The sequence below is a fragment of the Geothrix fermentans DSM 14018 genome, assembly GCF_000428885.1.
GTDB lineage: Bacteria > Acidobacteriota > Holophagae > Holophagales > Holophagaceae > Geothrix > Geothrix fermentans.
The window spans coordinates 56,926-110,876 of sequence record NZ_AUAU01000007.1; the positions used below are offsets into that span (position 1 = coordinate 56,926).

55 protein-coding genes, 1 pseudogene and 1 riboswitch (2 of these 57 only partly in view) are annotated in these 53,951 nt (G+C 71.3%); of the genes and pseudogenes, 28 read left to right on the top strand and 28 right to left on the bottom strand.

The genetic code is table 11. The annotated features are described in order from the left end of the window. The 8 genes from G398_RS15555 to G398_RS20100 all read right to left on the bottom strand — a co-directional run. Window positions 1–64: the start of a bifunctional folylpolyglutamate synthase/dihydrofolate synthase gene (locus G398_RS15555; RefSeq protein ID WP_052571172.1), read on the bottom strand. Its footprint begins 1,166 nt before the window's first position; only the first 64 of its 1,230 coding nucleotides appear in the window; its start codon is at window positions 62–64; its stop codon lies off the left edge, out of view. Continuing rightward, window positions 64–918: an acetyl-CoA carboxylase, carboxyltransferase subunit beta gene (accD, locus tag G398_RS0102110; protein WP_026852368.1), complete on the bottom strand. Its 855-nt coding sequence runs from the start codon at window positions 916–918 to the stop codon at window positions 64–66. The genes G398_RS15555 and accD overlap by 1 nt, the downstream gene beginning before the upstream one ends. An 8-nt stretch (window positions 919–926) precedes the next feature. Continuing rightward, the gene (locus tag G398_RS0102115) at window positions 927–1,796 is read right to left on the bottom strand and encodes a ParB/RepB/Spo0J family partition protein (RefSeq protein ID WP_043483133.1); all 870 of its coding nucleotides are present in this window, start codon (window positions 1,794–1,796) and stop codon (window positions 927–929) included. Then, window positions 1,796–2,575, bottom strand: coding sequence for a ParA family protein (locus G398_RS0102120; RefSeq protein ID WP_026852370.1), 780 nt, complete (start codon window positions 2,573–2,575; stop codon window positions 1,796–1,798). Before G398_RS0102120 ends, G398_RS0102115 begins: the two co-directional genes overlap by 1 nt. Window positions 2,576–2,689: 114 nt before the next feature. Next, the gene (locus G398_RS20095; protein ID WP_169720601.1) at window positions 2,690–3,352 is read right to left on the bottom strand and encodes a diaminopimelate epimerase; all 663 of its coding nucleotides are present in this window, start codon (window positions 3,350–3,352) and stop codon (window positions 2,690–2,692) included. Between the two features lie 142 nt (window positions 3,353–3,494). Further along, window positions 3,495–3,797 carry an FtsB family cell division protein gene (locus G398_RS0102130; RefSeq protein ID WP_026852372.1) on the bottom strand — a complete coding sequence of 101 codons (303 nt, stop codon included), beginning with the start codon at window positions 3,795–3,797 and terminating at the stop codon, window positions 3,495–3,497. 19 nt (window positions 3,798–3,816) lie between these two features. Beyond that, complete coding sequence (gene eno / locus G398_RS0102135) at window positions 3,817–5,097, bottom strand: phosphopyruvate hydratase (protein ID WP_026852373.1); 1,281 nt, start codon at window positions 5,095–5,097, stop codon at window positions 3,817–3,819. An 82-nt stretch (window positions 5,098–5,179) separates the two neighbouring features. After that, a complete protein-coding gene (locus G398_RS20100; protein WP_084511844.1) occupies window positions 5,180–6,619 on the bottom strand; it encodes an indole-3-glycerol-phosphate synthase in 1,440 nt (479 codons plus the stop codon). 489 nt (window positions 6,620–7,108) lie between these two features. On the opposite strand from G398_RS20100, the gene upp reads away from it, so the two are divergent. Beyond that, window positions 7,109–7,735, top strand: a complete 627-nt coding sequence (upp, locus tag G398_RS0102145; protein WP_026852374.1) for a uracil phosphoribosyltransferase — start codon at window positions 7,109–7,111, stop codon at window positions 7,733–7,735. 11 nt (window positions 7,736–7,746) lie between these two features. Here upp and G398_RS0102150 read toward each other — a convergent pair whose 3' ends face one another. Next, a complete protein-coding gene (locus G398_RS0102150; RefSeq protein ID WP_026852375.1) occupies window positions 7,747–9,201 on the bottom strand; it encodes a tetratricopeptide repeat protein in 1,455 nt (484 codons plus the stop codon). Between the two features lie 157 nt (window positions 9,202–9,358). Between G398_RS0102150 and G398_RS19145 the strand changes: the two genes are divergently transcribed. The 10 genes from G398_RS19145 to queA are packed head-to-tail and all read left to right on the top strand — an operon-like array spanning window position 9,359 to window position 20,361. Further along, window positions 9,359–11,029, top strand: coding sequence for a serine/threonine-protein kinase (locus tag G398_RS19145; protein WP_052571173.1), 1,671 nt, complete (start codon window positions 9,359–9,361; stop codon window positions 11,027–11,029). A 2-nt stretch (window positions 11,030–11,031) separates the two neighbouring features. Continuing rightward, window positions 11,032–11,739, top strand: coding sequence for a ribonuclease III (rnc, locus tag G398_RS0102160; RefSeq protein WP_026852376.1), 708 nt, complete (start codon window positions 11,032–11,034; stop codon window positions 11,737–11,739). Between the two features lie 43 nt (window positions 11,740–11,782). Next, window positions 11,783–12,499 carry a HisA/HisF-related TIM barrel protein gene (locus G398_RS0102165; protein ID WP_026852377.1) on the top strand — a complete coding sequence of 239 codons (717 nt, stop codon included), beginning with the start codon at window positions 11,783–11,785 and terminating at the stop codon, window positions 12,497–12,499. 11 nt (window positions 12,500–12,510) lie between these two features. Continuing rightward, window positions 12,511–14,301, top strand: a complete 1,791-nt coding sequence (locus G398_RS0102170; RefSeq protein ID WP_026852378.1) for a hypothetical protein — start codon at window positions 12,511–12,513, stop codon at window positions 14,299–14,301. A 42-nt stretch (window positions 14,302–14,343) separates the two neighbouring features. After that, on the top strand, window positions 14,344–15,363 hold the full coding sequence (locus G398_RS0102175) for a hypothetical protein (RefSeq protein ID WP_026852379.1): 1,020 nt from the start codon (window positions 14,344–14,346) through the stop codon (window positions 15,361–15,363). Then, a complete protein-coding gene (locus G398_RS0102180) occupies window positions 15,360–15,950 on the top strand; it encodes an RNA polymerase sigma factor (protein WP_026852380.1) in 591 nt (196 codons plus the stop codon). The genes G398_RS0102175 and G398_RS0102180 overlap by 4 nt, the downstream gene beginning before the upstream one ends. Continuing rightward, window positions 15,947–16,633, top strand: a complete 687-nt coding sequence (locus G398_RS0102185) for a hypothetical protein (RefSeq protein ID WP_026852381.1) — start codon at window positions 15,947–15,949, stop codon at window positions 16,631–16,633. Before G398_RS0102180 ends, G398_RS0102185 begins: the two co-directional genes overlap by 4 nt. Next, a complete protein-coding gene (locus tag G398_RS0102190) occupies window positions 16,630–17,460 on the top strand; it encodes a tetratricopeptide repeat protein (RefSeq protein ID WP_026852382.1) in 831 nt (276 codons plus the stop codon). Before G398_RS0102185 ends, G398_RS0102190 begins: the two co-directional genes overlap by 4 nt. 28 nt (window positions 17,461–17,488) lie before the next feature. Beyond that, window positions 17,489–19,294 (top strand): ABC transporter ATP-binding protein, encoded by a 1,806-nt coding sequence (locus tag G398_RS15570; protein WP_084511850.1) that lies wholly within the window; start codon window positions 17,489–17,491, stop codon window positions 19,292–19,294. After that, complete coding sequence (gene queA / locus G398_RS0102200) at window positions 19,294–20,361, top strand: tRNA preQ1(34) S-adenosylmethionine ribosyltransferase-isomerase QueA (protein WP_026852383.1); 1,068 nt, start codon at window positions 19,294–19,296, stop codon at window positions 20,359–20,361. Before G398_RS15570 ends, queA begins: the two co-directional genes overlap by 1 nt. Window positions 20,362–20,428: 67 nt before the next feature. Here queA and G398_RS0102205 read toward each other — a convergent pair whose 3' ends face one another. From G398_RS0102205 to G398_RS15575, 3 genes are read right to left on the bottom strand one after another with little or no spacing between them, the layout of a single operon-like run. Further along, window positions 20,429–20,776: a hypothetical protein gene (locus G398_RS0102205; protein WP_026852384.1), complete on the bottom strand. Its 348-nt coding sequence runs from the start codon at window positions 20,774–20,776 to the stop codon at window positions 20,429–20,431. A 36-nt stretch (window positions 20,777–20,812) separates the two neighbouring features. After that, on the bottom strand, window positions 20,813–21,601 hold the full coding sequence (locus G398_RS20960; protein ID WP_026852385.1) for a sulfite exporter TauE/SafE family protein: 789 nt from the start codon (window positions 21,599–21,601) through the stop codon (window positions 20,813–20,815). Further along, window positions 21,598–22,440, bottom strand: coding sequence for a CE1 family esterase (locus tag G398_RS15575; protein WP_052571175.1), 843 nt, complete (start codon window positions 22,438–22,440; stop codon window positions 21,598–21,600). The genes G398_RS20960 and G398_RS15575 overlap by 4 nt, the downstream gene beginning before the upstream one ends. A 60-nt stretch (window positions 22,441–22,500) precedes the next feature. Between G398_RS15575 and G398_RS20965 the strand changes: the two genes are divergently transcribed. Then, window positions 22,501–23,271, top strand: a complete 771-nt coding sequence (locus tag G398_RS20965) for a metallophosphoesterase family protein (protein ID WP_169720602.1) — start codon at window positions 22,501–22,503, stop codon at window positions 23,269–23,271. A gap of 2 nt (window positions 23,272–23,273) precedes the next feature. Here the strand turns inward: G398_RS20965 and G398_RS20585 are convergent, their stop codons facing one another. Next, window positions 23,274–23,756 carry a DUF192 domain-containing protein gene (locus G398_RS20585; protein ID WP_052571180.1) on the bottom strand — a complete coding sequence of 161 codons (483 nt, stop codon included), beginning with the start codon at window positions 23,754–23,756 and terminating at the stop codon, window positions 23,274–23,276. A gap of 132 nt (window positions 23,757–23,888) precedes the next feature. Here G398_RS20585 and G398_RS20590 point away from each other — a divergent pair, with 132 nt between their 5' ends. Next, window positions 23,889–26,327 carry a DUF5916 domain-containing protein gene (locus G398_RS20590; protein ID WP_026852387.1) on the top strand — a complete coding sequence of 813 codons (2,439 nt, stop codon included), beginning with the start codon at window positions 23,889–23,891 and terminating at the stop codon, window positions 26,325–26,327. Here the strand turns inward: G398_RS20590 and G398_RS0102235 are convergent. Beyond that, on the bottom strand, window positions 26,308–27,522 hold the full coding sequence (locus G398_RS0102235) for an aminotransferase class V-fold PLP-dependent enzyme (protein ID WP_026852388.1): 1,215 nt from the start codon (window positions 27,520–27,522) through the stop codon (window positions 26,308–26,310). The two genes, G398_RS20590 and G398_RS0102235, sit on opposite strands and share 20 nt — an antisense overlap. After that, entirely contained in the window at window positions 27,519–28,199 is a 681-nt protein-coding gene (gene thyX, locus G398_RS0102240; protein ID WP_026852389.1) for an FAD-dependent thymidylate synthase, read from the bottom strand. Before thyX ends, G398_RS0102235 begins: the two co-directional genes overlap by 4 nt. A gap of 166 nt (window positions 28,200–28,365) precedes the next feature. On the opposite strand from thyX, the gene fsa reads away from it, so the two are divergent. The 6 genes from fsa (at window position 28,366) to G398_RS15590 (ending at window position 35,361) form a co-directional block, all read left to right on the top strand. Further along, entirely contained in the window at window positions 28,366–29,013 is a 648-nt protein-coding gene (gene fsa, locus G398_RS0102245) for a fructose-6-phosphate aldolase (protein WP_026852390.1), read from the top strand. A gap of 102 nt (window positions 29,014–29,115) precedes the next feature. Further along, window positions 29,116–30,975 (top strand): aspartate ammonia-lyase, encoded by a 1,860-nt coding sequence (locus G398_RS15585; RefSeq protein WP_084511857.1) that lies wholly within the window; start codon window positions 29,116–29,118, stop codon window positions 30,973–30,975. Between the two features lie 52 nt (window positions 30,976–31,027). Then, window positions 31,028–31,726 (top strand): DUF4410 domain-containing protein, encoded by a 699-nt coding sequence (locus G398_RS0102255; protein ID WP_026852391.1) that lies wholly within the window; start codon window positions 31,028–31,030, stop codon window positions 31,724–31,726. Window positions 31,727–31,825: 99 nt separating this feature from the next. After that, a complete protein-coding gene (locus G398_RS0102260) occupies window positions 31,826–33,364 on the top strand; it encodes an acyl-CoA carboxylase subunit beta (protein WP_026852392.1) in 1,539 nt (512 codons plus the stop codon). Between the two features lie 8 nt (window positions 33,365–33,372). Further along, window positions 33,373–34,473 (top strand): hypothetical protein, encoded by a 1,101-nt coding sequence (locus tag G398_RS0102265; protein ID WP_026852393.1) that lies wholly within the window; start codon window positions 33,373–33,375, stop codon window positions 34,471–34,473. A gap of 18 nt (window positions 34,474–34,491) precedes the next feature. Further along, window positions 34,492–35,361, top strand: coding sequence for a CPBP family intramembrane glutamic endopeptidase (locus G398_RS15590; protein ID WP_052571183.1), 870 nt, complete (start codon window positions 34,492–34,494; stop codon window positions 35,359–35,361). Here the strand turns inward: G398_RS15590 and G398_RS15595 are convergent. Then, a complete protein-coding gene (locus tag G398_RS15595; RefSeq protein WP_052571185.1) occupies window positions 35,324–35,827 on the bottom strand; it encodes a GNAT family N-acetyltransferase in 504 nt (167 codons plus the stop codon). The genes G398_RS15590 and G398_RS15595 overlap by 38 nt on opposite strands. Window positions 35,828–35,855: 28 nt before the next feature. On the opposite strand from G398_RS15595, the gene G398_RS15600 reads away from it, so the two are divergent. The 4 genes from G398_RS15600 to G398_RS21830 are packed head-to-tail and all read left to right on the top strand — an operon-like array spanning window position 35,856 to window position 39,916. Next, complete coding sequence (locus tag G398_RS15600) at window positions 35,856–36,632, top strand: MBL fold metallo-hydrolase (protein ID WP_043483136.1); 777 nt, start codon at window positions 35,856–35,858, stop codon at window positions 36,630–36,632. Window positions 36,633–36,647: 15 nt separating this feature from the next. Next, a complete protein-coding gene (locus G398_RS0102285) occupies window positions 36,648–37,337 on the top strand; it encodes a LolA family protein (RefSeq protein WP_026852394.1) in 690 nt (229 codons plus the stop codon). A gap of 34 nt (window positions 37,338–37,371) precedes the next feature. Further along, window positions 37,372–37,989, top strand: coding sequence for an FHA domain-containing protein (locus G398_RS15605; RefSeq protein WP_043483138.1), 618 nt, complete (start codon window positions 37,372–37,374; stop codon window positions 37,987–37,989). 40 nt (window positions 37,990–38,029) lie between these two features. Continuing rightward, the gene (locus tag G398_RS21830) at window positions 38,030–39,916 is read left to right on the top strand and encodes a tetratricopeptide repeat protein (RefSeq protein WP_026852395.1); all 1,887 of its coding nucleotides are present in this window, start codon (window positions 38,030–38,032) and stop codon (window positions 39,914–39,916) included. Between the two features lie 12 nt (window positions 39,917–39,928). On the opposite strand, the gene G398_RS15610 is transcribed toward G398_RS21830, so the two are convergent. The 11 genes and pseudogenes from G398_RS15610 to G398_RS0102340 all read right to left on the bottom strand — a co-directional run bounded on the left by G398_RS15610 (window position 39,929) and on the right by G398_RS0102340 (window position 49,548). Next, window positions 39,929–41,077: a type III PLP-dependent enzyme domain-containing protein gene (locus tag G398_RS15610; protein ID WP_052571187.1), complete on the bottom strand. Its 1,149-nt coding sequence runs from the start codon at window positions 41,075–41,077 to the stop codon at window positions 39,929–39,931. Window positions 41,078–41,106: 29 nt separating this feature from the next. Next, window positions 41,107–42,222 (bottom strand): pyridoxal phosphate-dependent aminotransferase, encoded by a 1,116-nt coding sequence (locus tag G398_RS0102305; RefSeq protein ID WP_026852396.1) that lies wholly within the window; start codon window positions 42,220–42,222, stop codon window positions 41,107–41,109. A gap of 114 nt (window positions 42,223–42,336) precedes the next feature. Continuing rightward, window positions 42,337–43,158 carry a 2,3,4,5-tetrahydropyridine-2,6-dicarboxylate N-succinyltransferase gene (locus G398_RS0102310; protein WP_052571189.1) on the bottom strand — a complete coding sequence of 274 codons (822 nt, stop codon included), beginning with the start codon at window positions 43,156–43,158 and terminating at the stop codon, window positions 42,337–42,339. Next, window positions 43,158–44,060 (bottom strand): 4-hydroxy-tetrahydrodipicolinate synthase, encoded by a 903-nt coding sequence (dapA, locus tag G398_RS0102315; RefSeq protein WP_026852398.1) that lies wholly within the window; start codon window positions 44,058–44,060, stop codon window positions 43,158–43,160. The genes G398_RS0102310 and dapA overlap by 1 nt, the downstream gene beginning before the upstream one ends. Continuing rightward, entirely contained in the window at window positions 44,057–44,902 is an 846-nt protein-coding gene (locus G398_RS15615) for a 4-hydroxy-tetrahydrodipicolinate reductase (RefSeq protein WP_084511861.1), read from the bottom strand. Before G398_RS15615 ends, dapA begins: the two co-directional genes overlap by 4 nt. Next, on the bottom strand, window positions 44,899–46,239 hold the full coding sequence (gene lysC, locus G398_RS0102325) for a lysine-sensitive aspartokinase 3 (protein ID WP_026852399.1): 1,341 nt from the start codon (window positions 46,237–46,239) through the stop codon (window positions 44,899–44,901). Before lysC ends, G398_RS15615 begins: the two co-directional genes overlap by 4 nt. Next, window positions 46,236–47,291 (bottom strand): aspartate-semialdehyde dehydrogenase, encoded by a 1,056-nt coding sequence (gene asd, locus G398_RS0102330; RefSeq protein WP_026852400.1) that lies wholly within the window; start codon window positions 47,289–47,291, stop codon window positions 46,236–46,238. The genes lysC and asd overlap by 4 nt, the downstream gene beginning before the upstream one ends. A gap of 3 nt (window positions 47,292–47,294) precedes the next feature. After that, the gene (locus G398_RS15620; protein WP_052571194.1) at window positions 47,295–48,329 is read right to left on the bottom strand and encodes a M20/M25/M40 family metallo-hydrolase; all 1,035 of its coding nucleotides are present in this window, start codon (window positions 48,327–48,329) and stop codon (window positions 47,295–47,297) included. 57 nt (window positions 48,330–48,386) lie between these two features. Continuing rightward, window positions 48,387–48,566, bottom strand: a riboswitch (Lysine riboswitch). Between the two features lie 37 nt (window positions 48,567–48,603). Beyond that, entirely contained in the window at window positions 48,604–48,693 is a 90-nt protein-coding gene (locus G398_RS22085; protein ID WP_342669688.1) for an alpha/beta hydrolase, read from the bottom strand. Window positions 48,694–48,805: 112 nt separating this feature from the next. Further along, window positions 48,806–48,946, bottom strand: a pseudogene (locus tag G398_RS22090) (hypothetical protein); the annotation flags it as partial. Further along, window positions 48,943–49,548 (bottom strand): TetR/AcrR family transcriptional regulator, encoded by a 606-nt coding sequence (locus G398_RS0102340; RefSeq protein ID WP_026852401.1) that lies wholly within the window; start codon window positions 49,546–49,548, stop codon window positions 48,943–48,945. The pseudogene G398_RS22090 and the gene G398_RS0102340, both read right to left, overlap by 4 nt. 84 nt (window positions 49,549–49,632) lie before the next feature. Here G398_RS0102340 and rhlP (G398_RS15625) point away from each other — a divergent pair, with 84 nt between their 5' ends. Genes rhlP (G398_RS15625) through G398_RS0102360 form a run of 4 tightly spaced genes read left to right on the top strand, consistent with a single transcriptional unit; the run spans window position 49,633 to window position 52,633 of the window. Continuing rightward, on the top strand, window positions 49,633–50,445 hold the full coding sequence (gene rhlP, locus G398_RS15625) for a rhombotarget lipoprotein (RefSeq protein ID WP_052571199.1): 813 nt from the start codon (window positions 49,633–49,635) through the stop codon (window positions 50,443–50,445). 19 nt (window positions 50,446–50,464) lie between these two features. Then, entirely contained in the window at window positions 50,465–51,322 is an 858-nt protein-coding gene (gene rhlP / locus G398_RS0102350; protein ID WP_026852402.1) for a rhombotarget lipoprotein, read from the top strand. Then, a complete protein-coding gene (locus G398_RS19155; protein ID WP_052571201.1) occupies window positions 51,322–51,879 on the top strand; it encodes a rhomboid family intramembrane serine protease in 558 nt (185 codons plus the stop codon). The genes rhlP (G398_RS0102350) and G398_RS19155 overlap by 1 nt, the downstream gene beginning before the upstream one ends. After that, window positions 51,857–52,633, top strand: a complete 777-nt coding sequence (locus tag G398_RS0102360; RefSeq protein WP_026852403.1) for a thiazole synthase — start codon at window positions 51,857–51,859, stop codon at window positions 52,631–52,633. Before G398_RS19155 ends, G398_RS0102360 begins: the two co-directional genes overlap by 23 nt. Here the strand turns inward: G398_RS0102360 and G398_RS15635 are convergent. Continuing rightward, complete coding sequence (locus tag G398_RS15635) at window positions 52,630–53,565, bottom strand: LysR substrate-binding domain-containing protein (protein WP_211229030.1); 936 nt, start codon at window positions 53,563–53,565, stop codon at window positions 52,630–52,632. The two genes, G398_RS0102360 and G398_RS15635, sit on opposite strands and share 4 nt — an antisense overlap. Before the next feature lie 107 nt (window positions 53,566–53,672). Between G398_RS15635 and G398_RS0102370 the strand changes: the two genes are divergently transcribed. After that, a protein-coding gene (locus tag G398_RS0102370) for a rubrerythrin family protein (protein ID WP_026852404.1) crosses the window boundary here: on the top strand, window positions 53,673–53,951 show its 5' portion. Its footprint extends 141 nt past the window's final position; only the first 279 of its 420 coding nucleotides appear in the window; its start codon is at window positions 53,673–53,675; its stop codon lies off the right edge, out of view.

Genomic DNA, 53,951 nt, shown 5'->3' on the forward strand with positions numbered 1-53,951 from the left:
TGATCCCCATGTGGCCGCGCCCCTGGAGGCGCGGGATGTGGACGAGCTCGAGCCCCCCGCTCATCAGTCCCGGGGCGAGGGCGTCATCCAGGCCAGGCAGGCGGCGATGAAGTCCTTGAGGTGGTCGCGGGTGACGACCTTGTCCACCATGCCGTGGGTCTGGAGGAACTCCGAGCGCTGGAAGCCCTCGGGCAGGCTCTGCTTGATGGTCTGCTCGATGACGCGCGGGCCCGCGAAGCCGATGAGGGCCTTGGGCTCGGCGATGTTGAGGTCGCCCAGCATGGCGTAGCTGGCGCTCACGCCGCCGGTGGTGGGGTCCGTGAGGATGCTGAGGTAGGGCAGACCCGCCTTGTCCAGCTTGGCCAGGGCGGCGCTGACCTTGGCCATCTGCATCAGCGACAAGGTGCCCTCCTGCATGCGGGCGCCGCCGCTGCAGCTGACGATGAGGTAGGCACACTGCTTCTCCAGGGCCCGCTCGGCGCCCAGGCGCAGCTTCTCGCCCACCACGCTGCCCATGCTCGCGGCCAGGAAGTCGAAGTTCATGATGGCCGCCACCACCGGCTGGCCGGAGAGCGTGCCCTCCACCACCACGACGGCATCCTCGGTCTCGCCGGCCTGCTCCAGCTTCTTCAGCTGGTCCTTGTAGCTCTTGGTCGAGACGAAGCCGAGCGGATCGCCACTCCGCAGGTCGCTGAAGAGCGTGGTCCAGCCCTCGTCCAGCAGGTTCTCCAGCCGCTCGCCCACGCCGATGCGGAAGTGGTATCCGCACTTGGGGCAGACGTTGTGGGTGTTGACCAGCTCCTTGCGGTAGATCAGCTCCTTGCAGGCCTCGCACTTGATCCAGAGGCCCTCGGGCACCCGGACGGTCTTTTCTTCGACAGCGGTCTTCTGTTGACGCTTCTTCACGAACCAGGACATGACGACTCCTACCGGCCCTTGGCCGGACCGTGCTTGAGGGCCTCGAAGAGCCGGTCCAGCTCCGCTTCGCTGCCGTAGTGCATGACCAGGGCGCCCGCCTTGCCCTTGGCCTTGATCTCGATGCGGGTGCCCCAGGACTGGGTCAGCTCCTCTGCCGCGGCCTTGATGAACAGCTCCTGGGGATGCCGCTTCTTCCCGCCCTTGGCCTTGGCCTGCTTCTGGAGCTGCTGGATGCGGGCCTCCAGGGCCCGCACGCTGAGCTGCTGCGCCACCACCTCGTGGGCCAGCTGCTCCTGCAGGCGGGGATCGGGCACGCCCAGCAGCACCTTGGCGTGGCCGGTGCTCAGACGCCCGTGGGCGACATCCGCCTTGATCTCGGCGGGAAGACGCAGCAGCCGCAGGGTGTTGGCCACCTGGGGCCGGGACTTGCCCACGCGGTCCGCCACCTGCTCCTGGGTGAGGCGCAGGTGCTCGCCCAGCTGCCAGTAGGCCGTGGCCTCCTCGATGGGGTTCAGCTCCTGGCGCTGGATGTTCTCCACCAGGGCGAACTCCAGCAGACGGTCATCGGGCACTTCCTTGATGACCACGGGAACCATGGCGATCCCGGCCAGGCGGGCGGCCCGCCAGCGGCGCTCGCCGGCGATGATCTCGAACTGCTGGCCCACCTTGCGCACGACGATGGGCTGGACCATGCCGTGCTGCTTGAGGCTCTCCGCCAGCTCCGCCAGGGCGGCCTCGTCGAAGTGCGTGCGGGGCTGGGCCCGGTTGGGCACCAGGCTGCCCAGGGGCAGCTCCCGCTGGTTGGCGTCCTCGGGCGCCATCTGGCTCATGAGCGAAGTGAGTCCCCGGCCGAGGGCCGGACGCTTCAACTGGGTCATCAGGCTTCCCTCCTCGCGGGCAGCTCCAGTCCCAGCCATTCCTTCGCGAGGCTGAGGTAGGCCTGGGCGCCCTTGGAGCGCAGGTCATAGAAGGCCACGGGCTTGCCGTGGCTGGGCGCCTCGGCGAGCCGGATGTTGCGGGGGATCATGGTCTGGAAGACCTTGCCGGGGAAGGCGTGGCGCACCTCATTGGCCACGGCGGCGCCGAGGTTGGTGCGCTCCTCCGCCATGGTCAGGAGGATGCCGCCCAGCTGCAGGTTCGGATTGGGGCCGGCCTGGATGCGACGCAGGGTCTCGGTGAGCTCCGCCAGGCCATCGAGGGCGAAGAACTCGCAGGGCATGGGGACGATGACCTCGTCCGCGGCGCTGAGGGCGTTCAGGGTGATCATGCCGAGGCTGGGCGGCGGATCGATGAGGATGTAGTCGAAGCGATCCATGAGCGGGGCCAGCCCCTGCTTCAGCACCTGGAGCTGGGGCAGCTCGAAGAGCTCGAACTCCAACTGGGCGAGGTCCTTGCCCGCGGGGATCACCTGCATCATGGGGACCTCGGTGCTCAGCACCAGGGCCTCGGCCGGGGCGCCCTTCATCAGCGCGTAGGCGCCGGCCCGGTGGTCCGGCTTGGGAAAGCCCAGGCCCGTGGTGCTGTGGCCCTGGGGATCGAAGTCCACCAGCAGCACCATCTTCTCCATCATCGCGAGGGACGCGGCGAGGTTGATGGCCGTGGTGGTCTTGCCCACCCCGCCCTTCTGGTTCGCCAGAGCCACCACCCGGGCGCGCATCAGGCGGCCCTCATCATCGCGCAGGCGCTGGTCAAACCACGCATCTCGGCATCCCCTCGGGTGTGGAACACGCCAGTCTAGCAGGTCGGGTTCCACGGCGAAGAGGCCGCGTGGTCAGGGCCTGGGCGAGGGCCTGAGTGAGGGATCAGGCTGTGCGACGCCCAGCCGGCGCACCGGGCCGGAAAGCCACAAGTCGTGCCACCCGCCGCCGGCTTCCGGAACGAGGGTGACGGAAACGTCCTCGCCTCCCGCCGTGTGCAGGCGCCACTCGGAAGGCCCCTCCGTCCGGGCCAGCCAGGCGGCGGCCACGGCGCAGCCCGTTCCGCAGCAGAGGGTCTCCCCTTCGACGCCGCGCTCCCAGGAGCGGATGCCCGCCTCGCCGGGCGCGACCACTTCGACCACGTTCACGTTCGTGCCGCCGGGGATCGCAGGGTGATGCCTGAGCGGCGGTGCGAAGGCCGGAAGGTCCACGGCCGCCACCGAGGGCACGCGCAGCACCAGCTGCGGATTCCCGATCCACCCGAAGGCCGCGGGCAGGTCCGTGGACATGGGAACGGGCCGCAGTCCGAAGGTCTCCCCCTCGGGCAGGCGGATCCCCACGCCTCGATGGTCGCGGCGGAGGAGGATGCGCTCGCCATTGGAGAGGGCCTCCACCAGGGTCCCCTCCGGGGCTCCGGGAATGGCGAGGGCGGCCCTGCTACCGTTGGAACAAAAGGACTTGGACCCGTCTGCATCCCAGTGGTCCAGGATCCAGGGACCCGTTCCGGGCCTTTGCATCAAAAAAAGGCCATCTAAACCGAACCCCCGGCTCCGAGGGCAGAGGATCTTCGCCCAATTCGAGCCGTTGGAATCTTTAGCCTCGTCCGCCCAGAGGTAGCCGAACACATTGCCGGACGCGGAGGCGAGGAAGAGGTCCAAGCTACTTCTCGCGGTTCCCGAAGGTGTAGACGGTCTCCCCGGGACGCGCATAGCCCTGGCGGCGCGCCAGCGCCTCCATGAGCTCGGGGTCCTTGGCGGCGAGGCGCTGGACCTCCTCCAGCAGCTCCCGGTTGCGCTTGTTCAGCTCCACGAGCCGCGCCCGGGTGGCGGCCAGCTCGTTCTCGCGCTTGCGGAGCTCGGGCAGCCCCCCCTGGGAGAAGAGCAGGGCCACGAGGGACAGGAAGCCGGAGGCTCCGAGCACGCCCCACACGGTGGAGGACTTCAGGAGCCAGTTGGCGTTCATGGGCCCTCCCAGTTGAGGATCAGTCGAGACGGGCTCCGAAGGCTTCCCGCCCGGCGTAGCGGGCGGCGGCCCCCAGCTCCCATTCGATCTGGAGCAGGCGGTTGTACTTGGCCACGCGGTCCGTGCGGCAGGGGGCGCCGGTCTTGATCTGCCCCGCGCCCGTGGCCACGGCCAGGTCCGCGATGAAGCTGTCCTCGGTCTCGCCGCTGCGGTGGCTGATGATGGCCCGGTAGCCGGCCTTGTGCGCCATGTCCACGGCCCGGAGGGTCTCGGTGACGGTGCCGATCTGGTTCAGCTTGATGAGGATGGCGTTGGCCACGCCCTCCTGGATGGCCTTGGCCAGGATGGCGGGGTTGGTGACGAAGATGTCATCCCCCACCAGCTGGGTCTTGGCGCCCATGGCGTCCGTCTGGGCCTTCCAGCCCTTCCAGTCGCCCTCAGCGAAGCCGTCCTCGATGGAGATCACGGGATGGCGGGAGACCAGGCCCTCGTAGTACTGCACCAGCTGAGCGGGTGTCTTCTTCGTCCCGTCCAGGGCATAGGCCTTGCCGTCGAGGAATTCGCTGGCGGCGCAGTCCAGGCCCAGGAAGACGTCCTTCCCGAGCTTGTAGCCGGCCTTCTTCACCGCCTCGCCGATGAGGTCCAGGGCCTCCTCGTTGGAGCCGAGGTTCGGCGCGAAGCCCCCCTCGTCCCCCACGCCCGTGGCCAGCTTGCGGGCCTTCAGGACCCCCTTCAGGCTGTGGTAGACCTCGGCGCCCCAGCGGAGAGCCTCCCGGAAGCTGGGTGCCCCCACGGGCAGCACCATGAACTCCTGGATGTCCACGTTGTTGTCCGCGTGGGCCCCACCGTTGAGGATGTTCATCATGGGCACGGGGAGCAGCCGGGCCGAGGCCCCGCCCAGGTACCGGTACAGCGGCAGCCGGGACGCCTTGGCCGCGGCATCCGCCAGGGCCATGGAGACGCCCAGGATGGCATTCGCGCCCAGGCGGGCCTTGTTTTCGGTCCCGTCCAGGTCGCACATCAGCTCGTCGAGTTCGGCCTGCTGGAAGGGATCCATGCCCTGGAGGGCCTGGGCCAGTTCCACGTTGATGGCGTCCACCGCCCCGAGCACGCCCTTGCCGAGGTAGCGCTTCTTGTCGCCGTCGCGGCGCTCGAGGGCCTCGCGGCTTCCCGTGGACGCGCCCGAAGGAACGAGGGCCTGGCCCACCGTCCCGTCGGAAAGCTCCACCCGGGCGAGGACCGTGGGGTTCCCCCGGCTGTCGAGGACTTCGAGGGCGGCAACCCGTTCGATGGTGATCATGTCGGCACCCGGCTCAGAGAGGCGCGCGGTCGCGCCTCTCTGATATTAGCCAGGTTGTGCGGACGGATCCGCTGGAATCCGTCTACTTCTTCGCGGCCTTCTTGGGGGCAGCCTTCTTCGCGACGGTCTTCTTGGCGGCCGGCTTCTTGGCGGCGGCCTTCTTGGGGGCGGCCTTCTTCGCGACGGCCTTCTTGGCGGCCGGCTTCTTGGCGGCGGCCTTCTTCGGCGCGGCCTTCTTGGCGGCGGCCTTCTTCGGCGCGGCCTTCTTCACGGCCTTCTTGACGACCTTCTTCGCGGCGGCCTTCTTGGGGGCGGCCTTCTTGGCGGCGGCCTTCTTCGGCGCGGCCTTCTTGGCGGCGGCCTTCTTGGGGGCAGCCTTCTTCGCGGCCGGCTTCTTGGCGGCGGCCTTCTTCGGCGCGGCCTTCTTCGCAGCCGGCTTCTTGGCGGCGGCCTTCTTCTTCGGCGCGGCCTTCTTCGCGGCCGGCTTCTTGGCAGCGGGCTTCGCGGCCGCGGGGGCGGCGGGGGTGGCGACCATGTTGGTCAGTTCGGCCATGGGTGGCTCCTTTACGCCCTTTTGGGCGAGGTTGGAAGGGGTCGTGCGGGAAGATGGCTTGCCAGTAGCACCTTTCGTGCCGGGCTGGCTAGCGGCTTCCCGCTGGGTGGATATGCGTTCCTTGGCTGCGGCAGCAGCCGTGGGGGGGTGCGCCGCATCGGCGGCAGAGCCGGTCTTGCCCTTGGGCTTCGCGGCTTTTTTCGGGGGCTCCACGCCTGCCAGGATCTGCGCCAGACGCTTGCCGGGATAGTAGTCGTCGAGAAGGGCGTCGCCGATCAGCAGGCCGTGGACGCCCAGGGCCTCCATCTGCTTGATCTGCTCCAGCCGGTGGATGCCGCCTTCGACCATCTTGAGGCAGCTCTTGGGGATCTTCTTGACCAGGACCACGGCCTGGTCCCAGGAGGGTTCCCAGGTGTCGAGGTTGCGGCCCACGGCGCAGATGATGTCGGCGCCCGCGTCCACAGCCCGCTGGAGGTCGGCCTCGGAGGTCACCTCCACCACCACGTCGAGCCCCTTGCTCATGGCGAACTTGAGCAGCGTCTCCAGACGGTCCTGGCCCAGGAGGGCGGGCATGAGGAAGATGGCGTCGGCGCCGAGGATCTTGCTCTCCTCGACCTGGTACTCCTCGAAGATGAAGTCGCGGCGGATGAGGGGCAGCTTCACCTGGCTGCGGACCTCGGAGAGGTGCTTGTCCTCGCCGTGGTAGAGGAACTTGTCCGTGGCGATGGAGAGGGCCCTGGCGCCATTTTCGGCCAGACTCTTGGCGTGAGTGGAGGCCTTGTAAGAATCCCGGACCTGACCCCGGCCGGGGTCACCCCCGGCCACTTCACCCAAAATAGTGATTCCAGGCTGGCTGAGCTCTTCCTTCAGGGAGTGGTGACCCTTGTAGGCATCTTTGACCGCCACGGGGCCCCGCTGCTTTTTGATTTCCACGTCGAGGGCCTTGAAGATGGCGACTTTCTTTAGCATTTCCCACGCTCCAAATCTCAGATACCTCGCTGCTGGCCCTATGGGGAAGATGATCGGTCGTTTTTCCTCTGATTCAACATCAAACCAGTGATCCGAATGAGGTCAACAGAGAAATCAAAAAAATCTTCATTTTTTTTGACGCTACCTCCCCCCCTCCCATCCATTCGTCTCCACCCCCGCGGGCACGGCTTTCCACCTTCATCCCGCTTCAGCGCGACCGCGATGGGCGCCACCGTCCGTCCATCGCGCGACGATCCGTTCCGCTGCAAACCCGCGCCCACGCGCCATCCGCAAACACCACCTCCTCCCCGTCCGCAAGGATCCCCGCGCCCGCTGCGACACCGGAACCACGTCCCCGGCGACCCGCCACGCCGGGCTGTTCGTGCCCCGCGTCGCGACCTCCGCCTGCTACGCTTCCCTTCGAGCCTTCCGCCCCGGGCCCAGCGCACGCGGCCTTCGGGGTCCCGCCGGAAGCGCCGAGAGGCCCCCATGACGATCCACGTGCTCGACCACCCGCTGGTGCACCACAAGCTCTCCCTCATCCGCGACCGGAAGACCCCCGGCAGCCTCTTCCGCTCGCTCATCGAGGAGGTGGGGCTGGTCCTCGCGACCGAATCGACGCGCAGCCTGCCCGTGGAATCGGTGGTGGTGGAGACGCCGCTCGAGCGCACGGGCACGCTCCGGCTGAAGTCGCTGGACCCCGTGCTGGTGCCGGTCCTGCGCGCGGGCCTCGGCCTCCTTCCTTCGTTCCTCAAGCTGCTGCCGACGGCCAAGGTGGGCCACCTCGGGCTCTACCGCGATCACGATTCGCTCGTCCCCGTCCCCTACTACAGGAACTTCCCGCCCTTGCTCGAAGCCCGCCCCGTGTTCGTGCTGGATCCCATGCTCGCCACCGGGGGCAGCGCCTCCGAAGCCGTGCGCCAGCTCAAGAGCGCCGGCGCGGTGAACCTCACCCTCGTCGCGCTGCTCGCGGCGCCCGAGGGATTGGAGCGCCTCCAGTCCGACCACCCGGACCTCACCATCGTCGTGGGCGCCGTGGATCGCCAGCTCAACGAGAAGGGCTACATCCTCCCGGGCCTCGGCGACGCGGGGGACCGGCTCTTCGGAACCGCCTAGGACGCGGCGCTTCAGCCCTTCTCACGCCCGAGCATGGCCCGGAGGCGGCCCATGATGCTGCCCTCGGCGCGGGACGCGTCCGGGGCTCCGCCCTCTCCATCCAGATCGGAGGGCACGGCCACGGAAGGATCCAGCTCCAGCGCGCGGCGGAAGCAGCCCTGGGCGTTGGCGCGGAATCCCTTGCGGTGGTACAGCTCGCCCATCAGGGCCCAGGGCTCCGCCGCGCGGGGCCGGATGCGCGAGGCCACCTGGAGCGCCTCGACGGCGCGCGTGGACCAGGCGGGATTCCCCAGCCGGAGCCGGCCCAGCAGCAGCCAGGCCTCGTAGGCGGCCGGGGAATCGCCGTCCAGCTTGATGGACTGCTCGAGTGCGCGGATGGCCTCGCTCGTGCGGTCCTGCATCACGTAGGACTTCGCCTTCACCAGCAGGTGATGGGCCCGGCCCGCCGCCGACAGGGACTCCTCGTCCGACTGGGAATGGAGCAGGGGCAGGGAGGAGGGCGTCGGCTCGGACAGGGCGCGCTCCATGGTCTCCGGCGGCGGAGGAGGCAGGGAGCGGGGCGTGTGGGCCGGGGTGTGCATCGGCGTGCGCGCCGGGGGCGGCGGCATGTCCTCCCCTTCAATCAGCAGGATCGGCTCCGGTTCCGCCTCGGGTCCGGTCATGGCCAGGGGGATGGATTCGAAGACGGGCTCCACGGGCTCCGGCCCTTCGGGGAGCGGCGCGGATGGCGTGGGATCCCTGGGCAGCAGCGGAAGGTCGCCCCGCACCAGGCTCAGTCCGCCCAGGGCCCAGAGGGTGGCCACCAGCCGGGCGGACTCCTCGGAGGACATGCCGGACAGCGAGCCGATGGTCTCGTAGCCGAGGGGTTCGGAACCCAGCAGCGACAGGGCATAGGCCAGCGTCGGAGTGAGGGGGAGGTCGCTGAGGGACTCCAGCAGGTTGGCTTCCGCCTCCCACCGCCAGTCCGGCTCGCCGCGGAACATGTCCACCAGGTCGTGGTCGATCTTGGCGCTCTGGAAGGTGTCCCACACGAGGCGCCGGTGATCCAGCCAGAACTGGAGATCTCCGCTGAGGTTGTCCTCCAGCATCCCCGGCATCCAGGACATCTTGAGGATGGGGTGCTCCATGGCGTGGAGCAGCACCGACCCCAGCAGCTCGTGGAGGCGCTTGTCCCGCTCCGCCACGGTCATGAGGCCCACCTGCACCACGCGGTCCCCCATGCGGGAGCCCTCGCCGTCTGCCAGCAACTCCTTGAGGGCGGCCATGTCCAGCACGCCGCGGCGGATGAGGAAGTTCCCAAACTGCTCCCCGACGGCATCGCTCCGGAGGTAGACCAGGTCGCCGCCCCGCCAGTAGAGCCGGCGCGTGCCATCGTTCTGCTCCAGCACGAGTTCGCCTTCGGCCCGCTGCTGGTGGAGCGATCCCATGAGGGCTGGCAGGAAGTGGCGAAGACGGACTTCGGGCACCGGTGGCTCCGGATGTGGTTTCTAGTTTGCATGTTCCTTGCCGGGACGCCAGCCCAAACGGGGCCGCGAATGCCGCAATATCCCAAGCCCCTTGGCCCTGCCATGGACAGGGCCTATGCTATCCCTCCAAACCTCATGCCGACCGGGGGACACTCCCATGTTCGAGAAGCTCGGAAAATTCGAGATCAGGCGGATCCTCGGCAACGGCGCCATGGGCGAGGTCTACCTCGGCCTGGATCCCGCCATCGGCCGCGAGGTGGCCATCAAGACCATCCTCCCCACGGCCGCTGCCGGTGGAGACGCCAAGGAGCGCTTCGCCCGCGAGGCCCGGGCCGCCGGCGTGCTGAACCATCCGAACCTCGTCACCATCTACGAGTTCGGCGAGGATCAGGGCGTCCTCTACATCGCCATGGAATACGTGAAGGGCCACGACCTGGACGAGCTGCTGCAGGACCAGTCCCTGACCCGCGCCGAGGCGCTGGAAGTGCTGGCCCAGGTCTGCGACGGCCTGGGCTTCGCCCACCGCCAGCACATCGTCCACCGCGACATCAAGCCCACGAATGTGCGCGTGCAGCGCGACGGGCGCCGCCTCCACGCCAAGGTCATGGACTTCGGCGTGGCCAAGATCAGCAACTCCGACATGACCGCCACGGGCATGGTCATGGGCACCGTGAGCTACATGGCCCCCGAGTACATCCGCACGGGGAAGCCCGATCCGCGCAGCGACCTCTTCGCGGTGGGCGTGATGCTCTACGAGTGCCTCAGCGGCCGGAAGCCGTTCGCCGGCGACACCACGCCCACGGTCCTCTATAAGATCGTGAACGAGGCCCCGGATCCCATCGAGACGGAGAAGCTGCAGGGCATCAGCCCCGCCATCCGGTCCGTCATGGACCGCGCCCTCGCCAAGAACCCGGACGAGCGCTTCCAGACCGCCGAGGACCTGGCCAAGGCCCTGCGCGCGGCGAAGGATCCCTCCTGGACGGGCCAGCTGGAGGAGGCGACCTCGCTGCTCCAGGCCGCTGCGCCCACGGCGCCCGCGGCACCCACGGCACCGGCGCGGCCCGCCGCCTCGGCACCCACCCAGCAGGTGCCGGCCGTGGCGGCCCCTCCGGCCGCACCCATGCCTCCGGCTCCTGCCCCGGCCCGGGCCTCCCGCGGGCGGGGCGGCCTCTGGATCGGTCTCGCGGCCTTGGTCCTCGCGGGGGCCGGCGGCGCGGGCTGGTGGGTCTTCCATCGGGGCGCGCCGCCCGCGGTGGAGGTGGTTCCATCCCCGGCGGGAAGCCCGGAGGCGAAGGTCGAGGCGCCCCGCCCCACCGACGCGCCCGCCCCGGCCCCCGGCGGTGGGACCCTCTCGGAAGCGAAGGCCGGATCCGAATCCACGCGCCCGGCCCCCGCCGCGGAGACGCGGGCGGAGGAGCCGCCTCCCAGGAAGGCGGGGCCCGCCGAGCCGCGTGCCGCGGAACCCCGCGCCATCGACCAGCCCGAGCTCTACCGGGCGGAGAAGCTCGACAAGCTGCAGGCCCACGAGCGCATGAACCTGGGCAACGTGTCGCTCAGCGAGGCCATCCAGCTGGCGGACAGCCAGCCCGACAAGGCCATCCAGGGCTTCCGCCAGGCCATCCAGGCCGATCCCACCAACGTGAACGCCCACGCCTGGCTGGCGACCGTGCTCCATGACCAGGGCCGCCACGCGGAGTTCGTCCAGGAGCTCCGCGAGGCCCGCCGCCAGGGCATCCTGGGGCAGATGGCCTCGCGCAACATCCGCTTCCGGACCGCCCTCAATCAAGCCCGGTTCCACCGGAAGCTCCCTCCCGATCTGGCGGACTGACCATGGCGAAGCGCACCGACGGGCTGGCCGAGCTGGAGGCCCGGCTGGGCTACCGGTTCTCGGACCGGACCCTCCTCCAGGAAGCCCTCACGCACACCTCGGCCGGCAAGGGCCGGGACAACCAACGGCTGGAGTTCCTGGGGGATGCCCTCCTCAACTTCTCCGTGGCGCGGCTGCTCTACCGCGAGCGGCCGGACTGGCAGGAAGGCCCCATGAGCAAGTTCCGCGGCGTGCTGGTGCGCACGGATTCGCTGCACCAGTGGGCCCTGGAGCTGGGCCTCGACCGGGCCCTCAGCGCCGCCCACCCCCGCAAGGCCCCGCCCATGGGGCCCAAGCCCCTGGCCGATGCGCTGGAGGCCCTGCTGGCGGCGGTTTACCTGGACGCCCAGGCCGGAGGCCAGGATGGGTCCGCCGCGGCCATGGCCCTGGTGGAAACCCGGTTCCTGGAGCCCATCCGCTCCGCCAAACCGGAGGCCTGGTCAAGGCTGGATCCCAAGACCACCCTGCAGGAGGAGGCCGCCCGGCTGGGATTGCCTGCCCCCTCCTATGAGCAGGTGTCCCAGTCGGGCCCGGGCCACGCCCCGCTGTTCACCGTGCGCGTGGCCGTGGGGGACCGCCACGTCGAGGCCCGCGGCTCCTCCCGCAAGCGGGCGGAAAGCGATGCCGCCCGCCGGCTCCTGGACCTGCTCACGGAATCCTCACAGGCGTGACCCTTGCGTTACACTCCATCTACCGGTCGACCGGAGTGTCCGCTTGAAGATCTACCCAACCTTGAACCTCCAGCATGGCCGTGTCATCCCCACCACGGGACAGGGCGGCCCTTCCATGGAAACACCCCTGGACCTGGCGGCGCGCCTCCTGGATGAGGGGGCCACGCGCATGGCCCTCGTGGATGTGGATGCCGCCATGGGAAAGGGCAACAACCGCGAGCTTCTGGCGCAGATCCTCCAGCGCTGCCACGCCCGGGACCGCAAGGTCTGCATCCAGGTGGCCGGCGGCATCCGCAGCTCAGACCAGGCCCAGTTCTTCATCGACCACGGCGCGACCTGGCTGGTGGCGGGCACGATCCTCCACAAGTCCAGCATGGTCTCCGAGCAGCTCATGGCGCGCTTCCAGCCCTTCCTCACCGCGGCCATCGACGCCCGCGGCGGCCAAGTCCACCGCTCCGGCTGGGTGGACACGGCCAACCTGAGCGCTCTGGACCTCGCCCTGCGCGCCAAGACCTACGGATTCAAGCGGCTCCTCTTCGTGGACATCCCCGAGGTGCCCGGGGCCGATCCCGACTTCGAGACCGCCAAGGCCCTGGCCTCGGCCACGGGCCTGCCCCTGGTCATGGGGGGCAGCATCACGTCCCTCCGGCATCTGGATGCGGTTCCCGCCCACCTCGGCCTCAAGGGGGCCCTGGTGGACGCCCTCCTCTTCCGCGAAGACCCCGGACTCCTGGCCCTGCTCCAAGCCGCCTGCGCCTGACCGGAGGGACCGTGACGGAAGCGACAGGCGCGTTCCTCGCCAGCCTCGCGGAACCTGATCAGGTCCACTTCCGCCACCTGGCCCTGGTGCGCCCCCAGCTGCCCACGGAGAGCCAGATCTACATGCTGGAGGGCCTGGCCAGGACGCTGGCCTCGCCCCGCCTGCTGACCCTCATGGCCCGCACGCCCCACTGGCTGGCGCACTGGCCCATCCTCCTGGGCCTGGCCGAGAACGAGGCCACGCCCGAGGCCATCCGCCGCGACCTGGAGATGGTGGTCTCCCTCTTCGGCCAGATGCGCGAGATGGACCAGGCCCCCGCCCAGGAGAAGGAGGACCGCTCCGAGGCCGTGAAGGCGCTCTACGCCCAGCTGAAGCCCGACCTGAAGCCCGTGGCCAAGCTGCTGGCGAAGCAGATCGCCCGGACCGTATCCGCCACCGGCACCACCCAGGAGCTGCCCCCCCTGCCCGGCGAGGATCCGGACTGGGAGACCCTCACGGCCCTGCCCGAGGCCCCGCCCGCCCAGGTCCAGCCCCCGGCCCAGGTCCTGAACCGGGAGGACCGCCTCGCCCGCGCCCGCCAGACCGCCCAGCCCGACGAGCTCCTGGGCTTCCTGCTGGATGCGGAGACGGACCTGCGCATGGCCGCGCTCCAGAATCCCCTGATCTCCGAGGATCTCCTCCGCCGCGCCCTGGCCCAGAGCGCCGTCCCGGAGTTCTTCGAGGATGTCTACGCCGAGGCCCGCTGGTATTTCCGGGACGCGGTGCGGGAGGGCCTCCGGGAGGCCCCGGGCTGCCCGGCGGATCTCTCCCGCCGCCTGGCCCTCTCGGACCACCTTGTGGCGGCGCTGGAGCGGGGGGCGCCGGACCGGGCCTCCCTCCGGCGCATCGTGAGCCTGTTCTCCCAGCTGGAGGAGGGCGAGTACCAGTTCGTCACCTACTGGGCCAAGCGGCAGTCTCCGCACCTGCTCCGGGTGGTGAAGTACTTCTACGACCGCCTGCTCCGCCAGCGCTCGGGCCTCTCCTCGGCGCTGCCGGACCGCAGCGAGGAGGGGCGCTGGGCCAGCCTCGAGGAGCGGGTCTTCCTCGCCACCCAGGCCACCCAGGAGGACCAGCTCATCCAGGTGCTCAAGGATCCGGACCCCCAGGTGTTCCACCTGGCCCTGGACAACCCCGCCCTCACCTCCCGCATGCTGGCCTCCACCCTGCCCGCCCTGGACCGGGGCCGGGCCGAGGAGGTGGCGGCGCACGCGGCCTGGCAGGGGGATCCGCTGGTGGCCGAGACCCTGGTCCACCATCCCCACCTCACGGAGGCCACCGCGCTCCGCCTCATGGCGAACCTGCCGGGCCTCAAGCCCGCCATCGAGATCCTCCGGGACCCCCGGCTCCAGCACCTGGAGGTCAAGCGGCAGGCCCTGGAGACCCTCCGCACCCTCTACCTGGGCATGGAGGTGGCCGAGCGGATCGCGGCCCTGCGCAGCTCCGGCGGCGAGCTCATGCGCCACCTGCCCCAGGAGGTGCTCCAGGACGAGGAGACCCTGCGGCGCATGGTGTCCGACCGTCAGCTGGACCCGGGCATCCTCCTCCGCCTGGCCCGCAACAAGCTGACCCCCCGCGCCGTGCTGGAGCAGATCTCCAGCCACCCCGTGCTCATGGCCCACGCCGCAATCATGTCCGAGCTGCTTCTGAACCCCAAGACGCCGCGGGAGGCCTCCATCCGGATCTGGGGTCTGCTGTCCGAGGCCGAGCAGCAGCAGCTCCTCCGCAGCCCGCACCTCCCCGCCCCCCTGCGGACCCTCGGGTAAACGGCGGCCCCGCCCCGCCGTAGCCCAAGTCCAGGAGCATCCATGCGCCGCACCGCCGCCATCCTCGTCCCCGCCGCGGTGGCGCTGCTCTGCCTGCCCTTCGCCGCCTGCCGCCCCAAGCCCCGCGTGCCCGCCTGGGTGCAGGTGGCGCCCGCCGACAGCGTGGCGGCCTTCTCCGGCGAGGCGGCCTGGATGCTCACCCACAAGGAGATCCAGGCCCTCATCTCCCGCGATCCCATGGCGGAGCGGGCCCTGGACCTCTTCCTCCAGAAGGCCCGCATCAACCCCCGCACGGAGACAGGCCGGGTGACCTTCCATGTCATCGGCGTGCCGCAGAAGGGCGGGGGAGACCTCCAGAAGGGCCTGGAGCACGTCCTCATCCAGCTCAACCAGTTCGCGGACCCCACCGCCCTCGTGGCGGCCCTGGCCGAATCCTTCCCCCAGGAGGGGACCCTGCGCCTCCAAGGCCGGGACTGGCCCCTCTACGTGATCCTCGACCTCGAGGCCCAGGGCGTGAAGGCCCACATCCGCGCCGCCAGCGACGAGAAGGGACAGCTCTGGATCGGTTCCCTGGAGGCCCTCCAGCACATGGCCGCCAAGGGTGGCCTCGCGGCCCAGGAGGACGCGGCGCTGGCCGCCGAGTGGATCAGCGCCAAGGCTCCCTTCCAGGGCTACCTCCAGCCCGAGGCCCTGCTGGGCGGACTTCGGAAGAACCTGGAGGGCAGCCTCGTGAAGGACCTGCCCCAGGGCGTGAACGCGCTCTTCTGGAGCATCACGCCCGGAGAGAAGGATGCGGCCGGGAAGGAGCAGGCCATCCGCTTCGAGCTGGCCCTGGCGGGCACCCCCGAGGGGATCAACCAGGTCACGCCCTGGCTCCAGCGCCTGGTGGCCGCCGCCAACGCCGTGCAGTCCGGGCCCGGCGCGGCCCCGGAGCTCATGCAGGAGAAGCGCCGGGTGGGCCTGCGCTGTGCCCTCACCCCGGAGCAGCTCAAGCTGGTGATGGAAAAACTCGGCCAGCCGGGCTTCAGCTTCCCCGTCACCGTCAGGACCCCCAGGGCATGAGCCCGGTCCTGCCCCCGCCCGCGGACGCCGCCGGCCCCCCGCCGGAGGTGGAGTCCCCGGAATACTGGATGGCCCAGCTCAAGGCCGGCCGGGAGGAGGCGTTGGCCCACCTCATGGCCCGCTTCGAGCGGCCCCTCTGCGCCTTCCTGCACCGCCGGCTCCAGGGCGAGGCGGGGGTGGTCCAGGAGCTGGCCCAGGAGGTCTTCCTCAAGTGTCTCCAGCACTGCCAGCGTTTCGAGGAGGGCCGGCCCGTGGCCGCCTGGCTTTTTACGCTGGCGGCTAATGCGGCGACGGATCATCTCCGTAGACGAGGGCGAGAGGTATCCCCTCCCGAGACCTTTGACGCACCGGACCCCCAGCAGACCTCACCCTGGGAATCCGTGGACCAAAGCCGGCGCATCCAGGCCCTTCGAGGGGCCCTGGAGGGCCTCACGCCCCGCCAGCGGGCCATGGTCCTGGCCTACTACGTCCACGAGCACCCGGTGAAACGGATCGCCCAGGACCTGGGCTGCGCCGAAGGCACCGTGAAAGCCACCCTGTTCCAAAGCCTCCAGAAGCTCCGCAAGACCCTTGGACCCCAGCCATGACCGCCGCCCCCGATCCCAACCGCCTTGATCCCCAGGAAGAGGCCCGCCGCTTCGAGCTGCTCGAGCGGCCCGAGCTCTGGCCCGACGATCCGGCGCAGCAGGCCGAGCTGGCGGAGCTGCTGGAACTCCACCTGGCCCTCGGCGCCCACGGCCCCGCCCTGGCCGAAGGATTGGCCCCGACCCCCCGCACTCGCTGGACCGGCTCCTGGACCCTCGCTGCCGCCGCCGTCCTCCTGGTGGCCCTGATCCCCGCCGCCTACACTGTGCAGCACACCCAGAGCCTCCGGGCCCAGGCCCGGGACACCGCCCGCCTCGAGCAGCTGGCCCGGAAGCGCACCCAGGACCGTGCCTGGATCGCCTTCTTCCGGCAGAGCTCCACCCTCCTCCAGGACTTCGAGCAGAACCCCGCCCTGTGCAAGAAGGGCGAGGAGGACCGGCGCCAGGAGCGCGAGACGGCCATGACGCTGCTGGAGGCCAGCCACCAGCTCGCCGCCCAGGGCGCCCCCCTCCAGGAGGCCGAGGCCATCCGCGCCAGCCTGCACACCTGGCTGTCCGAGGTGGCCTTCGAGGACGACTGCCTCAGCGTGGAGCGGGCCCGCGAGCTGCGGCAGTGGGCCGCGGTCCACAACCTGGAAGGCCAGGCCGAGCGCATGGAGCGCCGCCTCCGGGGGGCCGACGCATGACCCTGGCCTTCCTGCTGGCCGTGCACGCTGCCGTCCCCGCCATGGTGGCGCCCGCCCTGCCGGAACCCGCCGCCCTCGCGCCCGGAGTCCCAGCGGGTCCCGCCGACGCGCTGTTCCGCCAGGGGCGGGATCTCCGCTACGCCCAGCGCTGGTACGAGGCCGCCCAGGCCTACCGCTCCCTGATCCGGGAGTTCCCCACCTCGGCGCGGGTGCCCGATGCCCGCTACTGGCTGGCCTCCAGCCTGGAGCAGGACCAGCGCTGGGACGAGGCCGCCGACGCCTACACCGAGTTCCTGGCCAAGCATCCGGACCAGCGCCTGCTGGGCAAGGAAGCCCGGCTCAACCGCGTGCGCTGCTGGGGCATCCGCCAGTGGGACAGCGCCTCCGCCCAGGGAGGCCTGATCGCGGCCCTGGGCGACGAGCGCGAGGAGGTCCGCATCGCCGCCGCCCTCCAGCTGGCCAAGCGCCGGGACCCCCGCGCCGTCCCCGTGCTCCAGGCCGGCCTGCGGGCGGACGCCTCCTCCGAGGCCTGCCGCCTGGCCCTGCTGTCCATGGGGGTCCAGCCCCAGGCCGCCGGCCCCGCCCAGGGCCGCTTCCTGGTCATCCGCGTGAAGGAGCGGGCCAAGGCCGAGGCCCTGACCGTGCGGCTCACCCTGGGCCTGGCCCGGGCCGTGGGCGGCTACCTCTCGGACGAGCAGCTGCGCCAGGCCCGGAAGAAGGGCGTGGACCTGGAGCGGCTCATGGACCAGGCCGTGAACGCCCCCAAGGGCACGGAGCTCTTCAGCCTCGACGACGGCAAGAGCACCGTCACCGTGACGGTCGAGTAGGCCGGACCGGCTAAGCTGGTCGCTGACCATGTCGCGAATCCTGCGTTTCTTCAACGACCACCTGCGCGTCCATGCCCCCCTCATCGCGGGGGCCTCCCTGCTCCTGCTCCTGGCCGGCCTCTGCCAGGGCGCCCTCATCGCCTCCATCCGGTTCGTGTTCGACGACGGCCGGGTCCACGCCCTGTCCGGCGCCCAGACGGGCCTCTTCGGCCAGCTGGAACACCTGCGGGCCTGGGCCCTGGCCCGCCTGCCCGAGGCCTCCGCCCTGCGCACGGGCCTGCTGGTGCCCCTGGTGCTCGTGTTCCTCTTCGCCCTGAAGGGCCTGCTGACCTACACCGGCACCCTGCTCATGGTTCGCAGCGGCATCCGCGCCACCCAGGCCTTCCGGGAGCGGCTCTTCGCCCACCTGCTGACCCAGGAGCCCGCCTTCTTCCAGAAGCACCCCGTGGGCGAGCTCATCACCCGGAGCATCAGTGACGTGGGCGCGGTGCAGGGCATCGCCAGCAACCAGCTGGCGGAGGCCGTGCGCGAGGTCTGCGTGGCCATCACCATGCTGATCACGGTCCTCTACATGGACTGGAAACTGAGCCTGACACTCTTCCTGGCGGGCCCCCTGGTGGTACTGCCCGTGAAGAAGCTCAGCCAGCGCATCCGCCGGGTGAACCACCGGAACCAGGAGGCCTCCAGCCGCCTCCTCCAGCGGCTGAAGGAGGTCTTCAGCAACATCCGCGTGGTGCAGGGCTTCGCCCGGGAGTCCTACGAAGTGAGCCGCTTCCAGCTCCAGAACCAGGAGCTCTACCGCCTGGGCATGAAGAGCGCCCGGGCCTCCGCCCTCTCCACCCCCATCATGGAGCTGGTGGGGGGCCTCCTCCTGGCCGGCCTCGCCGCCTACGCCGCGGGGCGATTCAAGTCCGGCACTCTCACCACGGAGAACTTCCTCACCTACATCCTGGCGGTCTACGCCCTCTACGATCCCCTGCGCCGCCTCACCAAGCTCAACAACGAGATCCAGGTGGCCTCCGCCAGCCTGGACCGCGTCTACGCCATGCTGGACCGGGAACCGGAGCTGCCCCTGAACCCGAGCCCCAGGCCCATGCCCGAGCGGCCCGCCCTGCTCCGCTTCGAGGGCGTCGCCTTCGCCTACGACGACAAGCACCCCGTCCTCAGGGGCATCGACCTGGAGGTCCGCGCCGGCGAGACCGTGGCCCTGGTGGGCGGCAGCGGCGGCGGCAAGACCACGCTCGTGAACCTGGTGCCCCGCTTCTTCGATCCCACGGCAGGCCGCCTCACCCTGGACGGCATCGACCTCCGCGACTTCGATCCCCGCCAACTGCGGAAGCGCATCGGCATCGTCACCCAGGAGACCCTGCTCTTCATGGACACGGTGCACGACAACATCGCCTACGGCCTGCAGGCCAGCCGCGAGGCCGTCATCGCCGCCGCGAAGAAGGCCCATGCCCACGATTTCATCGCGGCGCTGCCCCGGGGCTACGACACGCCCCTGGCGGAGACTGGATCGAGCCTCAGCGGCGGCCAGCGCCAGCGCCTCGCCATCGCCCGGGCCCTGCTGCAGGACCCGCCCATCCTCATCCTGGACGAGGCCACCAGCGCCCTGGACACCGAGAGCGAGCGGGCCGTGCAAGCAGCCCTGGAGGCCCTCATGCAGGATCGCACCACGCTGGTGATCGCCCACCGCCTCAGCACCATCCAGCGGGCCACCCGCATCTGCGCCATGAAGCAGGGCCGCATCGTCGAGCAGGGCACCCACGACGAGTTGCTGGCCCGGGGCGGCGAGTACGCGCGGCTGCACAAGCTGCAGTTCGCGGAAGCCTGATGCTCCGCTCCCAGTTCCACTTCGACCTGCCCCAGGACCTCATCGCGCAGCACCCCGCGCCCGACCGTGACGGCGCGCGACTCCTGGTGGTGGATGCCCGCACCGGCCACTGGTCGCACCGGACCATCCGCGACCTGCCGGAGCTCGTACCCGCGGACAGCCTCTGCGTGCCCAACGATGTGCGGGTGCGTCATGCGCGCCTCTTCCTGAGGCGGGCCGGGGGGGGCGCGGGCGAGGCCCTGCTGCTGCGGAGCCTGGGTCAGGGCCGCTTCGAGGCCATGGTGAAGCCCGGCGCGCGGCTGAAGCCCGGCGCCTCGGCGGCCGTGGTGGATCCGACCTCCCGGGCTGAACTGGCCCGCCTCGACATCCTCGAGACCCTCCCCGAGGGCCTGCGGGCCGTGCGGGTGCATGCGGAGCACGGCCTGGACTGGGACGAGATCGACCGCATCGGCCGGCTGCCCCTGCCCCCCTACATCGAGCACCTGGCCGAGGACGAGGACGAGACCCGCTACCAGACGGTCTTCGCCGCCCGGGAGGGCGAGGCCGTGGCCGCGCCCACGGCCGGACTCCACTTCACGCCCGAGCTCATCGCGGCCCTGGAAGCCCGCGGCTGCGGCTGGCATCCCGTGCGGCTCCATGTGGGCCTGGGCACCTTCCGGCCCATGACCGCCGAGCGGCTGGAAGACCACGCCATGCACGAGGAGCGCTTCGAGATCCCCGAGGCCACGGCGGCGGTCCTGGAGCCGGTGTTGCGCGACCGCTCGCGCCCCGTGCTCTGCGTGGGGACCACGTCGCTGCGCACCCTGGAGGGCGCCTGGGACGGGAGGCAGCTCACGCGGGAAGGGGCCACGCGCCTCTTCATCACGCCCGGCTACCGGCTCCGCACCGCGGACCATCTGCTGACCAACTTCCACCTGCCTGAGAGCACCCTCTTCGTGCTGATCTCGGCGCTCCTGGGCCTCGACCTGGCCCGGGCCGCCTACGCCGAGGCCGTGCGCGAGCGGTACCGGTTCTTCAGCTACGGCGACGCCATGCTGGTCCTGAACGCCCGCCGGGTGGCGGAGTAAAGCCCGGGGGCTCTACGGAGCCTGGCCCCGGCGAGGCGTTCACGCCATGGTCGGGTTGGTGCGCGTCCTACAAGTAATCCACGAACTGGTGGATCACCGGGATCCGGTGCCGCTTGCCCTTGGTGCCCTGCAGGATGCTCGTCACGGACATGCCCAGGCACCAGAGCAGCCACAGAGGCAGGAAGAACCGGATGGAGACGGCGCCGAAGATGGGGAAGAGGCCCAGGATGAGCATGGCCAGGGTCACCGCGCACTCCGCGAAGGCCAGGATCACGCCCTGGCGCGCGTGCCACAGCAGCTCCGCGTCCTCCCGGTTGCGCATGTAGGGCAGGAAGGCCCAGGGCCCCGCGTAGCAGAGGATCAGGTCTCGCAGGCGCTCCCCCACGTAGAGGGGAGTCGGGGCATCCAGGGGCACGGCAACCTCCGGAACGAGGATAGCGCAAGGAGGGGCCTACCGGCCCCGCAGGACCACCAGCAGGGCCATGAGGAGCACCACCACGGCGTAGCTCTGCTTCAGCTTCGCCCCCTGGATGCGGGTGGCCACGCGGGCGCCCCCCAGGGCCCCGGCGGCGAAGCCCACGGCCACCCCCGCGATGACCGTCCAGGGCAGGCCGCCCTGGGCCTTGGCATAGACGTAGACGCCGGGCAGGCCGATGGGCGGCAGCAGCATGACCAGGCTGGTGAGCTGGGCCTCGTGCTGGGTCATGCGGAAGCGGGAGGCCAGGAGCGGGATCACCACCACGGCCCCGCCCAGGCCCGTGAGACCCGAGACCACGCCCGCCAGGAGGCCGATGGGCAGGCCCGATCCCCAGAGCCCCCGTGACAGGTCCAGGGGCTCCACCGTGCGGTCCACGGCCGGGGGTTCGCGCCGCCGGAAGGTCTTGAGGGCCAGGATCACCAGGAAGGCCGCGTAGCCCCAGCGCAGGGGCTCGGAGGGAATCAGGTTGGCGGCCACGGAGCCGCCGTAGATGCCGAAGAGGAAGGCCAGCACCAGCACGCCCACCAGCTTCAGGCTCGTGTGGATGCCCTGGCTGCGGTACTGCAGCACGGCGGGGAGGCCCGTGGGCAGGAGCATGGCCGCCAGGGTGGCTCCTTGCGCGCGGTGCTGATCCAGGTGCAGCACGAGACCGAGGAGGGGCACCATCACCACGCCGCCCCCCACGCCGAAGAGGCCCGACAGCAGGCCCCCGCAGAGGCCCGTGCCCAGACCCGCCAGCAGGTGGTTCGGATCGGCGGTCACGGCGCCTCCAGGGGGTGGGCCTCGAAGAAGGCCCAGATGAGATGGGAGGCGGAGAGGTCCTTCACCGGGAGGTCCGCGTCCGGGGCATAGCGCCGGCCCCCCGGCCAGGCATGGCCCATGCCCTGGACCGTCCAGAGGCCCACTTCGCAGCCACCGGACCAGAGATCCAGGGTGTGGGCCTCGAGGATCTCCCGCATGGGGCCCTCGGAGCAACCCATGAGGGCAGCCCACCGGGCCATCCCCTCCAGCGCGGGCGGTGCCGGGATCGGTCTCCCGCGGGGGCCCACGCCCCCGCCGTAGGGAATGTGCCGATCCTCCGTGCCGTGGAAGCTGAGGGTGGGCACGGGCCGCGCCGGAGCCGGGCCCAGGACGGGCGCCCCGGCCACCGCCGCGATGGCCGCCACCCAGGACGCCTCCAGGGCCAGCCGGTAGGCCATGCGGGCCCCGTTGGAGAAGCCCGCCACGAAGACCCGCCGGGGATCCACGGAGGCCCGGCGGCCCACCAGGTCCACGACCGCCGTCAGGAAGGCCACATCGTCCACCTCCGGATGTCCGGGACGGCTCAGGCCGGGCCCCACGTTCCAGGCCGCTCCCCGGCTGGGGTCCTCCGTGCCCGGCTCGCCCAGGGCCTGGGGGTAGGCCACCCGGAAGCCCCGCTCGTCCGCCAGGCGGCTCAGGCCCGAGAACGCGGCCATGAGCCGGCCCGTGCCCCCGGTGCCGTGGAGGGCCAGCACCAGGGGCAGCTCCGCCCCGGGGGCCCCGGGGGGATCGTGGACCAGGATCCGCCGGGTCGCGCCCCCCCATTCGAGCTTCAGCTGGTGGCTCCGGCCCTGCTGCAAGGTCCCCCCTCCCGGGATTCTGGGGCCCCCTGTGTTCCAATGGAAGCCAGGGAGGCCCCCGTGCAGGTCCAGCTCAACCAGGATGTGGTGCTCGACAGCCGGCGGGCCGTGTGGCTGCCCAAGCAGAAGACGCTGGTGCTGGCGGATCTCTTCTTCGGCATGGGCGCCGCCCGCCGCCGCCGGCCGGATCCCCTGCCCCCGCCCCAGCAGACCGAGATCTGGGAGCGGATGTTCAGCCTCATCGACGACTACGCCCCCGCCCAGATCGCCCTGCTGGGCGACCTCAAGCCCAGCCAGGGCACGGTGGAGGGCGACGAGGCGGAGGAGCTGCGCACCATCTTCCGCAAGCTCAAGGGGGGCGGGCGCCAGGTGGTGCAGGTGGTGGGCCATCCGGACCGCAGCAGCGGGCCGGCGCTCGAGGGCACGGGCATCCAGCCCGTGGAGCAGCACCGCGTGGGACCCTTCACCCTCATGCACCGCCGCCGCATCTTCGTCTACCCCCGCCACGACTCGCCCCAGGGCTTCTGGATCAACGGCGGCGTCCACCCCCTCTTCGCCGTGCCCGGCCCGGGTCCTGCCGGAGAGCCGGACTGGCTGCGCCTGCCGGCCTTCCTCTACACGGGCTTCGCCCTGGTGATGCCCCCCTTCGTGAGCTACGCCCAGGGCTTCGAGGTCATCCAGGCCGAGCGCCTGCCCCGCCAGGCCCGGGCCTGGAAGCTGCTGGCGGATCGCCTGAGCCCCCTGGAGCTGGCGGAGCTGCCGCCGGCCCCCGAGCACCTGCGCACCCTCACCCGCCCGCCCCGCAAGGGCGCGCCCAAGGGCGGCGAGTAGGACTACTTCTTCTTCGCCTTGGGCATGGGCGCGCCGCCGCGAACCACGCGGCCGTCGTCCAGCACCAGGTCCCAGCCCAGGCGATCGCCCTTCTTCAGGCCGATGCGCTTGAAGGTGCCCGCGGCGAACTCGATGAAGTGGCGGGCCGGCACGGTCCCCCCGTAGGTGGGGCAGTCGTCGCCGCGCATGGGGCTGCACGGGGGCACGTGCTCGGCGGTCTCCACCACCCGCCCCTCGCCGTCCACCCAGGCCACGTCCAGGGCGATGAGGCAGTTCTTCATCCAGATGGCGTGGTCGCCGTCTTCGCCGTAGACGAAGAACATGCAGCGGTCCTTGGGCAGGCTCTGCCGGTACATCAGGCCCTTCGCCTTCTCCTGCTCCGTGGCGGCCACCTCCGCCATGAAGGCCGTCTGCTTGAAGGCCACGGTACCGCCACCACCCGCCAGCAGGGGCAGGGACAGCAGGGCGGCGAACAGCATGCGCATGGCGACTCCTTGAAACCCATTATCAATGAAGTGCTTGAAGATCGGGGAAGGCTTCCGGCGCCCATGATACCTCGCTAGATGTGGCAACATGGTCCAGTACGCTGGGGCTTTCCACCCCGTGCCCGGAGAGCCATGCGCGCGTCCGTCCTGCTCATGATCCCCCTGCTCGGCGGCCTGGCTCCGGCCGCGCCGGGCCCGGGCACCGGGCTCCTCGCCCTCCGGACTCCCGCCGCCCTCCAGCTGGATGGGCGCCTGGACGAGGCCATCTGGCGCCAGGCGCCCGTGGCCACGGGCTTCACCCAGGAGTGGCCCTGGCGCGGCCAGCCCGCCCGCCAGCGCACGGAGGTGCGGGTGCTCTACGACGCGCACTTCCTCTACGTGGGCGCCCGCATGCACCACGACCGGAAGCTGGACGGCGGCCGCGCCACCGTGGTGCGGCGGCTCCACCGCCGGGACCAGGACAGCCAGAGCGACTGGTTCAGCGTGGCCATCGACTCCACCCACGATCGGCGCTCGGCCCTGGTCTTCGAGGTGAACGCCGCCGGCGTGCAGAAGGATCAGGTCATCTACAACGACAGCACCTTCGACGCCAGCTGGGACGGGGTGTGGGAGAGCGCCGTCTCCGTGGACGCCGACGGCTGGTCCGCGGAGCTGCGGATCCCCCTCTCGCTCCTGCGCTTCAAGGACGGGCCGGGGCCCCAGACCTGGGGCATCAACTTCAGCCGCACGGACCAGGGCGCCCTGCGGGAATCCAGCCGCTGGATGGTGGTCCCCCGGGGCGACAGCGGCTTCGTGAGCCGCTTCCCGGAGCTGTCGGGCCTGGAGGGCCTGCGCCCCCAACCCCGGCGGGAATACGTGCCCTACCTGGGGACGGCGCGCAAGTTCGAAACCGCCCGCAGCTACGACGACCGCCGCTGGGAGAACCGGGCCGGCCTGGACGCCCGCTGGAGCCTGAACACCCATGCCCAGGTGGATCTGTCCGTGCGGCCGGACTTCGGCCAGGTGGAGGTGGACCAGGCCGTGCTCAACCTCGGCACCGTGGAGACCTTCTTCCCGGAGAAGCGCCCCTTCTTCCTCGAGGGCATGGACCTCTTCCGTGTGGCGGGGCCGGACCTCTTCTACAGCCGCCGGATCGGACACGGACTGTCCGATCCAGACCTGGCTGCGGGCGAGACCCTGCTGGACCGCCCCAACGCCACGGACATCACCGCCGCCGCCAAGTACACGGCCAAGTACGGCTCGGGCACCAACGTGGGCCTGCTGGCCGCCAGCGTGGAGCCCGCCCGGGCCGAGATCCTTGGCCCCGGCGGCGCCCGGGCGCGCCGCGAGCTCTCCCCCCTCACGAACTACGGGGTGCTGCGGGTCCAGCAGCTCACGGACGACCGCGGCAGCTACCTGGGCGGCTTCCTGTCGGGGATGACCCAAGCGGGCCCCGCGGGCCGCGAGGCCCAGGTGCAGGCCCTGGACGGCGCCTACAAGACCGAGGACCGGAGCGGCCTCCTGGAGGCCACCTTCAGCCGCAGCGAGGCGGGGCCGGAAGGGGCCCGGGATGAGGGCTGGCGTGGCCGCCTGAGGGCCCGGCGGGAATGGCGTTCCGGATGGAGCCTGGAGCTCCAGGCCATCGACGCGACCCGCCTCTACAACCCCAACGACATGGGCTACCTGGAGCGCGCCGACGAGCAGCGCCTCTACGCCGGGATCTCTCGCCGCTGGGACCGGGCCTGGGGCCCCGTGCGCGACCTGGAATGGGGGCTGGACCACACCGCCGCCCGGGACCGGGCCGGCCATGCCTTCCTGCGCAACCTCAACACCTGGGCCAAGGCCGACCTCACCAGCTTCGTCTCCCTCTGGGGCGGCGGTGGCGTGGACCTCCCCGTGGAGGATGACCGGGAGCTGCGCACCTACACGGATCCGCGGAAGAAGTACCTGGCCCGCCCTGGCGTGCCCTACACGAACGCGGGCTTCGACACGCCCGGGAACCGCCCCTGGTATGTGCGCCTCAACGCCAGCCGCGCCTGGCAGGAGGGCGGCCCCTCCACGGACACGACCCTCTTCCAGAGCCTCAAGCCCGCCGACCGCCTGGAGATCCAGGTCTCCACCTCCCTCACCCGCGACGAGGGGGAGCTGAAGTGGCTGGAGACGCCGGGCGCCACGCCCATCGTGGGCCTGCGGCGCCTCAGCCAGCTGAACCAGACCCTCCGCGTGGCCTACGCCTTCACCCCGGGGCTCACCCTCCAGCTCTTCAGCCAGTGGCTGGACGCCAACTGGAACTACCGGGACCTGAAGCACTTCGAGGACGACCACACCCTCGATCCGGGCCTCCCCGACGACCTGCCGGCGGGCGCGGCGCTCCAGACCGCCTTCAGCTACCGCACCTGGAACCTGAACCTCATCACCCGCTGGGAGTTCCGTCCCGGCTCCACCGTCTTCCTCGTCTACACCCATGGCGCCAGCACGGACGCCCTCATCAACGACCGCGCCAGCCTGTCGCCCCGCCCGGACCTGTCGATCCTGCGGCACCTGCCCTCGGACGATACCGTGCAGGCCAAGGTCAGCTGGCTGTTCCGCTGAGCCATTCCCCCACGCGGTCCGCATCGGCCTCCGTGTGGAAGCCATGGAAGGCCACGCGCAGGTAGCCCTCGCGGACGGAGGCCAGGATCCCGCGCTGGTAACCGGACTTCAGGAGCGCATTCATCCAACCCGCCCCTGCGCCGCCGTGGTGGAAGGCGAGGATGGAGCCCAGCCGCCCGGCCTCCAGCAGGCCGCGCAGGCGCGCGGCCTCCGCGGCCCAGGAGGATCCCGCCAGGGCCTCCAGGAGCCGGGCCTGGAGGCCTGCCGCATGGGCGGCGATGGCGGGGACGCGGGCCCGGTTGATCAGGCGGAGGGACTCCAGCAGGGCGGATGCCTGGAGCAGGTTCGGGCCGCCGGGCTCCAGGGCCCGCCCATCCGGCAGCCAGGCCCGGTCGAAGTCCGTGGAGGGCCTTGAGAAGTCCGTGGCCTCCTCCACCGAGAGCCAGGTTCCCGAAGGCGTCAGGGACTGTCGAAAGCCCTCCTCGGTCCAGAGGAAGCCCAGGCCCTGGGGGGCCAGCAGGCCCTTGTGGCCGCTGGTGGCGAAGGCCGCCAGGCCCTCCAGGTCGGCTGGGACGGTGCCCGCGGCCTGGATGCCGTCCACGACGAGGTGGACGCCCCGCTCGCGGCAGGCCCGGCCGAGGCGCTGGAGGTCCAGCTTCAGGCCGTCCTGGAACCGTACCCAGGAGAGGGCCAGGATCCGCGCCCGGGGGCCCAGGGCCGCCACGAGCCGGCCTTCGGGGTCGGCCTGGGCCGTGGGGGGCCGGCTGTCCCAGGCGCCGGCGCCGGCGAGGTGGCCCTCCCAGAGCGGCACCTCGCGGAAGGCCACGCCTCGTGTCCTCAGGGCCAGCCAGGGCCAGGCGTTGGAGGGAAACTCGCCCAGGGGCGCCACCACCTCGTCGCCCGCCTGCCAGCGAAAGCCCTGGGCCACGGCCACCAGGCCCGTGGAGGTGCTGGGCGTCAGGCTGATGTCCTCGGCCCGCCCGCCCAGCAGGGCCGCGGCCTCGGCGCGGACGGCTTCGGGAATTCCCTGGAAGTCCTCCACCCAGCGCACCTCCCAGGGGCGCAGCTCCTTCTGCAGGAAGGACCGCACGGCCCGCACCGCGGCCCGGGGGACGGGGCCCTCGGAGCAGTGCATGACCCAGAGATGCTCCCGGTCCAGGTGGAACAGGGCGGGGTTGAGGGGCGGGGCGCTCATCCCTTCCCGGAGGCCAGGAGGGCCTTGAGACCCACGGGATAGAGTGGCTCCACCACCTGGCGGACGGCGGCGGCGTACTGCTGGATCTCCCACTGGGCGTGACTGTCCGTCCGCAGGCGGATGAAGTGGGCCACGGCCTGGAGGCTCACGGTCCAGTAGACCTCGGAGTAGAGCCCCACGGGCAGGACGCACCGGGCCTGCTCCCGGCAGACGCCCAGGGAGAGCAGCTCCTTGTAGTGGGCCACGGCCCCCCGGCAGCTCTCCAGGTAGCATTCCATGGCCCGGGCGCGGTTCGCCTCGTCGATCTCGCCTTCGCTGCCCTGCTTGTTGACCTTGGCCTGCCTGCGGAAGGCCGCCGGCACGAAGAACTCGTCCTCGGGGAACTCCACGTAGCGCCCGCTGATCTCGTTGAACTCCGAGCCGATGCGGTGCTTCATCCACTGCCGGAACACGAAGATGGGCGCCTTCACGTGCAGCGTCAGGGCCGTGTGGCGGAAGGGCGAGGTGTGCTCGTGCTCGGCCAGGTACCCGACCAGCTTGGCGTCCCCCTCCTCGAAGGCCTCCTTCCGCTTGCCGAAGGAGACCCGCGCCGCGTTCACCACAGACAGGTCGGACCCCATGTGGTCGATGAGGCGGACGAAGCCTTTGTCCAACACCTTGATCTCGGGATTCGCCATGGAAGACTCCGTGCTTCCAGCTTCGCGCCGGCCCTGGGAGAATGGAAGGTCCGCCGGGAGCCTCCATGCAGTTTCTCTTCGCCCCTCCCGGGGCTCAGGGCTGGAAGGCCCTGAATGCCACTTACGCCTGTCTCGCATTCGACCCATCTCCCCCCTGGAGCCAACCATGCAGTTCTTCATCGACACCGCCAACATCGACGAGATCAAGCGCATCAACGCACTGGGCGTGCTGGACGGCGTGACCACCAACCCCAGCCTCATCGCCAAGGAGACGGGCAAGCCCTTCGAAGCCATCATCGAGGAGATCTGCGGGATCGTGGACGGCCCCATCAGCGCCGAGGTCATCGGCCTGGAGGCCCCCGCCATGATCCAGGAGGGCCTGAGGCTGGCCAAGATCCACGAGAACGTGGTGGTGAAGCTGCCGCTGATCGCCGAGGGCCTGAAGGCCTGCAAGGCCCTCACCGCCGAGGGCATCAACACCAACGTCACCCTCTGCTTCAGCGCCACCCAGGCCCTCATGGCGGCCAAGGCGGGCGCCACCTACGTGAGCCCCTTCGTGGGCCGCCTGGACGACATCAACCTGGACGGCATGGAGCTGATCCGCGAGATCGTCACCATCTTCGCGAACTACGAGTTCGACACCCAGTGCCTGGCCGCCTCCATCCGCCAGCCCCGGCACGTCACCGACGCGGCCCTGGCCGGGGCCCATGTCGCCACCATCCCCACCAAGGTCTTCGACCAGATGATCAAGCACCCCCTCACCGACAAGGGCGTGGAGGGCTTCCTGGCGGATTGGAAAAAGAGCGGTCGGTAGGCCTCGCCAGGCAGACCGTTAAGACGATCTGTCAATTCGTGACCGGATCGTCAAAAGGCCCCGCTACCATGGCCCTGGCCCCGACCGGGCCGGAGGTTGTGCATGGATGCCATCACGTCTGTCCTTCGCCGCTGTGAGATCTTCTCGGGGCTGTCCGACGCGGACCTGGGCCTGATCGCCCAGGCTGCCCGCCGCCGCGAGGTCCCAGCCGGGACCCGCCTCTTCGGCCAGGGGGAGCCCCGCAAGGGCGCCACGGTCATCGCCGAAGGACGCGTGGAGATCACCCGCGACAACGGCGAGGGCCCCGAGCCCGTGGTCATCCTCGGCCCCGGCGACGTGGCCGGCGAGCAGTCCTTCCTGGCCGTGAGCACCCACACCGCCACGGGCGTGGCCCTTACGCCCGCCGTGCTGCTGGACCTGGACCGGGAGACGGTGCTCCGGAGCCTGGGCCAGGACGGCGCGGCGGCCATCGCCGTGCTCAGCAAGGTGGCCAACGTCCTCCACCAGCGCATCCTCTACTCGGCCACGCCCCGCACGGGCCGGGAGCAGGCCTACGCCAGCGGCCGCACGCGCAAGGAGTCCGATCTCATCGGCCCCCTGGAGGTGCCCGAGGACGCCCTCTTCGGCGTGCAGACCCTGCGGGCCGTCCACAACTTCCCCATCACGGGCACGCCCACCAGCCACTTCCCGGCCATGATCCGGGCCCTGGCCATGGTCAAGCAGGCCGCCGCCCGGGCCAACGCGCAGCTGGGCCTCCTGGATCCCGCCATCGCCGGGGCCATCGACCGGGCCTCCCAGGAGATCATCGACGGCCACTGGCACGGCCATTTCCCGACCGATATGGTGCAGGGCGGCGCGGGCACCTCCACCAACATGAACGCCAACGAGGTCATCGCGAACCGCGCCCTGGAGTTGCTGGGCCACAAGCGCGGCGAGTACGCCCACTGCCACCCCAACGACCATGTGAACCTGGGCCAGAGCACCAACGACGTCTACCCCACGGCCCTGCGCCTCAGCACCATCTTCATGCTGCGGAACCTGCTGGACGCCATGGAGCGCCTCAAGTCCGCCCTGCACGCCAAGGGCCGCGAGTTCTCCGATGTCATCAAGATGGGCCGCACCCAGCTCCAGGACGCTGTGCCCATGACCCTGGGCCAGGAGTTCGAGGCCTATGCCGTCACCACGGGGGAGGACATCCAGCGCCTGCAGGAGACCGCCCGCCTCTTCCTGGAGGTGAACATGGGCGGCACGGCCATCGGCACGGGCATCTGCGCGGACCCGCGCTACCCGCAGGTGGTGGTGGACGAGCTCCGCAAGGTCACGGGCCTGGAGGTGGTCCTGGCGGAGAACCTGGTGGAGGCCACGCCGGACACGGGCGCCTTCGTCATGTTCTCCGGCGTGGTCAAGCGGGCCGCGGTCAAGCTGAGCAAGCTCTGCAACGACCTGCGCCTGCTCAGCAGCGGCCCCCGCTGCGGCTTCGGCGAGATCAACCTGCCCCCCATGCAGCCCGGCAGCAGCATCATGCCCGGCAAGGTGAACCCCGTGATCCCCGAGGTGGTGAACCAGGTGGCCTTCTCGGTCATCGGCAACGACCTCACCATCACCCTGGCCGCCGAGGCGGGCCAGCTCCAGCTCAACGTCATGGAGCCCATCCTGGCCTACAGCCTGGCCACCAGCCTGCGCACCCTGACGGCCGCCGTGAACGTGCTCACCACGAAATGCATCGTGGGCATCACCGCCAACCGCGACCGCTGCCGCGACCTGGTGGAGCACAGCATCGGCATCGTCACCGCCGTCATGCCCGCCATCGGCTACAAGCGCGCCACCGAGGTGGCCAAGGAGGCCCTGGAGACCGGGGTGCCCGTGCGCGAGCTCATCCTCCGCAAGGGCTACCTGAGCTCCGCCGAGCTGGATGAGGCCCTCAGCCTGGAGGCCATGACCCGGCCGAGGCCCCTCCGCTGAAGACTTCCCCAATCCGCGCTACCCTTGGAGGTTCCACCCCCAAGGAGTCGTCATGGTCCGCCTCCTCATCCTGTCGATGAGTTGCGCCTGGTGCCTGAGCGCCCAGGAGCCGCCGGTTCCCGCCCCTCCCCCGGCGCCAGCCCCGACAGTCGACGCGCCGGGCGCCGCGGCTAAGCCCTTGCCTGGAGTCGACCCTCCGAAGCCCGCCACCACGGCCCCCCTTCTGGACAACGGCCTTCTGGATCCGACCTGGTTCGGGGAGGGCGTCGTCTTCACCAAGGGTGACGATGTGGACTATTTCTGGGTCAAGCCGGGCTTCAGCCTTCGGGGCCACACCATCTTCATGAAGCCCTGGGATGACCCCGCCATGCTTCGCAAGGGACGGGACGGGAAGGACCACGCCAAGGCCACCGAACTGACGGACAGCTTTCCAGGCATGCTTCGGGGCGCGATGACCGGCGCCTTCAACGGCCAGGCCAAGGTGAGCCGGACGGAGGGCGACCTTGCCCTCGTGGGGCGTTTCGTGGATGCCAACGCCGGAAGCAAGGCCGCCAAATGGCTCATCGGCCTTGGCGCCGGTAGCGAGACGGCCACCTGGGACATGAAGCTCGTGGACTCCAAGTCCGGCGAAATTCTGCTGGCCGTGCATCACCGCGCCATCAGCGGGACGGCCATGAGCACCATCCAGGACAAACTCGTGAAGTGGGCCGACAAGTTCGCCGCCTTCACGGCCGGGCAGGCCCTCAAGTAGTCCCGGTCGCGGGCCTCCACTCCAGTGGAGCCCCCGGCTCAGGTAGACTGGCACCTGATCCCCCCACGATCCGTCGCCAGCCGCACGCCGGGAGCCCCCATGTCCCTCGAAAAGAAGATCGAGACGCTGAAAGCCAAGCACGCCCAGGCCCTGGCCGGGGGCGGCGAGGCCCGGACCCAGAAGCAGCACGAAGGCGGCAAGCTCACGGCGCGCGAGCGCCTGGCGGCCTTCCTGGACGAGGGCTCCTTCGAGGAGGTGGACGCCCTCATGGTCCACCGGGCCTGGGGCGTGGAGAAGATCCCCGGCGACGGCGTGGTGACGGGCTTCGGCCGCGTGGACGGCCGCCCGGTGGCCGTGTTCGCCCAGGACTTCACGGTCTTCGGCGGCTCGCTGAGCGAGGCCTACGCCAAGAAGATCTGCAAGGTCATGGACCTGGCCATGAAGGTGGGCTGCCCCGTCATCGGCCTCAACGACAGCGGCGGCGCCCGCATCCAGGAGGGCGTCGTGTCCCTGGGCGGCTACGCGGACATCTTCCTGCGCAACACCCTGGCCTCGGGCGTCATCCCCCAGATCAGCCTCATCATGGGCCCCTGCGCGGGCGGCGCCGTCTACAGCCCCGCCATCACGGACTTCATCACCATGGTGAAGGGCACGAGCTACATGTTCGTGACGGGGCCGGACGTCATCAAGACCGTCACCCACGAAGAGGTCACCAAGGAGGAGTTGGGCGGCGCCAGCACCCACGCCGCGAAGTCCGGGGTGGCCCACTTCGTCACCCAGAGCGACCTGGCGGCCCTGGCGCACACCCGGGAGCTGCTTTCCTTCCTGCCCAGCAACAACCTGGGCGAAGCGCCCCGCAAGGCCCCGAAGAACCAGATGCCCCTGGAGAACCCGGACCTGGACAAGGTGGTGCCGGACGATCCCAGCAAGCCCTACGACATCCGCGACATCATCCGCGGCGTGGTGGACGACGCCCACTTCTTCGAGGTCCATGAGGCCTTCGCGCCCAATCTGGTGGTGGGCTTCGCCCGCATCGACGGCCGCAGCGTGGGTGTCGTGGCCAACCAGCCGGCCTTCTACGCCGGGGTCCTGGACATCGCCTCCAGCGAGAAGGGCGCCCGCTTCGTGCGGTTCTGCGACGCCTTCAACATCCCGCTCATCACCTTCGAGGACGTGCCGGGCTTCCTGCCGGGCGTCACCCAGGAGCACGGCGGCATCATCCGCCACGGCGCCAAGCTGCTCTTCGCCTTCTGCGAGGCCACGGTGCCCAAGATCACCGTCATCACCCGCAAGGCCTACGGCGGCGCCTACTGCGTGATGGCCAGCAAGCACATCCGCACGGACTTCAACTTCGCCTACCCCACCGCGGAGATCGCCGTGATGGGCGCCGAGGGCGCCATGAACGTGCTGCACGGGAAATCCATCGCCATCGCGCCTGATCCCGTGGCCAAGAAGGCCGAGCTGGTGGCCGAGTACAACGAGAAGTTCGCCAACCCCTACATCGCCGCCGAGCACGGCTTCGTGGACGAGGTCATCCTCCCCCGCGAGACGCGCCAGAAGCTGGTGAAGGCCCTCGCCTTCCTCGACACCAAGCGCGACAGCACACCCCCCAAGAAGCACGGCAACATCCCGCTCTAGGAGGCCCCATGCGCCCTGCCCTCCTCGCCGTCGCCAGCCTGGCCGCCCTGGCCCTCGCGGCCCAGGACGAGCGGGGCTTCCTGGACTCCATGGGCCGCCTGGAGCGCCAGGACCCCGCCGGGAAGAAGGACTTGGAGGACGGCAGCCCCCTGCGGGCCGCGGCCCTGACCATGGATCCCGCCAAGGGCACGGAGCGGGCCCGCTATGCCGCCGCCTCCTGGCTCTGGGCCACCAACCTGATCCGCGGCCCCCGCCCCGGCAAGGACCAGACCTACCTCCAGGCCGTCCGCGGGCAGGCGGACCTGCTGAAGGCCTGGGCCCTGCTGGAGACCGTGGGCGGCGACCTGGCCCGTCCCCGGGACGGCATGCGGCTGGAGATCGCCTGGCGCCTGCTGGACATCGACCGCATGCGGACGGCCTACACCGCCGTGTCCGCCCGGCCCGACCTGAGCGTCCGCGAGCTGGTCCACGCCTTCTTCGTCTCCGCGCACCTCGGCGACTGGGCGGCCATGAAGAAGCACGCCCAGGCCCTCGTGGCCCAGGGGGGGCAGCTGGACGGCCTCCACGCCGCCGCCGAGGGCACCCCGACCATGGTCGACTACGAATCGCTGCTGAAGGCGGTGGAGGCGGGGCGGCCGGGCCGCGATCCGGGCTCCCTGGCCATCCGCGGCTACCGCATCATGGCGCAGCGGGCCAAGGTCCGGCGCGTCACCGGCAGCGACAAGGCCCTCCTCCGGGAATCCGAGGCCTGGCCCCGGGATTGGGTGCCCAAGCCCGACGCCGTGGCCGAGCTGCTCCAGCTGGGGGCCGTGGCCCACTGGGCCGAAGGGGCCGGCCAGCCCCCGCTCTCCGGCTTCATCGAGCCCGGACGGCTGTACCTGGTGGGCTACCGGATGGCCCTGGGCGAGTCCGGGGACGGGGGCCGCCAGGAGCAGGCGTGGGACCTGCGGCCCGACGCCCTGGCCCCGGGCCGCTGGGCCGGCACCCACACTCTGACAGCCTGGAAGGGGGGCGCGGATCCCAAGTCCCCGCCCGCGCTCCAGGTGACCTTCGACGTGGTCTTGGACCTGGTTCCCCCGGATCTCCGGCCAAGTCCGGCCCCGCGCTAGGAAGGGCTCTCCGCGGTCATGCCCTCCCTGCGCAGCTCGTTCATCGACGACCAAGGCACCGTCCGCAGCGGCTGGCGGATCCTCCAGTTCACCCTGCTCCTCGGCGTGCTGAACCTCGCCGTCGCCCCCCTGTGGCCCGCCCCCTTGCGGGGCCAGATCCCCGACCGCTGGATCGACACGGCCGTCGTCCTCGCGGCCACCTGGCTCTGCCTCCGGACCGAGGGGCGCCCCCTGGCGGAAGCGGGACTCCGCGCGGATGGACGCTTCCTCCGGGAGATCACCCTGGGCACCCTGGGCGGCGCGGCGGTCATGCTGGCGACGGCGGGGCTCATCGGCGCGCTGGGGGGGTTCCACTGGATTCGCACCCCGGGCACGGGCCTGCGGGACCTGCTTGCCGGAGCCTCGGTCTACCTCGCCGTGGCCGGTTTCGAGGAGCTCCTCTTCCGGGGCTACGCCTTCCAGCGGGCCGTGCGGGGTCTGGGCTTCGCCGGAGCCCAGGCCGTCTTCGCCGCGGCCTTCGTGGCCGCCCACTGGAGCAACCCCGGCATGACCGGCGCCACCCGGATCTGGGCCGCCCTGAACATCGCCCTGGCGGGGTTGATGCTGGGCCTCTGCTGGCGGCGCACCGGCAGCCTGGCCCTGCCCATCGGCGTGCACCTGGGCTGGAACTGGACCCAGGGCACCCTCCTGGGCTTCGGCGTGAGCGGCACCGAAGGGGCCGGCTGGTGGACGCCGGTCTTCCACGGCCGCCCCGAGTGGCTCACGGGCGGGGCCTTCGGGCTGGAGGCCAGCGCCGTCTGCGCCCTGGTCTGCGGGGCGGCGATCCTGGGGCTGTGGCGCTGGCGCGGAATCAGTGGCGGTGGTTCTTCCAGAGCTTCGGAATCTTGACCCCGGCACCCATCACCAGGCGCATCTCGCTGGTGGGGACGAAGCCCATGCGCTGGTAGAGCCCCTCGGCCTCGCGGCTGGCGTGCAGCTCCATGATCTCCAGGCCGCAGTCGCGGGCCAGGTCCCGGGCCGCCTCCGTGAGCCGGGCGGCCAGCCCCTGCCGGCGGTGCGAGGGCTCCGTGTAGATGTTGAAGAGGTAGCCGCGGACGGAGATGGGCGACACCGGCGTGGGGAGGGACTCCTTCATCAGCATGAGCACGCCGGCCACGGGACGGCCCTCGTCCTCCATGAGGAAGCCCCGGCACTGGCCCGACACCAGCCAGTTCCGCAACTGGACGCGGAAGATCTCCGCCATGCGCCGCAGCCCCTCCGCCGAGCCCGGCTCCAGGTCGCGGAACAGGGCCAGGCGATGGGCCACGTGGGTCTCCACGTCGGCGATCGAGGACGGACGGAGGGCGAGGCTCATGGGCCCAGTGTAGGCGTTATCCTGGGCCATGCACTACGCGGCCCTGGCCTCGGGTTCCAAGGGGAACTGCCACGCCCTGTCCGACGGGGGGCGGACGCTGCTCGTCGACGCGGGCATCTCCCTGCTCCAGATCCGCAGCCGCCTGGCAGCTCTCGAATGGGACGCGGACTCGATCCGGGCCGTGGCCATCACCCACGAACACTCGGACCACATCGGCGCCCTCGGGGTGATCCTCCGCCGAACGGACTGGGCCATCCTGGCCACCGCCGCCACGCGCGCCGCCGTGGAGCAGGCCCAGGGGCTTCAGATCCCCCCCTCGCGCTGGGTCGAGCTGGAGGCCGGCCGGCCCAGGGACTGGGCGGGCTGGCGGGTGCTGCCCTTCTCCCTGCCCCACGATGCGGAGGATCCGGTGGCCTACCGCATCGAGGCCGGCGGGGCCGCCTCTGCCATCGTGACGGACCTCGGCTGCCCCACGGCCCTGGTGGCGGATCACCTCCAGGACCTGGACCTGCTGGTGCTGGAGGCCAACCACGATGTGGACATGCTGCGGGAGGGCGACTATCCGGCCCGGCTCAAGGCCCGCATCCTCAGCCGCGTGGGCCACCTCAGCAACGCCGCCATGGCCGAACTGCTGGGGCGGGTGCTCGCCCCGCGGCTGCGGCAGGTGGTGCTGGCCCACCTGAGCGAATCCAACAACGACCCCGCCCTGGCCCGCCTCGCCGCCGAGGAGGTCCTCCGCGGCAGCGCCGCCACCCTGCACGTGGCCCACCAGCGGGTGCCCCTCGCCCTGCCCCCGGTGGCCTGACCCTTCGTGAGCCCCATGATCCGACCCGCCCTCCTCTCCCTCCTCCTGGCCCTGTCCCTTGGGGCCCAAGGCGCCCCGACCGCGCCGCCCAGCCTGCGTGAGGCCGTGGAGCGCTTCGACGCGGCCCAGGCCCAGGTGCAGACACTCCAGTGCCCCTTCACTCTCACCCTGCGCCGGGCCCTGCTGAAGACCCCCTCGGTGACGAAGGGGACCCTCTACCTGCAGGGCTCGGACTTCGTCCACTTCGCCTTCCAGCCGCCGGAGGACCTGATCCTCCACCTCACCCCCAAGGCCCTCATCTCCTACAGCCCCGAAGCCAAGGCGGGCGAGCTGATGAAGATCGGGATCATCAAGAACGCCAACCGCAAGTTCCTGGGCCTGGGCCAGAAGCTCAGCTACCTTTCGGAGTATTTCCAGATCCGCCTGGTGGAGGCCAAAGACCCGGCCGGCACCTGGCTCCTGGCCATGACGCCCCGGACCCTGTCCATGCGGAAGCGGATGCAGGCCCTGGATCTCTGGGTGGACAAGGAGACCTGGCTCCCCCGGCAGGTGCAGTGGGTGGAGCGCAGCGGGGACTCCTGGCTCGTGGAGCTGGGGCCCCTCCGCGTCAACCAGCCGCTCCCTCCCGCCGTGACCGGCTTCAAGCTCCCGGAGGGCATCCCCCTGCGGAGCGACTTCAGCTTCTTCGCCACCCGGAAGAAGTAGCGGTAGACTGCACAGGAGATCACACGGGGGCCCGATGATTGTGGTGTGCCCGGCCTGCCAGGCCCGCTTCCAGTACGACGACAGCCGGTTCGGCACCGCCCGGGCCAAGCGGTTCAAGTGCCCGAAGTGCGCCAACCTCTTCGAGGTGGCGAACCCCGTCATGGCCCTGGCCGCCGCCGAACCCGCCCCGCCGCCGCCCGCCCCGTCCGTTCCCGAGCCGGTCCAGGAACCCCCCGCCGAGGCCACCCTGGCCTCGGCCTTCACCACGGCCCGGCGGGACCGCGACTCCATCCTCGTGGCCGCGGGCCTCCAGAAGGCTGGCCTGCCCTCGGGCTTCAAGTTCAGCCTGGCCTTCCTCTCGGGCCCCCAGGCCTCCACGGTCCAGGTGCTGGATCGCCCCCTGATCGTCATCGGGCGCGAGGACGGGGACGTCATCACGCAGGATCCCGAGACCTCCCGCCGCCACGCGGTGCTGGAGATCCGCGGGGACGGCACCGTGTGGATCACCGACCAGGACTCCACCAACGGCACCCAAGTCAACGGCGAGCGCATCACGGGACCGGTCCAGCTCATCAGCCAGCAGGAGTTCACCTGCGGGAACAGCACCTTCATGCTGCTGGTGCGCAACACCACCGAATACCCCCTGCACTGAGCCCCCTCCGACCGATCCGAGTGACCCCCCGAGCGACGCCATGACGCCAGATCCCTACGCGCCCTACCTCCGCCAGGCGGACCAGCTCTTCGCCCAGGGGGAGGTCGTCAAGGCCGGGCAGATCTGGCAGGCCATCCTCAAGCAGCAGCCCGCCCACGCCGAATCCCGCCAGCGCCTGCTGGCCCTGCGGGCGCACCTGCTGGCCCAGCAGGAGGCCGCCCGGGCCGCGGCGGTGCCACCACCCGCTCCGCGCCCGGAACCTGTGCCTGCCCCCGTTTCGGCCCCGGCGCCCGTTCCCCCGCCGCCCCCCGTCCGGGTGGAGGCCGAGGCGGCTCCCGCCATCCGCGTCGCCGTGCCCGTGGCGCCCCCCGCCGCCACCTCGGCCCCGGCACCCGCCGCTCCTGCTCCGCCGGCCCCGGCCCCAGGAGTGGAGCCGGACCGGCTGCTCATCGAGGGCTGCACGCTCTACGACATGGGGCAGGTCCCGGATGCCCTCCAGAAGTGGGAGCAGGTCCTGGCCCTCGACCCCACCCACAGCCTGGCCCTGGGCTATGCCAACGGCGCCCGCCGGGAGCTGGGGCTGCCCCCTCTCCAGGCCTCTGCCCCCGCCACCCCCGCGGAGGAGCCCCCCCCGGCGGCCGAGGAGGATGTGGCCAAGCTGCTGCGGGAGGCCGTGCAGCTCTACGACATGGGGCTCACGGAGGAGGCCATCGCCAAGTGGGAGCACGTGCTCGTCCTGGAGCCCCACCGCGAGGAGATCCACGGCTACCTGCGCGAAGCCCGGAAGGAGCTCACCCAGTCCGGGAGCCAGTCGGCCCCGCAGCCTGCGCCTCAACCCGCACCTCAACCTGCGGCAGCACCCGCTCCCCAGGTCGCGCCCCAGGCGGCCGCCCCCGCCCCGGCCCCAGTCCCGGCCGTGAGCCCCGAGGCCGAGGCCCTGGCCCTGAAGCTCCGCCAGGCGGACCACCTGCTGACCCTCCAGCGCCACGACGAGGCCGCCTTCACCTACCAGCAGGCCCTCCAACTGGCCCCCGGCAACCGGGAGGCCCTGGCGGGCCTGGAGCGCTGCCGGCGCCCTCAGCCCACGGCCACCGGCTCGGGCATCGCCCTGGACCTCCCCGACCGCATCGCCATGGCCGACGAGGAGCCCACCCTCATCGTCACGGATCCAGGCCGGGTGGAACCCCCAGCCTCCATGACCCGGACGGCCCCGCCCCCACGGGAGGGCCTCAGCCTCCCGAGCCGGCTCCAGGAAGCCTCGTCCAGCCTGCCCTGGCTGAAGGAGCCCAAGGTCTGGGCCATGGCCGGCGGCGGAGCCCTGGTCCTCACCGTGGGCCTGTACGCCCTCCACACCTACCGCAAGGACCAGGAGCTCAAGGAGGCCGTCAAGGCCGCCCGCACGGCGGCCCTGGCCCCCGTGATCCAGCAGGCCCAGTCCCCGGATCTCTCGGAGACCCCCGCGGCCATCCTCCGTGAGGGAGGGGACGTCCTGGAGTCCGACCCCGTGCGGGCCTACCTCCGGGCCCAGGCCGTGCTGGCCCAGAACCCCGGGGACGCCGCCGCCGCCCAGCTGCTGGAGAAGGCCCGGGCCGCCCTGCCCACCGGGGGCGCCGCCGGGGCCACCCTCGCCGAGTTCCAGAAGCACCTCCAGGCCGGTGACCTGGATGCCGCCGCCAAGGTCATGGACGCCCTCCTGCGGGTCCAGCCCGACGATCCGGCCCTGCGGTCCCGGGCCGCCCGCCTCCAGCTGGCCTTCTGCGAGGCCCACCTGGGCCAGGGCAAGTGGGGCGAAGCCACCGAGGACCTGCGCCGGGGCCGGGCCCTCCTCCCCGGTGACAAGTCCTGGCAGGCCCGCCTCCTCCTGCTCGAGCGGGTGAAGGCCATGCCCAAGGCCCAGCAGGCCGCCTGGATTCCGCTGCTGGGTTGATGGGTGGGCTGATCAGCCCACCCAGACTTCCGGCGGCACGGGATGGCTCAGGAAGTGGGTCATCCCTTCGTTGAGGCCGTAGGCCCCGGCGGTGCCGAAGGCCAGCAGGTCGCCGGCCGCCAGCTCCGGCAGGCGCACCTCACCCAGGCGGTCCAGGCTCGTGCAGAGGGGGCCCGCCAGGGTGTATGGCACGGCCCCTCCACCCTTGCCCACGGCCCGCACCGGGAAGGGCTGGCCCGTGAGCAGGGGGCGGATCAGGTGGTTGATGCCGCCCTCCAGGATGGCGAACCGGGTGCCGCGGCTCTCCTTGATGCGCACCACCCGGGCCAGGTAGAGGCCGCAGGGACCCGCCAGGAAGCGGCCCGGCTCCAGGATCAGCTCGCCCTTGAACCAGGGATGCCGCGCCAACAGATCGGACAGGTTCTGTCCAAAAGCAGCCAGGTCCAGGGGAGCCTCGTCCGGCGCGTAGGGCACACCCAGGCCGCCGCCCAGGTCGATCTGCTCGAATGCCAGGCCGTGGGCCTCGTTCAGCCGCCGGGCCAGGTCCAGCACCGCGCCGTGGATGGCCCCCAGCTTGGCCGCGTCCCGCTGGTTGCTGGCCGCGAAGACGTGCAGGCCCTTGATGCGCACGTGGTCTAGCTTCGCGGCCTTCTCAAGCAGGGCCGGCACATCCTCCTCATCCACGCCGAAGGCCGAGGGGCCGCTGCCGCCGATGATGCGGTTGCCCTCGTCGATGTCGAAGGCCGGGTGCACGCGCAGGTTCACCGTCGTCTCGCGGGTGGCCAGGGCATCGAGGCGGGCCAGGTCCTCGAAGCCCTCCGCTTGGACGCGAACGCCCATGTACAGGGCCTTCTGGAGTTCCGCCTCCCGCTTGCCCGGCCCGGCGAAAAAGGTCCGGCCCGCCGGCAGGCGCAGGGCTTCCACCCGCTCCAGCTCCCCGATGGAGGCGCAGTCGAAGCTGGCCCCCAACCCCGCGAAGCAGCGCAGCAGCTCCGGATGGGGGTTGGCCTTCACCGCGTAGGCGATGCGCACCCGCTCGGGCAGCACCCCGCGCAGGGAGGTGAACTGCCCCGCCGCGGCCGCGGCGGAGTAGGCGAAGCAGGGCGTGCCGTGGGTCTCGGCGAGGGATCGGCACTGGGCGTCATCGAAGGCGAAAAGCATGGGAACCTCAAACCGCGGAGAAGGCTCTGTCAGTTCTTCCAGTAGGGTGCCAACCGCTTCACGCCCTCGCGCAGCTGCTCGGGGGTGGCGGCGAAGCTCAGGCGGGCGTGGCGGCGCCCGCCTTCGCCGAAGGCCAGGCCGGGGATGAGGACCACCTTGGCCTCGTCGCGCAGCTTCAGGCAGAAGGCCACGGGATCGGCGTGGGCGGCTTCGGGCAGGGCCATGAAGTGGTAGAAGGTGCCGTCCGGAGGCGCCACGGTCTGGCCCAGCTCCTCGCGCAGGGCCCCGGCCAGGGCCTCCCAGCGCGCCCCCACGGCGGCCCGGGCCTCGGCCAGCACGGTGTCCGAGTGCTCGATCAGGGCGAGCGCGGCCCACTGGGCGGGTGTGGCCGTGCCCGTCACCGCATAGCCGTGCACCGTGCGGGCGGGCAGGAGCCAGGCGGGATCGCCCACGGCCCAGCCCACGCGCAGGCCCGGCGCACCCCAGCCCTTGCTCACGGAGCTGGTGACCACACCCCGGTCGGTCACGTCCCGCAGGCTGGGGCAGCGGGTGCCGAAGTGCAGGTCGCGGTAGACCTCGTCGGAGATGAGCAGCACGCCCCGGGCCACACAGGCGTCGGCCACACGCTTCAGGGCCTCCAGGCTGCCGCCGCCGCCGGTGGGATTGGAGGGCAGGTTGAGGATCACCACGGACACATCCGGTGTGGCCTCCAGCACGCGGATCAGTTCGTCGGCATCCAGGCGGAAGCGGTCGGCGGAGAGGCGGTAGGGCACGGGCTCCGCCCCGGCCATGAGGGCCAGCGCGGGATAGGCCACGAAGCCCGGATCGGGCACCAGCACCTTCGTCCCCGGATCCACCCAGGCCTGGAAGAGAGAGAAGAGGGCGCCCTGGGAGCCCGTGGTGATGAGCACCTCGTCCACATGGGCCCCGTGGAAGGCGGCCACGGCCTTGCGCAGGTCCAGCAGGCCCACGTGGGGCACATAAGCGCAGGGACCCGGCGCGCGCAGCAGGGCCCTCCGGCCCACCTCCGGCAGATCCCAGGTGGGCTCGCCCAGACCGAGGGGGATGGCGCCCTGGGGCGTGCCGTCCGTGATGGCGCGGATGGGCGAGGGCTTGAGCAGGGAGAGGCGGGAGGCGGGCTTCACGGAGTTCCTCAAAAGCAACAGATCACCACCAAGGCACCAAGACACCAAGAAAAGACAAAAGGCTTTTGCCGTTCTTGGTGCCTTGGTGTCTTGGTGGTTTGCACTTTGTCGTTCCTACCTCAGCGCCTGCTCGAGGGCGGTGGCGGCGTCGGTCCGGACATCTCGGTACTTGACGATGCAGGGGGCGGACACCTGGAGTCCGTGCGCCTTGGCGTAGTCCCCCGAGGCCGGGCGGGAGCCGGGCACCACCACGGCGCCCTCGGGCACCTCCTGGCGCAGCTCGCGGCCGTGCACCAGGTCGTAGATCACCGTGCTGCCCGTGATGACTACCCCGGAGGCGAGCACCGCGCGCTTGCGCACAACGATCCCCTCGAAGAGGCCCACCAGGCCGCCGACGAAGGCGTCGTCCTCCACGACCACGGGCCGGGCGCCTGCGGGCTCCAGCACGCCGCCGATCTGGGCCGCGGCGCTGAGGTGCACGCGCTTGCCTACTTGGGCGCAGCTGCCCACCAGGGCGTGGCTGTCCACCATGGTGCCCTCGTCCACGAAGGCCCCCACGTTCACGTAGGCCGGCGGCATGATCACCACGCCCTTGGCGATGTGGGCGCCGCGGCGGACGGAGGAGCCGCCGGGCACGAGGCGCACGCCGTCCTCCAGGCCGAAGTGGCGGGCCGGGTAGGCGGTCTTGTCGAACATGGGGAAGCCCGGGCCCGGCATCTCCACCAGGTTGGTCCGGCGGAAGCCGCAGAGGATGGCCTGCTTCACCCAGGGGTTGGCCTGCCAGCTGCCGTCGGGGCGCTGCTCGGCGGCCCGCACCTGGCCGGACTCCAGGGCCGACAGCAGCACCTGGTGCATGGCGGGCGACTGGGGATCCGCCACCAGCTCCTCCGGGGGGCGGCTGAAGAAATGGTGGATGGCACCGAGGTCGACGACCATCAGAACACTCCGGGGAAGGTGCCCTCGGCGGAGAGGCAGAGGGCCTCGGCCAGGCGGGTGCGGGTGGCGGCGGAAGCCGGGACCAGGGGCAGGCGCAGGCCGTCGCCGCAGAGGCCCAGCATGGCCAGGGCCGCCTTCAGGGGGATGGGGTTGCTCTCCAGGAACAGGGCGTCCATGAGGGGCAGCAGCTGCTGGTGCAGGCGCAGGGCCTCGGTGGTCCGCCCGGCGCGGGCGGCCTCGACCATGGCCGAGGTCTCCCGGGGCAGCACGTTGCCCAGCACGGAGACGAGCCCCGAGGCCCCCACGGCCAGGGCCGCCAGAGCCAGGTTGTCGTCACCGGAGAGGAGGGTCTTCCCCTTGGGCAGCTGGCGGGCGATCTCGGCGATCTGGGCCAGGTTGCCGCTGCTCTCCTTCACCGCCACCACCTGGGGGTTCTCCCAGAGCCGCGCCAGCGTCGGCGGGGTCACGTTCAGACCCGTCCGGCCCGGCACGTTGTAGGCGATGATCGGCAGGCCCGGCGCCGCCTCGGCCACGGCGGCGAAGTGCGCCACCAGGCCGTCGGGCGTGGGCTTGTTGTAGTAGGGCGTCACGACGAGGGCCCCCTGGGCGCCAAGGGTCTGGGCCCGCTTGGTCATGGCGGCGGCCTGGCGGGTGGCGTTGTGGCCCGTGCCCACCACCACGGGGCGGCCCCCGGCCTCCTCCAGGCAGGCGGCGATGATGGCGTCCCGCTCGGCCTCGAGGATGGTGGCGGCCTCGCCCGTGGAGCCCAGGGGCACCAGGGTCTTCGCGCCGCCGGCCGCCACGTGGCGCACCAGCTTGCGGAAGGCCGGCAGGTCCACCTCGCCCGCGGGCGTGAAGGGCGTGGCCAGCGCGACAGCGAGGCCGGAGAGATCGAGGGTCATGGTCTTCCTCCAGATGGCGGGGTATCGGGGCTTTGCCCAGAGACCCCGCGGGGGAGCACGAGGGGGGACGAAGAGCGAGCGCCGCGGGCGGGCGGTCCCCCCTCGTGAACATTATCGAAGAGGGGGTCGAGCAGATCGCTGGCCAGGTCATCCATGGTGAAGACGCCCTTGCGGCCATGGAGCCACTGGGCGGCGGCCAGGGCCCCCTGGGCGAAGGGGGCGCGGGAGCGGGCCCGGTGGGTGAGCTCCAGCACCTCCGCCGGGGCGTCGAGGCCCACGGTGTGCAGTCCGAACTCCGCCCCGGCCCGCACCACGCCGAGGCTCAGCTGGTGGGGCGCCGGGGTGCCGAGGGTCCATTCCGTCTTGCGGGGGCAGCCCGCCATCAGGGCCGCGGCCAGGGTCTTCGCCGTGCCCGAGGGGGCGTCCACCTTGAGGCGGTGGTGGTGCTCCACCAGGTAGGGATCCCGGGCGGGGTCCAGGGCGGCGAAGCGGCCCAGCACCGTGGCCAGGCGCGCCATGAGGGCCACGGAGAGGGAGAAGTTCGAGGCGGACAGCAGGCCGATGCGGCCACCCACCCGGGCCTCGAGATCGGGGATGGACCAGCCGGTGGTGCCGATCACAAGGTCCGTGCCAGTGCTCAGCGCCCAGTCCAGGTGGGTTTCCACGGCCTCCGCCACGCTGGCATCGATGACCACGTCGGCCACATCAGCATTGGAAATCGGAGTCTCTCCCCGGCCCACCTGCCAGGCCAGGGACCCACCGGCCTCGGCGGCGATGGCCGCGCCAAGCCGACCCCTCCCGAAGAGGCCGATACGGAGGGGGCGGAGGGGGCGAAGGCTCACGAGGCGCCCCCGGCGAGCACGTGATGGAGGCGGCGCAGGGCCTCGTCTCCCTGGTTCCGGCGCACCACGAGGCTCAGGTTGATCTCGTTGGCCCCCATGCTGATCATCTCGACGTTGATGTCGCCCAGGGCCGAGAGTAGGCGCGCGCCCAGGCCCGGCGTGGACTTGAGGCGCTCGCCCACGGCGGCGATGATGGCGCGGTCCTCGTTGACCTCCACCGTGGCGAAGGCCGAGAGGTCCTTGATCAGCGCCTTCAGGGGCATGTCCGCCTCCACCGTGAGGGAGACGCTCACCTCGGCGGTGGCCACGAGGTCCACGCTCACGCCCCGGCGCCCGAAGACCTCGAAGAGGCGGGCCAGGAAGCCGCTCTGGGCCAGCATGCGCGAGCTGCTCACGGTGAGCACCGTGACGGGTCCGCGGCTGGCCAGGGCCGTGATGGGACGGCCCGTGTGGACCTCTGAGGAGATGGTGGTGAAGCGGCCCTGCGGCTTCTGGGTGTGGCGCACGGTGACCGGGATGCGGGCCTCCACGGCGGGCTGGATGGTGGCCGGGTGGAGCACCTTGGCCCCGAAGGCCGCGAGCTCTGCAGCCTCGGCGAAGCTCAGCTCGGGGATGGGCAGGGCCTCGGGCACGATGCGGGGGTCGCAGGTGAGCACGCCCTCCACGTCGGTCCATATCTGCACCTCCGCCGCGCCCAGGGCCGCGCCGAAGAGGGCCGCGGAGAAGTCGCTGCCGCCCCGGCCCAGGGTGGTGGTGAGGCCGTCCTCCGTGGCGCCGATGTAGCCCTGGGTGACCACGGCCTTCCCGGGCCCCAGCAGGGGCTTCAGGTTCGCCGCCGCCAGGGTCTTGATGGCTTCCTGCTGCGGCGCGGCCTCGCCGAATACGGCGTCCGTGCGCACCACGCTGCGGGCGTCCACCCAGGCGCCGCCCACGAAGGCCGCGAAGATCCGCGTGGACAGCCGCTCGCCCAGGGAGGCGATGGCGTCCATGCTGCGGGGGCTCAGCTCGCGGAGCATGGCCACCCCCCTGAGCAGCAGCTCCATCTCCCCGAAGAGGCCCGTCAGGGCCGCGTCCAGCTCCTCGGGCACCGCGCCCGCGAAGAGGTCCTCCGCCGCCTTCCGGTGGGCGGCCATGAGTTTGCGCTGGCGCTCCATGGCGCCGCCCAGGTCGCCGGCCTCGGCCGCCTTGGCGGCATCGAAGAGGCCGTTGGTGGTCTTGCCCATGGCCGAGAGCACCACCAGGGGCGCCTGAGGGAGCGCCGCCTTCACCAAGCCCGCCACCTGCCGCATGCAGGCCGCGTCGGCCACGCTGCTTCCGCCGAACTTGAGGACGATCATCGGAGGTACCCCTTCGCATGGGCCAGCTCGGCGTTGAGGATGCTGCCACCGGCCGCGCCGCGCTCCGTGTTGTGGCCCAGAAGGGAGAACTTCACGCCCAGGATGGGGCAGGGCCGCAGGCGGCCCACGTGGACGCTCATGCCCTCGTCCTTCTCCACGTCGCGCCGCACCTGGGGCCGATCCTCCAGGGTGTGGACATGGATGGGAACGGGCGGGGCGGAGTGAAGCTTGAGCTGCTGGGGCTCGGGGCGCCAGGTCTCCCACGCCTCCCGCACGGCGTCGAGGGAGGGGTTCCCCTTCAGCTTCACGCTCACGGCCTCCGTGTGGCCCTCGATGACCGGCACGCGGTGGCACATGGCGCTCACCAGCATGGGGGCCAGCTCCACCTCCTTGCCCGTGAAGCGGCCCAGCATCTTGGGCGTCTCCTCCTCCACCTTGGGCTCCTCGTTGCGGATGAAGGGGATGACGTTGCCCAGGATGTCCAGGCTGGCCACGCCGGGATAGCCGGCGCCGCTGATGGCCTGCATGGAGGTCATCATCACGGCCTCGATGCCGAAGGCCCGGTGCAGGGGCGCCAGGGCCATGACCAGCACGGTCGAGGTGCAGTTCGCGTTGGTGACGATGCCGCCGCTCCAGCCGTGGTGGTGGCGCTGGAGGTCCAGCAGGCCCAGGTGGTCGGCGTTCACCTCCGGCACCAGGAGCGGCACCTCCGGCGACATGCGGAAGGCCGCGGCGTTGGAGAACACCATGGACCCGGCCCGGGCGAACTCCGGCTCCAGCTCCTTGGCCGGGCCCGTGTCCAGGGCGCTGAAGACCACCGGCGAGAGCGCGAACTCCGGCGTGCCCTCGGCCATGACCTGGTCGCCCAGGCCGCCGTAGGGCTCGCCGTCCAGGCGCCAGGCGCAGGCGTCGCGGTAGCGCTTGCCGGCGCTGCGCTCGCTGGCGGCCAGGTGCTCCACGCGGAAGAGGGGGTGGTTGGCCAGCCGGCGCACGAAGCGCTGGCCGACGACGCCGGTGGCGCCCAGGACGGTGACGGGGATTTTGGCGGTCATGGTTCAGTCTCCCAGGAAGTGCAAGGCCAGTCGGCGGTTGAGCTCCACGCCCGCCTCGAGGTCGGCGAGGCTGAGGCGCTCCTCCAGCGTGTGCGCCACGCGGATGCTGCCGGGCCCCGCCAGCACCACGGTGCGGTCCGGCACCAGGGCCCGCAGGGTGGGCGCGTCGGAGCCGAAGGGCATGGGGGCCCGCTCGAAGCCGGGAATCTCGGGGTAGCGGTCCGGCGGCTCGTCCAGCGTGAGGGCCACCGTGCCCTCGGGCGGCGCCAGCTGCCCGGCTTCGGCCACGAACGTGCTGCCGGGCAGGGTGCGGACCATGAGCCGCGCCTCGGCGGAGGCGGGGATGGAGTTGAGGGCCTCGCCCGCCCGGAGCAGGCCGAGGTTCCACACTTCCGGCCCCAGAGCGGGATCCACGGGGCGGGGCTGCTCCCGCAGGCGCTGGAGCCAGTCCAGCAGGGGCCAGGCCGCGTCGTGGCCCAGCTCGGGGCTGCCGCTGTGGGCGGCGACGCCCGCGCAGTGGAGGCGGAGGTGCTGGGCCCCGCGCTGGCCCGTGGCCAGCTTGAGGTCCGTGGGCTCGCCGTTGACGAGCGCGCGCAGCTCCCGCAGGCGGTCCGCCAGGGCCAGGGCCGCCGTGGCCCCGGCACTGTCGGTTTCCTCACCCACCACCCCCAGCCAGGCCAGGCCCTCGCGGCCCTCCGCCAGCAGGGCCTTCACCGCGCCGAGCTGGGCGGCGATCTGGCCCTTGGCGTCGCAGGCGCCCCGTCCGTGGAAGGCCTCGCCCTCCAGGCGGAGCGGCAGGTGGGGCGGCACGGTGTCGAGGTGGGTGGAGAAGAGGACCTTCGGCCTTCCCCACAGGGCCAGCACGTTGGTCCGGCCCTCGGCCACGGGCTGCTCCACGACCTGGGCGCCCAGACCCGCCAGCAGCGCCCGCAGCTCCGGCAGGCCCGCGTCCTCCCGGCCCGAGGTGGTCTCCTGGGCGCAGAGCCGCCGGAGGCTGTCGGTGAGCCAGCTTCGGAGATCAGCGGGGGTGGCGTTCATGGAAACCTCGGCGGGCCGACGGTGCCATCTGGAACGCGGGGGGAAGGCTCCCACCGCCGCGCCTCAGGCCCTCCGCGCCGGGTGACCGGCACGACAGCCGCCGGGCTTTCGCCTCGACGTCCAGGGGCCGCGCCGATGATTCGCGAACCCTTCGGCGATCCTCCCCTTTCCCACCGGGTCATCGGGTTCATCGCCCTCGCCGCCGGTACTGATGGGGACCGCTCCTCCATCGGAACGTCCACCTTCCCATGCCGGAGGCCCCTTCCGCAACCGGCTATCTGAATTCTGACAGCAGGGCCTCGCCCCGGGGCCAGGGGCCGTGGCCCGAGGCCGGGTTCAGGTGCCCGCAGGGTCCCAGGTCCACGAAGCGGGCCCCCCAGTCTGTGGCCAGGGCCTGGGCCCGGGCCGGAGCCAGGAAGGGGGTCGTCCGACGAGGCCGCCAGGATGGCCGGGAAGGGCAGGCGCCGCCGCGGGATGGGGCCGAACCCCCGCAGGACCGGCGGCACGTCCGGGCGCTCCGGATCCGCGGGCGCCGCCAGGAGGGCTCCGCGGATCTCGCGATCATGCGCCTTCGCCCATGGGATGGCTCCATGGGACCTCCGTAGGCCGGAGTTCAGGCCTTCCGTGGCATCCGGACCGGCACCAGGGCATCCGCCAGCTGGCGCACGTAGCCGCTGAGGTCCGTCACCTCCTTCACGGCCCGGGGCGTGGCCCGCAGCAGCTGGAAGTAGCCCGCATAGGCGGCGTAGGCCAGCAGGGCCCGCTGGCGGGCCTCGGCTTCGGGGAGCCCCAGCGCCATGAAGGCCTCCGCGCCGAAGGCCAGGCGGCGCTCCGTGGCGCGGCGGAGGAAGGGCGCCACCCGCGGATCCTCCCCCGAGAGCGCCAGGGCGGCGAAGAAGAGGCCGTTCTCCACATCCTCGAAGGCCGCGAACAGCAGCACACGCAGGCGCCGCCGCGGATCAGCGATGCCCCCGTAGCGGGTCACGATGTCCGCGCTCTGGTCCTGCTCCCAGGCCGCCAGGGCCGCCTTGATGAGGGCGTCCCGGCTGTCGAAGTGCCAGTAGAAGCTCCCCTTCGTCACCCCCAGGGCCTGGGCCAGGGGCTCCACGGCCACGGCGGAGACGCCCTCCCGGATGATGAGGGCCTGGGCCGCCTTCACCCAGGCCTCCGGAGACAGGGGCTCGGCGGGTTTGCGGGGCTTCTTGCGGGGAGCGGGCATGGCGGCCTTGACAGCGGTCCGGCCCAGCATACCATACCATACCGTATGGCATCCATACGCATGCGTATTGAACCGGGAGGCCCCATGAAATCAAGGTCATTCTCCCTGCTTGCCGCCCTGATCCTGCTCACCACCGGCTGCGGCGTGCCCGAGACCGTGCAGCGGCGCAGCAGCCTCTCCGCCTACCTGGGCGCCAAGGCCCAGCCGGCGCCGGACCCGGCCGCCGGGCCGGCGCGCCTCCAGTTGCCCCTGCGACTCGGCATCGCCTTCGTGCCTGCCGACCCCACCCAGGTCAAGGGCGACGCGGCTCTGGCCAGCCCCATGGGGGCCCTGGCCCCGGGCCAGGAACAGGAACTGCACCAGCAGGTGGTCGGCGTCTTCGAGCAGAAGCCCTGGGCCCAGAGCTTCAAGGTCATCCCCTCCCTCTATCTCACCAAGGGCGGAGGATTCGAGGATCTCGACCGTGTGGCCCGCAGCTTCGGCGTGGACGTGGTGGCCCTGGTCTCCGTGGACCAGGTGCAGTTCAGCAGCCCCCGCTGGTACGCCTGGACCTACTGGACCCTGGTGGGTGCCTACATGGTGAAGGGCGACAAGAACGACACCACCTCCATGGTGGACGCGGCCGTCTACCACGTGCCGTCACGCACCTTCCTCTTCCGGGCCGGGGCCGTGGGCACGGCCAAGGGCGGCTCCACCTGGTCCCGGCGGGAGGAGGCCTTCCGCCAGCAGCGCCGGGAGAGCCTGGCCCAGGCCATGGCCCAGCTCTCCACCTCCCTCGACCAGGGCGTCGCCACCTTCAAGCAGGACCTGCTCAAGGGCGCCCGCAAGGACGTCATGCTCGTGGACAAGGACGGGAACCCCCTGGGCAGTCCCGCCTACGATCCCGCCCGCCGCTGACCTTTTCCCAGGAGCCCCGATGCCCCACCTCCTCCTCGCCGCCCTGCTGGCTCTGCTGACCGCCCTCGGCTGCAACGCGCCCCAGACCCACGTCCGCCGCAGCAGCCTCATGGACTACCTCTACCCCAAGGAGAAGGCCGCGCCCCTGCCCAACCCCGCCGGGGCCCGGCTCAAGCTGCCCCTGCGGCTCGGCATCGCCTTCGTGCCCGGAGGCGGCGCCTCTTGGCGGGTGCAGAACCTCATGGCCCCGGGCCAGGAGAAGCAGCTGCTGGACGTGGTGAAGCAGAGCTTCAAGGACCGGCCCTGGATCTCGGAGATCAAGCTCATCCCCAGCGCCTACCTCCGCGCCGGCGGCGGCTTCGACAACATGGACCAGGCGGCCCGCATGTACGGCGTGGACGTGATGGCCCTGGTGAGCGTGGACCAGATCCAGAACACAGACCCCCGCTGGTACAGCTTCACCTACCTCTCCATCGTGGGCGCCTACGTGCTGCCCGGCGATGCCAATGACACGAACACGCTCATCGATGCCGCGGTCTACGACGTGGCCAGCCACACCTTCCTGCTGAGGGCCCCGGGCCAGAGCAGGGTGAAGGGCAGCTCCACCTGGGCCTACCGGGAGAAGCAGCTCCGCGAGCACTCGGCCAAGGGCCTGGAGCTGGCCATGGCCGACCTGGCCAAGAACCTCGACGCCGAGGTGGGCACCTTCAAGGCCGAGGTCGCCCGGGGCGAACGCAAGGATGTGGACGTGGTGGACCGTCAGGGCGTCTCCCTTCGCCAGAGCGGCGGCCGGAACTTCGGCGGCGGCTTCGGCTGGGCCGAGACCTTGGGAGCGCTCCTCCTCCTCGGTGCGGCCCTCCGGATGCGGCGGGCCTGATGGATCCCCTTGCCCTCAGCGCCGAGGCCCTGCGGGAGCCCTGGCGCCTCTGGACGGGCCATCTCGTCCACTTCGGCGGAGCCCACGCCCTGGCCAACGCCATCGCGCTCGCCGTGCCCTGGATCCTCGCCGCGTCCGGGGACCGGCGGAAGCTGGCCCTCGCCATGGTCTTCATCCCGCCCCTGCTGAGCCTGCTGCTGCTGCCTTCGCTGGGAGACGCCGAGTACCGCGGCGCCTCGGGCCTGGCCTGCGCCCTCTGGGCCCAGGCGGGCCTGGGGCTCCTCCTCCGCCGGGAGCCCGTACCGGTGGGCGCCCTCCTCCTGGGCGGCCTGGCCCTCAAGCTGATGCTGGAGGCCGCCCTGGGCGCCCCCTTCCTGGTCCGGGCCGAGGGCTGGCAGTCCCTGCCCCAGGCCCACCTCTGGGGCGCCCTGCTGGGCCTGGGGGCCGGGCTCGCCGGCTCGGGCCTCCCCGGCCGGGGCATCCCCGCCGGACCCGGGCCTGAGCCGGAGGTACACTGGGGGTTCGGAGCGCCCCATGTCCCTCGTCATCGCCGGTAGGACCTTCAGCAACCGCCTCGTGCTGGGCACGGGCAAGTACAAGGACTTCGCCACCATGCAGGCCTGCTACCGGGCCGCGCGGGTGGAGATGGTCACCCTGGCCGTGCGCCGCTTCGACCTGGCCGCCAAGGGCGAGGACAACATCCTCAACTGGATCCCCAAGGACATCGCCCTGCTGCCCAACACCGCCGGCTGCTACACCCGCGAGGACGCGCTGCGCGTGGCGCGCCTGGCCCGCGAGGCCCTGGACACCCCCTGGGTGAAGCTGGAGGTCATCGGCGACGCGAAGAGCCTCTACCCCGACAACGAGGAGACCCTGGAGGCCGCGAAGATCCTCGTGAAGGAGGGCTTCACGGTGCTGCCCTACGTGAACGCCGACCCCATCCTGGCCAAGAAGCTCTGCGACGTGGGCTGCGCCGCGGTCATGCCCCTGGGCAGCGCCATCGGCTCGGGCCTGGGCGTACAGAACCCCATGACGCTGCTGCTCATCAAGGAGGTCGTGGAGGCCTACCAGCTGCCGATGATCGTGGACGCCGGCGTGGGCACCGCCTCCGACGCCGCCCTGGCCATGGAGCTGGGCGCGGACGGCGTGCTGCTCAACACCGCCGTGGCCGAGGCCGGCGAGCCCACCAAGATGGCCCAGGCCATGGACCACGCCGTGCAGGCCGGCCGCCTGGCATTCGAGAGCGGGCGCATGCCCAAGCGCCTCTACGCCAGCGCCAGCAGCCCGGTTGCGGGCGTGGTGGGCCGCTAGGGCCAGGCCCTCCGCAGATCCTCCGCGAAGGTCCCGAGCGCTTCGGCCAGGGGCGATTCCCGTCGCCAGGCCAGCACCAGGGTGCGCCCGGGGACAGGGCGGCCGAAGGGGCGCAGGGCCAGCGGCGCGCGGCTCGCCTCCACCGGGATGGAGAGGCCGGGCAGCAGGGTGAGGCCCAGGCCCGCCGCCACCATCTGCACCAGGGTGGGCAGGCTGGAGGCCCGGAAGTCCACCTCCCGCGCCCCGGCCTCCCCGCAGAAGGCCAGGGCCTGGTCCCGCAGGCAGTGGCCATCCTCCAGCAGGAGGAGGGGTTCCCCCTCCAGGTCCCGGAGGCTCACCTGGGCCTTCTGCGCCACGGGGTGGTGGATGGGAGCCGCCAACAGGAAGGGATCCTTCCGCAGGGGCACGCGCGCCAGGTCGCCCAGGTCTGTCCCCTCCGCCAGGAGGGCCGCCTCCAGCCTCCCGGCCCCCAGTTCCACCAGCAGCACGGGGGTGCGCTCCTCCCGCAGCTTCAGGCGCAGGTCCGGGTGGGCGGCCGCCAGGGCTGGCAGCACCTCCGGCAACAGGTAGGGCGCCACCGTGGGGATGACGCCCAGGCGCCAGGTGCCCTGGAAGGGATCCCGCCAGGCCTGGGCCGAGGCCACCAGGTCCCGGGCCTCCTGCAGGATGCGGCGGGCCCGGGCTACCACCGCCTCGCCCGCGGGCGTGAGGAGCACCCGCCGGTGGTCCCGCTCGAAGAGCCGCAGGCCCAGAGTGGCCTCGATCTGCTGGATCTGGGCGCTGAGGCTGGGCTGGGAGACATGGACCCGCTCGGCGGCCCGGTGGAAGCCCAGGGTGTCCGCCAGGGCCACCAGGTACTCCAGCTGCCGGAGGGAGAGGTCCGAGGGACGCACCATGGCGCCGAGCATGGCAGCGGCGATCGCCAAAGCCAAGATCGCGTCTTCACGATGATAGTTCCCGCCTATCAATCCGATCCGCAAGAAGTATCGGCCGGGGGCCCCCCGGGGACCTATGTTGGGGACCCGATCCCGGAGGAGCCATGTCCAAGCTGAAAGGCACCCGCACCCACCAGAACCTGAAGGACGCCTTCGCGGGCGAATCCCAGGCCAACCGCCGCTACCTCTACTTCGCCAAGGTGGCCGACATCGAGGGCTACCCGGAGGTGGCCGGCAACTTCAAGGAGACTGCCGACGGCGAGACCGGCCATGCCCACGGGCACCTGGACTACCTGAAGGTGGTGGGCGACCCCGCCACGGACCTGCCCATCGGCGACACGGCCCTGAACCTGAAGTCCGCCATCGCCGGCGAGACCTACGAG

Excerpts from the sequence above, each read along its gene's own strand:
- accD (WP_026852368.1), bottom strand. The coding sequence starts at position 918 with ATGTCCTGGTTCGTGAAGAAGCGTCAACAGAAGACCGCTGTCGAAGAA.
- G398_RS0102115 (WP_043483133.1), bottom strand. The coding sequence starts at position 1,796 with ATGACCCAGTTGAAGCGTCCGGCCCTCGGCCGGGGACTCACTTCGCTC.
- G398_RS0102120 (WP_026852370.1), bottom strand. The coding sequence starts at position 2,575 with ATGCGCGCCCGGGTGGTGGCTCTGGCGAACCAGAAGGGCGGGGTGGGC.
- G398_RS20095 (WP_169720601.1), bottom strand. The coding sequence starts at position 3,352 with ATGCAAAGGCCCGGAACGGGTCCCTGGATCCTGGACCACTGGGATGCA.
- G398_RS0102130 (WP_026852372.1), bottom strand. The coding sequence starts at position 3,797 with ATGAACGCCAACTGGCTCCTGAAGTCCTCCACCGTGTGGGGCGTGCTC.
- eno (WP_026852373.1), bottom strand. The coding sequence starts at position 5,097 with ATGATCACCATCGAACGGGTTGCCGCCCTCGAAGTCCTCGACAGCCGG.
- G398_RS20100 (WP_084511844.1), bottom strand. The coding sequence starts at position 6,619 with ATGCTAAAGAAAGTCGCCATCTTCAAGGCCCTCGACGTGGAAATCAAA.
- upp (WP_026852374.1), top strand. The coding sequence starts at position 7,109 with ATGACGATCCACGTGCTCGACCACCCGCTGGTGCACCACAAGCTCTCC.
- G398_RS19145 (WP_052571173.1), top strand. The coding sequence starts at position 9,359 with ATGTTCGAGAAGCTCGGAAAATTCGAGATCAGGCGGATCCTCGGCAAC.
- rnc (WP_026852376.1), top strand. The coding sequence starts at position 11,032 with ATGGCGAAGCGCACCGACGGGCTGGCCGAGCTGGAGGCCCGGCTGGGC.
- G398_RS0102175 (WP_026852379.1), top strand. The coding sequence starts at position 14,344 with ATGCGCCGCACCGCCGCCATCCTCGTCCCCGCCGCGGTGGCGCTGCTC.
- G398_RS0102180 (WP_026852380.1), top strand. The coding sequence starts at position 15,360 with ATGAGCCCGGTCCTGCCCCCGCCCGCGGACGCCGCCGGCCCCCCGCCG.
- G398_RS0102185 (WP_026852381.1), top strand. The coding sequence starts at position 15,947 with ATGACCGCCGCCCCCGATCCCAACCGCCTTGATCCCCAGGAAGAGGCC.
- G398_RS0102190 (WP_026852382.1), top strand. The coding sequence starts at position 16,630 with ATGACCCTGGCCTTCCTGCTGGCCGTGCACGCTGCCGTCCCCGCCATG.
- G398_RS15570 (WP_084511850.1), top strand. The coding sequence starts at position 17,489 with ATGTCGCGAATCCTGCGTTTCTTCAACGACCACCTGCGCGTCCATGCC.
- queA (WP_026852383.1), top strand. The coding sequence starts at position 19,294 with ATGCTCCGCTCCCAGTTCCACTTCGACCTGCCCCAGGACCTCATCGCG.
- G398_RS20585 (WP_052571180.1), bottom strand. The coding sequence starts at position 23,756 with ATGCGCATGCTGTTCGCCGCCCTGCTGTCCCTGCCCCTGCTGGCGGGT.
- G398_RS20590 (WP_026852387.1), top strand. The coding sequence starts at position 23,889 with ATGCGCGCGTCCGTCCTGCTCATGATCCCCCTGCTCGGCGGCCTGGCT.
- G398_RS0102235 (WP_026852388.1), bottom strand. The coding sequence starts at position 27,522 with ATGAGCGCCCCGCCCCTCAACCCCGCCCTGTTCCACCTGGACCGGGAG.
- thyX (WP_026852389.1), bottom strand. The coding sequence starts at position 28,199 with ATGGCGAATCCCGAGATCAAGGTGTTGGACAAAGGCTTCGTCCGCCTC.
- fsa (WP_026852390.1), top strand. The coding sequence starts at position 28,366 with ATGCAGTTCTTCATCGACACCGCCAACATCGACGAGATCAAGCGCATC.
- G398_RS15585 (WP_084511857.1), top strand. The coding sequence starts at position 29,116 with ATGGATGCCATCACGTCTGTCCTTCGCCGCTGTGAGATCTTCTCGGGG.
- G398_RS0102255 (WP_026852391.1), top strand. The coding sequence starts at position 31,028 with ATGGTCCGCCTCCTCATCCTGTCGATGAGTTGCGCCTGGTGCCTGAGC.
- G398_RS0102260 (WP_026852392.1), top strand. The coding sequence starts at position 31,826 with ATGTCCCTCGAAAAGAAGATCGAGACGCTGAAAGCCAAGCACGCCCAG.
- G398_RS0102265 (WP_026852393.1), top strand. The coding sequence starts at position 33,373 with ATGCGCCCTGCCCTCCTCGCCGTCGCCAGCCTGGCCGCCCTGGCCCTC.
- G398_RS15590 (WP_052571183.1), top strand. The coding sequence starts at position 34,492 with ATGCCCTCCCTGCGCAGCTCGTTCATCGACGACCAAGGCACCGTCCGC.
- G398_RS15595 (WP_052571185.1), bottom strand. The coding sequence starts at position 35,827 with ATGAGCCTCGCCCTCCGTCCGTCCTCGATCGCCGACGTGGAGACCCAC.
- G398_RS15600 (WP_043483136.1), top strand. The coding sequence starts at position 35,856 with ATGCACTACGCGGCCCTGGCCTCGGGTTCCAAGGGGAACTGCCACGCC.
- G398_RS0102285 (WP_026852394.1), top strand. The coding sequence starts at position 36,648 with ATGATCCGACCCGCCCTCCTCTCCCTCCTCCTGGCCCTGTCCCTTGGG.
- G398_RS15605 (WP_043483138.1), top strand. The coding sequence starts at position 37,372 with ATGATTGTGGTGTGCCCGGCCTGCCAGGCCCGCTTCCAGTACGACGAC.
- G398_RS21830 (WP_026852395.1), top strand. The coding sequence starts at position 38,030 with ATGACGCCAGATCCCTACGCGCCCTACCTCCGCCAGGCGGACCAGCTC.
- G398_RS15610 (WP_052571187.1), bottom strand. The coding sequence starts at position 41,077 with ATGCTTTTCGCCTTCGATGACGCCCAGTGCCGATCCCTCGCCGAGACC.
- G398_RS0102310 (WP_052571189.1), bottom strand. The coding sequence starts at position 43,158 with ATGGTCGTCGACCTCGGTGCCATCCACCATTTCTTCAGCCGCCCCCCG.
- dapA (WP_026852398.1), bottom strand. The coding sequence starts at position 44,060 with ATGACCCTCGATCTCTCCGGCCTCGCTGTCGCGCTGGCCACGCCCTTC.
- lysC (WP_026852399.1), bottom strand. The coding sequence starts at position 46,239 with ATGATCGTCCTCAAGTTCGGCGGAAGCAGCGTGGCCGACGCGGCCTGC.
- asd (WP_026852400.1), bottom strand. The coding sequence starts at position 47,291 with ATGACCGCCAAAATCCCCGTCACCGTCCTGGGCGCCACCGGCGTCGTC.
- G398_RS15620 (WP_052571194.1), bottom strand. The coding sequence starts at position 48,329 with ATGAACGCCACCCCCGCTGATCTCCGAAGCTGGCTCACCGACAGCCTC.
- G398_RS0102340 (WP_026852401.1), bottom strand. The coding sequence starts at position 49,548 with ATGCCCGCTCCCCGCAAGAAGCCCCGCAAACCCGCCGAGCCCCTGTCT.
- rhlP (WP_052571199.1), top strand. The coding sequence starts at position 49,633 with ATGAAATCAAGGTCATTCTCCCTGCTTGCCGCCCTGATCCTGCTCACC.
- rhlP (WP_026852402.1), top strand. The coding sequence starts at position 50,465 with ATGCCCCACCTCCTCCTCGCCGCCCTGCTGGCTCTGCTGACCGCCCTC.
- G398_RS19155 (WP_052571201.1), top strand. The coding sequence starts at position 51,322 with ATGGATCCCCTTGCCCTCAGCGCCGAGGCCCTGCGGGAGCCCTGGCGC.
- G398_RS0102360 (WP_026852403.1), top strand. The coding sequence starts at position 51,857 with ATGTCCCTCGTCATCGCCGGTAGGACCTTCAGCAACCGCCTCGTGCTG.